Origin of the sequence: Georgenia sp. H159 (assembly GCF_035607575.1) — a bacterium.
Taxonomy (GTDB): Bacteria; Actinomycetota; Actinomycetes; order Actinomycetales; family Actinomycetaceae; genus Oceanitalea.
On sequence record NZ_JAYDZY010000005.1, the window covers coordinates 1 to 57671 of the forward strand.

Sequence of the window (57671 nt, forward strand, 5' to 3'; positions counted from 1 at the left end):
GGCGGCGCGGGATCCACCGCGACGGGAGCCGATGCACCTGGGCGGGGGACGCCGTCGTCGTCGACGCGTCCGAGCCGGCGGCAGCTGCGCGAACGGGAAGGGCGGCACGATGACTGAGTCCGTGCTGAGCGCCGAGGCGGTGAGCCGGGTATTCGCCACCGGCGCCGGTGACGTCCATGCCCTCACGGACGTGACCATGGACGTTGCGCCCGGGGAGCTCGTCGTCGTGCGCGGTCCCTCCGGCTCCGGCAAGACCACGCTGCTCAACCTGCTCGGTGGGCTGGACCGGCCGACGAGCGGGCGCGTGGTGCTCGGGGACGGGCGCGAGCTGTCCGCGCTGCCCGAGAAGGAGGTCCTCGAGGTGCGGCGGACGCGGATCGGGTACGTCTTCCAGTCCTTCGGGCTCATCCCCGTGCTGTCGGCAGCGGAGAACGTCGAGATCCCGCTGCGGCTGCTCGAGGTGGACCCGGGGGCCCGGGCGCGTCGCGTGGCTGAGGCGCTGGAGCTGGTCGGGCTCTCGGGCCACGCGCAGCAGCGGCCCTACGAGCTGTCCGGCGGGCAGCAGCAGCGCGTGGGTATCGCCCGGGCGCTGGTGGCCGAGCCGGACATCCTCATCGCCGACGAGCCCACCGGCCAGCTCGACTCCAGGACCGCCGCCACGATCATGGAGCTCATCCGGGAGCTCACCCACGCGCGCGGTCTGGCCGCCGTCGTCTCCACCCACGACCCGGTCCTCATGCAGCGCGCCGACCGCGTCGTCGAGCTCCACGACGGCCGGCTCGCGGAGCCCGTCCCCGCCACGCGCTGAGTCGCCGGCCCTACCTCGCTGGGTCGGCCCTTTCGATCATCTGCCGCCCCTCTGCACCTCCGAGAGTGAGCGAAAGGGGCGACTGACCCACAGCAGGCGGTCGCTCACTGGGCAGCGAGGCGGCCGAGCAGGGCGGGGATCGGCTCGAGCCGGGCAACGTAGGGCGCGGGCAGCACCGCGCAGAGCCTACGAAAGGCCTGCTCCTCACGTGAGACGTCGCGACGGTCGAAGCGCACCATCGAGGTGCGGGGCATGCTGCGCAGGTCGTCCTCGCGGCGCTTCTCGTCGATCATCCGGCGGGATGTCGCCGCGGGCGTGACCGAGGCACTCGGCGCGTCGCCGAGATACTTCAGCTCGCCGTCGTACTCGCCGAGGAGCCGTAGCCGGAAGTCCAGGCCATCACCGGGGAGCTCGAAGAGCCAGCACATGTCCGTGTAGTAGGTCCGGCCGCGCACCTGGAACCGAGCCTGCAGGATCGGCCGCGGGAGCCCGCGGGAGACGGCGATCCAGCGGATGACCGTCTCGTACGGGGACTCCGCGTACGGGTCGGCGTGTGCCACCACCGCGCGCGCCTGCCGCCGCCCGTGGATCGGGCCGGACTCCACCAGACCCAGAACACGGTCCCGAAGGCCTTCGGCGCGTTGCATGGTCAAGGCCCGCTGGTCGCGCCGCGGAGCGAGGAGGAGTCGCATCCCGCTGTCGACGACGACGAGCGCGTCCCTCGGGTGCATGGTCTTCGCGCAGTCCGCGATGGTGCGCTCGACGGTCGTCACCGTGAGCCCGTTCACCTCGGTGACGTCGGACGGTGCCAGCTCACCGGTGTGCCGTCGAAGACCAGCGCTCTGCCGCCGCGGCTTGGACCGCTGTGTCACGTGCACGACGTCCGGGGCGTGGAGGAGCCACAGCCCGTGAACGAGAGCCGCGGACTCGTGGCTGAAGGTGGTGCCACTGCGCAGCCGGCGTGCCGCCGCTGCCACGCGGGCGGTCGCGAGGTGCTCGGCGGTCGCCCAGTCCGGGGCGTCGGCGAGGGGCTCGACGAAGGCGCCGCGACACACCTGCACGAGGCCCACGCCGTGTGCCTCGCGCACGGCGTTCGCTCCGAGGTCCGAGCTGAGGATCACGCGAGGGAGGGGGCTGCTGCGCCCGAGCGTCACGGCCATGCGCCACGGTGACCGACACGAGCGAGCGTCCGTAGACCGCGAGCGGAACTCGGTGGATGCGGGTGCGCCGGGGAGCCCGGTGGGGCAGCGTGCTCGTGCGGTGAGTCGCCCCTTTCGCTCATCCGGAGGTGTTCAAAGGGGCGGCCGACGATCGAAAGGGGCGACCCACCCGGGGAGGGAGGGAGGGAGGTCGGCGGCGGAGGGCCGGCCGGGTGGGACCGTCGCGCGCCGGGATCCGGCGTGCCGTGGGACACAGGGGGAGGGGCTGGGCGGGGGTCGGTGAGGCGGAGTAGAATTTACCGGCGGCACTCGGACCTCGGGTGCCATCACGCCCGGCGTCCAAGGCCGGTGCACCCCCAGCCTTCCCTGCGCTGGCTGGGCGCTGCCCGCGGCCCGCCCGGGCAGTTCCAGTACCGAGGAGTCCGCGTATGCCCGTCCGTCCTGACCTGCGCAATGTCGCAATCGTCGCCCACGTCGACCACGGCAAGACCACCATGGTCGACGCCATGCTCTGGCAGTCGGGGGCCTTCGGCGACCACCAGCACGTCGACGAGCGGGCGATGGACTCCGGTGACCTCGAGCGCGAGAAGGGCATCACCATTCTCGCGAAGAACACGACCGTCCACTACACCGGCCCGGCCGCCGCGGCCGCCGGCGCACCCGACGGCGTGACGATCAACGTCATCGACACGCCCGGTCACGCCGACTTCGGCGGCGAGGTCGAGCGCGGCCTGTCGATGGTCGACGGCGTCGTCCTCCTCGTCGACGCGAGCGAGGGGCCGCTGCCCCAGACCCGGTTCGTGCTGCGCAAGGCGCTCGCCGCCAAGCTGCCCGTCATCATCGTGGTCAACAAGGTCGACCGGCCCGACGCCCGCATCACCGAGGTCGTCGCCGAGTCCACGGACCTCCTGCTCGGTCTCGCCAGCGACCTCGCCGACGAGGTCCCGGACCTCGACCTCGACAGCATCCTCGACGTGCCCGTCGTCTACGCCTCGGCGAAGGCCCGCCGCGCCTCCCTCGACCAGCCGCTCGACGGCCAGCTCCCCGACAGCCCCGACCTCGAGCCGTTCTTCTCGACGATCCTGGAGACCATCCCGGCGCCGACCTACGACGACGGCGCTCCCCTCCAGGCGCACGTCACCAACCTCGACGCCTCGCCCTTCCTCGGGCGTCTCGCGCTGCTGCGCGTCTTCAACGGTTCGCTGCACAAGGGCCAGACGGTCGGCTGGGCGCGGCGTGACGGCACGCTCAAGGCCGTCCGCATCTCCGAGCTGCTCCGCACGGAGGCCCTGACCCGTGTCCCGGCGGAGCGCGCCGACGCGGGCGACATCGTCGCCGTCGCGGGCATCGAGGACATCACCATCGGCGAGTCCCTCGTCGACCTCGAGGACCCGCGTCCGCTGCCGCTCATCACGGTCGACGACCCGGCCATCTCGATGACCATCGGCATCAACACCTCCCCCCTGGCCGGCAAGGTCAAGGGCGCCAAGGTGACGGCCCGCCAGGTCAAGGACCGCCTCGACCGCGAGCTCGTCGGCAACGTGTCCCTCAAGGTGCTGCCGACCGAGCGACCCGACGCGTGGGAGGTCCAGGGCCGCGGCGAGCTCGCCCTGGCCATCCTCGTCGAGCAGATGCGCCGGGAGGGCTTCGAGCTCACCGTCGGCAAGCCGCAGGTGGTGACCAAGGTGGTCGACGGCAAGGTCCACGAGCCGATGGAGCGGATGACCATCGACGTGCCCGAGGAGTACCTCGGCGCCGTCACCCAGCTGATGGCACAGCGCAAGGGCCGCATGGAGACGATGACGAACCACGGCACCGGCTGGGTGCGCATGGAGTTCGTCGTGCCCGCCCGTGGCCTCATCGGCTTCCGCACCCGGTTCCTCACCGACACCCGAGGCACCGGCATCGCGGCGTCGATCGCCGAGGGCTACGAGCCGTGGCACGGCCCGATCGAGCCGCGCTCGACGGGCTCGATGGTCGCCGACCGCGCCGGCTCGGTGACCCCGTTCGCGATGATCAACCTCCAGGAGCGTGGCTCCTTCTTCGTCGAGCCCACCTCCACGGTCTACGAGGGGCAGGTCGTCGGGGAGAGCTCCCGCGGGGACGACATGGACGTCAACATCACGAAGGAGAAGAAGCTGACGAACATGCGCGCCGCGTCCTCGGACACCTTCGAGAACCTCGTGCCGCCGCGCCGCCTCACCCTGGAGGAGTCGCTCGAGTTCGCGGGCAACGACGAGTGCGTCGAGGTGACGCCGGAGTCGGTGCGGATCCGCAAGGTGATCCTCGACCAGACCGAGCGCGCCAAGGCCACCGCGCGGGCCCGCCGCGCCTGAGCGGCCGGCACTGCGCCCGCCTGGGCAGAATGGGGTGATGACGTCGCGTCCTGAGCAGCGCCTCCTGGGCGTCTTCGCGCACCCCGACGACGAGACGATCGGCGCCGGCAGCCTGCTCGCCCTGGCGGTCGACGCGGGCGTCGACGTCTCGGTCGTCACCTGCACACGCGGCGAGCGGGGCGAGGTGATCCCACCCGACCTCGCGGACCTCGCCCGCGACCCGGACGCGCTGGCCCGGCACCGCGAGGCCGAGCTCTCCGCCGCACTTGCCGAGCTCGGCGTCCACCGGCACCTCTTCCTCGACCAGGTCCCCGGGCTCGCGGACCAGCGCCCCGCCCGCTTCCGCGACTCCGGGATGCGCTGGGTCCGCCCGGGTGTGGCGGGGCCGGGGGAGGACGCCGGTCCCGACGCCTTCACGTCCGTGGACGTCGAGGTGGCCGCTTGCCTCCTCGCCGTCGTCATCCGCCACGTCCGCCCGACGGCGGTCCTCACCGAGGAGCCGGGCGGCGGTTACGGGCATCCGGACCACGTCCACGCGCACCGGGTGACGACGCGCGCCGTCGAGATCGCCGCCGCCGACGTGCCGGCCGAGGGGCCGGACCCGTTCGCGGGACTGGCGCCGTGGCGCGTCCGCTCGGTGCTGTGGGTCGCCCAGGAGGAGACCCACCTGCGGGCGGCGCTCACCGAGCTGGCCGACACGCTGGCCCGGCACGAGCCGCGCCGCGCGCCGGACGGCACCACCCTCACCGTCCTCGACCCGGCCGCCGAGCTGCCCCGTCTCGCCGTCCCCGCGCAGGAGGTCGTGGCGTCCGTCGACGTCCGACCGGTCGCCGAGCGGGTGCTGGCGGCGCTGCGCAGGCACCGCAGCCAGCTGCAGGCGGTCGCACCGATCGATGGTCAGCGGCTGGTCGGACACATCGCGCTCAGCAACGCCAGCCTCATGCCCGTCCTCGACCGCGCCTACCTGCGGGCTGCGCCGGGCACCGACGCCACCGAGCTGGCCGCCGCCCTCGGGGTGGGCGCCACCCGGGGGTCCGCCGCCACCGCGCAACCGGCCGCCGCGTCCCCCGAACCCGCCGCGGCCGAGCCCGCCGAGGGACGCGAGCCGGCCTACGCCACGGCGGCCCGCACCGGGGGCCGCGCGCCGACTCCCGCGGCCCCGGCCGCCCTCCACACCGCCGCCACCCGTGCCGGTGCCGCCCAGGAGGCGGCCACGCGCTCGGTCGGCCACCCGACGCCCACCCCCGACGCGCCGAGGGCCGCGAGCAGGGCCCGCGGCCCGCTCGCCCGGCTCGTCGCCCGGGGCGGGGCGACCGGCGTCGTCGTCGCCGTGCTCGCGGGCCTCGTCATGGCCACGCTCGGTACCGTCGTCCACCGCTTCTCCATCGAGGGCTGGCCGGTGGGGATCACCCTGGGCCTGGTCGGTGTGCTCGCGGGCGCGGTCGCGGCCCGGGCGATCGCCGGCGGGGGCGGGCTGCTGCTCGCGGCGCTGTCGGTCATCGTCGTCACCCAGGCCATGGCGTTCCTGCGTCCCGGTGGGGACGTGCTCGTCACCAACGAGCTCATCAGCTACGTCTGGCTGTTCGGTGCGCCGCTCGTCGCCATCGCCTCCGGTCTCCTGCCGTCCCGGTGGTTCGCGGACGGCGCGCGCGGGGGGCGGCGGGCGTGACCGACGAGGAGCTCGTCGAGCGGTACCGGACCACCATGCAGCGGCTCGCCGCCGGAGTCACCGTGGTCTCGGTGCGGCACGGCGGCACGGACCTCGCGATGACGGCGACCGCCGTCGCCTCGGTCTCGCTGCGCCCACCCATGCTGCTCTTCAGCGTCCACACCGACGCCCGGATCCGCGAGGCCCTCGACGAGGTGGACACCTGGGCGGTGAGCATCCTCGACGGCGGTGCCCGGGTCGCGGCGGACAGGCTCGCCAGTCCCGGGCGGCCCGCCTTCGGTCAGCTCATCGGCGTCGACCACACCCCCGGGCCACTGAGCGGTGCCGCGCTCGTCGACCAGGCCCAGGGCTGGCTCGAGTGCCGCACGCACTGGGTGCGCAACGCGGGGGACCACGACGTCGTCGTCGGGGAGGTCCTCGACGCCACCCTGGGACGGACCGGGACGGGTGCGCTCGTCCACTACCTCGGGCGGCTGCGGCCGCTCGGTGATGCCTGAGCTCGGGCGTCGGTATCCTGACGCGAGCCCGGAGGGACACACTATGCGAACGGACACGTCGACCGACGAGTCGCCCCTCGTCGACTTCGCCGACGAGCAGCCGCGGCGGCGCCGCGGCTGGATCATCGCCGTCGTGGTCCTGCTGCTGCTCCTCGGCGGGTACGCCGCCGGTGCGTGGTACCTCGGTGACAAGGTGCCGCGCGGCGCCACGGTCGCGGGCGTCGACATCGGCGGACTGCAGGAGGCACAGGCCACCGACCGGCTCTCCGAGTCCCTCGCCGACCTCGTGACCTCCCCGGTTCCCGTCACGCTCGCCGACTCCGAGACGACCCTCGACCCCGGGGCGGCGTCCCTCGAGCTGGACGCCGCCGCCACCGTCGACGACCTCACCGGCCTGTCCTTCGACCCGCGCATCCTCGCGGCCCGCCTCTTCGGCATGGAGGAGTACGAGCCCGTCGTCCGGGTCGACGACGCCGCCCTGCGCGCGGAGGTCGAACGGGTGGCCGAGTCGCTGGACCGCGATCCCGTCGACGGCGCCATCGAGCTCTCCGAGGGCGAGGCGCGGCCGACCGAGCCCGTCGCCGGCGTGGCGGTCGACGTCGACGCCGCGGTCGAGCTCGTCGAGGAGGAGTGGCTCACCGGCGAACGGCCCCTCGAGCTTCCCGGCGAGGAGGTCGCGCCCGAGATCACGGCGGATGCGGTGGAGACCGCGATGGCGGAGATCGCCCGGCCGCTCACCCGCTCGCCGGTCGCCGTCGAGCTCGAGGACCGGCTCATCGAGCTCACCCCCGCACACCTCACCTCGGTCGCCACGCTCGAGCCGAGCGGCAGCGAGCTCGTGCTCCGGCTCGACGGCGAGGCGCTCGTCGACCTCGTCCTCGAGCTCGACCCCGAGGTCCGCACACCCGCCCGCGACGCGCGCATCGTGCTCCAGGACGGCGTGCCCACCATCGTCCCCGGTGCCGCTGGGATGGACCTCGACGAGGAGGTCCTCGTCGAGTCCGTGGCAGCGGCCGCCGTCTCCGACACCGACCGCACGGCCCAGGGTGCGCTCCAGGAGGTCGAGCCGGAGTTCACCGTCGCCGACGCCGAGGCGCTCGGGGTCACGGAGGTCGTCTCCGAGTTCTCCACCCCCTTCCACAACGACCCCCAGCGCACCCGCAACCTCGTGGTGGGGGCGGAGAAGATCACCAACACGCTCATCAAGCCGGGCGAGACCTTCAGCCTCATCGAGGCACTCGGCCCCATCACGGCAGAGCGGGGCTTCGTCTCCTCGGGCGTCGTCGTCAATGGCCTGGAGTCCAGCGGGATGGGCGGGGGACTCTCGCAGGTGTCGACCACCGTCTTCAACGCCGCCTACTTCGCCGGCATGGACCTCGACGAGTTCCAGACGCACTCCCACCACTACGCCCGCTACCCCGAGGGGCGTGAGGCCACGCTCTTCACCCCGCACGTCGACCTCAAGTGGACCAACACCACGCCCTACGGGGCGCTCGTGCAGTCCTGGGTCGCCGGCGGCAGGCTCCACGTGCGGCTGTGGGGGACCGAGCACTTCGAGGTCACCAGCCACACCAGCGACCGCTTCGACTTCACCGAGCCGACGACCGTCTACAACACCGCCCCCACCTGCGTCCCGCACGACTCGCCGGAGCGCGGGTTCACGGTGACCAACACGCGGGTGGTCTCGCTCGACGGCGCCGAGGTCAAGCGTCAGTCCTGGACCACGCGGTACATCCCGTGGGACCGCGTCGTGTGCGGACCTCCGCCCAGCGACGACTGAGCGGCGGTCAGGACCCCTCGTCCGGCTCGGGCCGGCGGGGTGCTCGCCGCGGCGGCGGGGGAGGGACCGGCTTGCCGACGACGGCGTCGGCGGCGGCCACGCGGACCGGGCCGCGGCGGGTGTGGACGACGGCGGCCGCGTCGTCGGCGCTCACGAGGTCGCCCAGGGCGTCGGAGAACCCGCCCTCGGGCCGCCGGTAGCGGATCACCACGCGCGTCCCCACCGGCCAGTCCGCCCACAGAGGTCTCACCCGCCCATTGTGCCCCGGCGGGGACATCGCCCCACGCGGGAGGCCGGCGCGGGGTGAGACCGCACTGCGGCACACGGGTGATGAGGGATACTGGACGGGCACCGACAGGCGCGGCGCGGCCGCGCAGAGGGAGGGAAACCGTGACCTACGTCATCGCGCAGCCGTGCGTGGACGTCAAGGACCTGGCTTGCGTCGACGAGTGCCCGGTCGACTGCATCTACGAGGGCAAGCGGATGCTGTACATCCACCCCGACGAGTGCGTCGACTGCGGCGCGTGCGAACCGGTGTGCCCCGTCGAGGCCATCTACTACGAGGACGACACCCCCGAGCAGTGGGCCCAGTTCTACGACGCGAACGTCAACTTCTTCGACACCATCGGGTCCCCCGGTGGCGCCGCGAAGATGGGCAAGATCGACATGGACCACCCGCTGGTGGCCGCCCTGCCCCCGCAGGCCTGAGGTGGCGCTGGTCGGCGACGCGCTGCCGAGCTTCCCCTGGGACAGTCTCACCGGCGCCCGGCAGCGGGCGGCGGCGCACCCGGGCGGCATCGTCGACCTGTCAGTGGGGACCCCCGTGGACCCGACCCCGCGGGTGGTCAGGGACGCTCTCGTGGCGGCGGCCGACTCACCCGGCTACCCGACGACGCAGGGCACCGACCGCCTGCGGGAGTCCGTCATCGGCTGGTTCGCCCGCCGTCGTGGCGTCCCGGGGCTGACCCCTGACCAGGTGCTGCCCACGATCGGCTCCAAGGAGCTCGTCGCCCTCCTGCCGGCGCTGCTCGGTCTCGGCGAGGGGGACGTCGTCGTGCACCCGCAGATCGCCTACCCGACCTACGACGTCGGAGCCCGGCTGGCCGGGGCCGAGCCCTTCGCGGCCGACGCAACCACCGCCGTCGGGCCGGGACGGGTGCGGCTCATGTGGCTCAACTCCCCGTCCAACCCCACCGGACGGGTGCTGGGCGTGGAGCACCTGCGCAAGGTCGTGGAGTGGGCCCGGGCGCGGGGCGTCGTCGTCGCGAGCGACGAGTGCTACGCCGAGCTCGGCTGGGCGGAGCCGTGGGCGAGCGAGGGAGTGCCCAGCCTCCTCGACCCGCGGGTCTGCGGGGACAGCCACGACGGGCTGCTCGTCCTGTACTCGGTGAGCAAGCAGTCCAACCTCGCCGGCTACCGCGCGGCCTTCGCGGCCGGCGACCCCGCCCTCGTCGGGCGGCTGCTCGAGGTCCGGAAGCACGCCGGCATGATGATGCCCGCGCCGGTCCAGGCCGCCCTGGCGGCCGCGCTCGACGACGACGAGCACGTCGCGGCCCAGCGTGAGCGCTACCGGGCGCGGCGCGAGCTGCTGCTCGGGGCCTGCGAGGACGCCGGGCTCACCGTCGACCCGGCGAGCGAGGCCGGCCTGTACCTGTGGGCGACCCTCGCGGGCCAGGACGCCGACTGCCGCGCGATCGTGGCCGCGCTCGCCGAGCGGGGGATCCTCGTGGCGCCCGGGGAGTTCTACGGGCCGGCCGGCGCCCGGCACGTGCGCATCGCCCTCACCGCCAGCGACGAGCGTGTCGCGGCGGCGGCCGAGCGGCTGGCGGCGGGACCGCTCACCGTCTGAGCAGCGGTCGCAGAGCTGTGGCGCGCGTCATGCGCGCCGGTCGGCGGGCCTCTCCGGCCGGACTGTTCGGCGTGATGGCTTACCCTTCTTGTGGAATCACCACGACGATGCCGTGCGAACCGATGGGGGTGACGCCCTCGACGGTGCGGGCGGTCGCCGGTGCCACGCGCGCCCGGCACCCTGAACCTGAGGAGGCAGTCCCATGTCCGAGGCCACTCTCACCCCGGCGACGTTCGAGGTCGATGGCAAGAAGATCGAGTTCGAGCGGGTCCCGGCGCGGGAGGGCAACGACGGCGTCAAGATCTCCTCGCTGCTCAAGGACACCGGGCTGGTCACGCTCGACTCCGGCTTCATGAACACCGCTGCGACCGAGTCGGCGATCACCTACATCGACGGCGACGAGGGCATCCTGCGGTACCGCGGCTACCCGATCGAGCAGCTGGCCAAGAACTCCTCCTTCATCGAGACGTCCTACCTGCTCATCTACGGGGAGCTGCCCGACGCGGAGACGCTCGAGGCCGTGACCCGCCGGATCAAGCGCCACACGATCCTGCACGAGGACTTCAAGGCGTTCTTCACCGCCTTCCCGCGCAACGGGCACCCGATGGCCGTGCTCCAGGCCGGCATCGCCGCGCTCGCCACGTACTACCAGCAGACGCTCGACCCGAAGGACCCCTACCAGCGCGAGCTGTCGACGGTCCTGCTCATGGCCAAGGTGCCGACGATGATCGCCTACATCGCCAAGCGCGCCAACGGCCTGCCGCTGCTGTACCCGGACTCCTCGAAGAGCTACGTCGAGGACTTCCTGCGCATGACGTTCGCGCTGCCCTACCAGGACGAGGACATCGACCCGACGCTGGTCAAGGCGCTGGACATGCTCCTCATCCTCCACGCCGACCACGAGCAGAACTGCTCGACGTCGACGGTGCGGATGGTCGGGTCCTCGCACGCCAACATCTACGCCTCGATCGCCGCCGGCGTCGGCGCGCTCTCCGGCCCGCTGCACGGCGGCGCCAACGAGGCCGTGCTCGACATGCTCGGCCAGATCCAGCAGGCCGGCGGCGGCGTCGAGGACTTCATGACCAAGGTGAAGAACAAGGAGGACGGCGTCCGCCTCATGGGCTTCGGCCACCGGGTCTACAAGAACTACGACCCGCGCGCCGCCATCGTCAAGGACGCCGCGCACGAGGTCCTCGGCAAGCTCGGCAAGTCCGACGAGCTGCTCGAGATCGCCATGGGCCTGGAGGAGATCGCGCTCAACGACGAGTACTTCATCGAGCGCAAGCTCTACCCGAACGTGGACTTCTACACCGGTCTCATCTACAAGGCGATGGGCTTCCCGACCCAGATGTTCACCCCGCTCTTCGCGCTCGGGCGCCTGCCCGGCTGGATCGCCCAGTACCGCGAGATGATCGCCGACCCCGCGACGAAGATCGGCCGCCCGCGCCAGGTCTACATCGGGGAGACCGAGCGCGACTACGTCGAGCTCGCCAAGCGCTGACCCAGCACCGCCGCCCCGGCGTCCCTCCCGGCACCGCCGGGTCGGGCACCGGGGCGCTGCTGCGTCCACCGACGGTTTGTGCGACCCGGCCGTCGGCTGGGTGTGGGGCTGGCAACAACTCCGCTGTCGGCGCGGGTTTGGGGGCGTCGGCCGGGCGGGGGGCTGGCAACAACTCCGCTGTCGGCGCGGGTTTGGGGGCGTCGGCTGGATGGGGCGGGCAACAACTCCGCTGTCGGCGGGGTTGGGGGGCGTCGGCTGGGTGGGGCTGGCAACAACTCCGCTGTCGGCGGGGTTGGGGGGCGGGGGTTGGGGTAGGGGCGCTCAGGTGATGCGGACGGTGCGGTCGCCGTCGGTGGTGGACGGCTGCCAGCGGGCGTCGTTGCCGGCCGACCTGTCCCACACCTGGCCGTCGACCTCGACGGTCGTCGCCCCGGTGCTCACCGCCGTCGCCACCGCCCAGTGCGCGACCACCCAGGCCATCCGCTCCGTGTCCTCCCCGGGGAACGCGCTGGGGTCGACGACGACGGTGTCCCCGTCGGTCGCCGCCGCGAGCCCGAAGTCCTGCTCGAGGCGGGCGGCGACGGCGGCAGGGACCGCGCCGTCGTCCGGCATGGGCAGCCGGCAGGTGAGCGACGCGGGGGAGTGGCCGGTGAGCGCCGAGGCGAAGGCGCGGCCCTCGGGCTCGTGGTCGGCGTAGGCGTCGGGGAACCCGGAGCGCTGCACGCGCTGGGCGGCCTCGGTGACGGGCAGCTCGGCGTAGCCCGGGACGGCGACGAGGCCGTCGAGGAAGGCGTTGGTCGCGTAGACGGGGTCGGTCACCTGCTCCGGCGTGCCCCAGCCCTGCGAGGGGCGCTGCTGGAACAGGCCGAGGGAGTCGCGGTCGCCGTAGTCGATGTTGCGCAGCTTGGACTCCTGCACGGCCGTCGCCAGGGCGATCGTCGCCGCGCGGGCCGGCAGCCCGCGGCGCACGGTCACGGCGGTGATGAGGGCGGCGTTGTCGGCCTGGTCGGCGTCCAGCGTCTGGCTGGTGCCGTCATCGAGGACGACGGCACAGGTCTCGCTGATGCGGTCGGGCACCCCCCAGGTGAGCAGGGCCGCGACGCCCCCGACGGCGAGGAGGACGAGCGCGAGGGTGGCGACGGTGCCGCGGACGAGGCTGCTACGCATGGAGCGCGTCGTTGAGCGTGATGCCCGTCCCCTCGCGTGCGACCGCCTCGACGGCGCCGGTGACCGAGTGGCGGCGGAACAGCAGCCGGTCCCGGCCGGAGAGCTCGCGGGCGGCGACGACGGTCGGGCTCGCGGCCGCCGAGCCGGGCGCGGTCAGCACCGTCACCTTGGTGCCGGCCGTGACGTAGAGCCCGGCCTCGACGACGCAGTCGTCGCCCAGGGAGATGCCGATGCCGCTGTTGGCGCCGAGCAGGCAGCGCTCGCCGATGGTGATGCGTTGCGCGCCACCACCGGACAGCGTCCCCATGACCGAGGCGCCGCCACCGACGTCGGTGCCGTCCCCGACGACGACACCCTGGGAGATGCGGCCCTCGACCATCGAGCGGCCCAGGGTGCCGGCGTTGTAGTTGACGAAACCCTCGTGCATCACGGTCGTGCCGGGGGCGAGGTGGGCGCCGAGCCGCACCCGGGAGGCGTCGGCGATGCGGACGCCGGCGGGCACGACGTAGTCGGTCATCCGCGGGAACTTGTCGACCCCGTGGACGGTGAGGTGGCCGTTGCGCGCCCGCAGCCGCACGCGGGTCTGGTCGAACCCGTCGACGGCGCACGGTCCGGCGGAGGTCCACACGACGTTCGGCAGGACGGCGAAGATGCCGTCGAGGTTGATCGTGTTCGGCCGCACCGCCCGGTGGGAGAGCAGGTGGAGGCGCAGGTAGGCGTCGACCGTGCTGGTCGGGGCCGCGTCGAGGTCGATCTCCGCGGTGATGACCCTGCTGTGGACGCCGCGCGCCTCGTCGTGGCGCTCGGCGACGGGCAGGGCGGTCTCCGCCGGGGAGCCGTCGTGCTCGGCGCCGTCGACGACGGGGCTCGGGTACCAGACGTCCAGGACGGTGCCGTCATCGGTCACGGTGGCAAGTCCGGCGCCGTGCGCAAGGCGTGCAGTCATGTGGCCAGCCTACGAGCGTTGCCGCCTCCCGACGGCGCAGCACCCGCCGAGTGTGCGCGGCGTCACCCACGGGCCTGTGCGACGCTGGGCTGGTGGCCGACGTCCTCCCACCCGACCCGCGACCGCCCCGGCGGCCGGGCGACGGGTGGGTCGAGTGCCGGTGCGGGCAGCGCCACTGGGGCCGGTACGGCGCGGCCGGGCTGCTGCTGTGGCGCCGGAGCCCCCAGGCGCCCGACGGGACCGGCACACCCCTGGCGGCCGACGCGACCGACCCGAGCCGCTACGCCGTCGTCCTCCAGCACCGTGCCCTGTGGAGTCACCACGGCGGGACCTGGGGGCTTCCGGGCGGCGCGGTCGACCCCGGCGAGACGGCGGTCCAGGGAGCGCTGCGGGAGGCACAGGAGGAGGCCGACCTGCCGCCGTCGGGTCTGCGGGTGCGCACCAGCTACCTCCTCGACCACGGCGACTGGTCCTACGCGACCGTCGTCGCGGAGGCCGTCGCGCAGGTGGAGCCGCGGGTCAGCGACGCCGAGAGCGTGGGCGTGGCGTGGGTGGAGGGCAGCGCCGTCACCGAGCGGCAGTTGCTGCCCGCCTTCGCCGACGCCCTGCCCGGGCTCCGGGCGCTGCTGGGCCGGCGGCTCGTCCTCGTCGTCGACGGCGCGAACACCATGGGCTCGCGCCCCGACGGGTGGTGGCGGGACCGCGCCGCCGCGAGCGAGCGGCTGCGGGACGAGCTGGCGGTGCGCGCCACCGACGGGCTGGCGGCCGAGCGGCTCGGGCTGCCCGGCCACAGGTGGTACCCCGACGTCGTGCTCGTCACCGAGGGACGCGGCCGCGGGCCGGTCGGCGTCGCCGGGGCCGACGGCGTGGGCGGGGTCGCCGTCGTCGGCGCGCCGGGGCCGGGCGACGACGAGATCGTCGCGCAGGCCGAGCGCCACGTGACCGCGGGGGCCGACGTCGTCGTCGTCACCGCCGACCGTGAGCTGCGGCGGCGGGTGGAGGCGCTGGGCGCCGCGACCGCCGGACCCGGCCTGGTGCTGCGCTAGGCGTCCGCGTCGATGTCGCAGATGACGGTGCCGGCCGAGACGTTCTCCCCGACCGCTGCCCGCAGCCCGCGCACCCGCCCGGTGCGGTGGGCCACGAGCGGCTGCTCCATCTTCATCGCCTCGAGGACGACGACGAGGTCCCCGGCCTCGACCGTCGCGCCGTCGTCGACGGCGACCTTGACGATGGTGCCCTGCATCGGTGAGGTGAGGGAGCCGTTGTTCGACGCCGCGACACGGGTGGAGCTGCGCCGGCTGGGACGGCGCAGCGCCCCGCGGCCGCCGCGGCCCGCACCGATGCCCAGCCCAGCCGGGAGCACGACCTCGAGCCGCTTGCCACCGACCTCGACGACGACGCGCTCGGTGGCGTCGTCGTCACCGTCGGGAGTCGCGGTCACGGGGACGGCCGGCGCGGTGAGCTCGGTGAGCCGCTGGGCGAAGTCGGTCTCGATCCACGTCGTGTGGACGGCGAAGGAGGCGGCGTCGTCCGCGGCCGCGAACTCGGGGGCGTCGAGCACGGCCCGGGCGAAGGGCAGCACGGTGGGGATCCCGGTGATCTCCAGCTCGCGCAGCGCGCGCCGCGCCCGCTGGAGCGTCTGCCGGCGGTCGGCGCCGGTGACGATGAGCTTGGCGAGCATCGAGTCGAAGGCACCGGAGACGGTGTCCCCGGCCGAGACCCCGGTGTCGACGCGCACGCCCGGGCCGCCCGGCCAGGTGAGCGCGGAGATCGTCCCGGGGGAGGGGAGGAACCCGGCCGCCGGGTTCTCCCCGTTGATCCGGAACTCGATGCTGTGGCCCCGGACGGGGACGTCGGTGTAGCCGAGCGGCTCACCGGCCGCGATGCGGAGCTGCTCGCGGACGAGGTCGATCCCGCTGACCTCCTCGGTCACCGGGTGCTCGACCTGGAGACGGGTGTTGACCTCGAGGAAGGAGACGGTGCCGTCGGAGCCGATGAGGAACTCGCAGGTGCCCGCACCGACGTACCCCGCCTCGCGCATGATTGCGACCGAGGCCTCACGCAGGAGGCCGTCCTGCTCGGGGGTGAGGAAGGGCGCGGGCGCCTCCTCGACGAGCTTCTGGTGGCGGCGCTGCAGGGAGCAGTCGCGGGTCGAGACGACGACGACGGTGCCGTGCTCGTCGGCGAGGCACTGGGTCTCCACGTGGCGGGGACGGTCGAGGAACCGCTCGACGAAGCACTCGCCGCGGCCGAACGCGGCCTTGGCCTCGCGGACCGCCGAGTCGAAAAGCTCGGGGACCTCGTCGCGGGTGCGGGCGACCTTGAGCCCACGTCCGCCGCCACCGTGTGCGGCCTTGATGGCCACCGGCAGGCCGTGCTCGTCGGCGAAGGCGAGGACCTCGTCCGCGCTGTCGACCGGGTCGGGAGTGCCCGCGACGAGCGGTGCGCCCGCGGCGCTGGCGATGTGGCGGGCACTGACCTTGTCGCCGAGGGCGCGGATGGCGTCCGGAGGCGGACCGATCCACACCAGACCGGCGTCCAGGACCTGCTGGGCGAACTCCGCGTTCTCGGAGAGGAAGCCGTATCCCGGGTGGACGGCGTCGGCGCCGCTGCGGCGGGCGACGTCGAGCAGCTTGGCGGCGTCGAGGTAGGTCTCGGCGGCCCGGGAGCCACCCAGCCCGAAGGCCTCGTCGCTCAGGCGCACGTGGAGGGCGTCGCGGTCCGGGTCGGCGTAGACGGCGACGGTCGAGATGCCGGCGTCGATGCAGGCGCGGACGACGCGTACCGCGATCTCGCCGCGGTTGGCGATGAGCACCTTCGTCAGTGGGCGGCGGGTGGGCGTCGCCCCAGAGGTGCTCGTCATGGATGCTCCGTTCCGGTCGGGTGCTCGCTGCCCGGGGTGGGCCCGGACCGATCCACGGTAGCCGTCCCGCGGCGACACACCTATCCGCCGGGCGTCGCGTCGGGCAAGTCTGTCGGCAGGCGCACGTTGCCACCGGGACGCTTGTGCCGACCCTACAAGAGCGACGGAGCGGCGCCCGACCATGCCCGGGCGTGGTTGTCGCCACAGCACAGGCCCGCCGCGCACACCCGCCGGGCGCCTGCCCCGCCGTGGAACCGTGCGCCCGCCCCGCCGCGGGACCGTGCGCCTGCTTCAGAACCGTGCGCCCGCTTCAGAACTGTGCGCCCGGTAGAGCGGGCGCACGGTGGCACGAGCGGACGCACGGTCCGGGAGGGGACGGGTGCACGGTCGGGGAGGGGACGGGTGCACAGTCTGGGAGGGGACGGGTGCACAACCCGAGAGGGACGGGTGCACGGTCCGCGGAAGGCCCGTGCGAACGCCGGGGTGAGACACGCGGTGCGGCGGGCCACCATCGGTACTGTCGTGGGACGGCCGTGGGGCAGCGGACGGCCAGGGCGGGAGGAGGCGTCCGGTGAGCGACCTGCAGTGCGCGGCGACCGTCGTCGTCGTCCACGACGACGCCGACCTCGAGGCGCTGCGGAGCGAGCGGCCGGCCGCGGTGCACGCGGCTCCCGGTGCCGAGGACCGCGCCACCGGGCTCGCCGGCGCCCTGGAGGTGCCCTGCCGTCGGCTGCGCGACGGCGTGTCGGGCGACCTCACTGCAGCGCTCGACGCGGTGGCCGACGAGTACCGGGGCGAGTGCGTCGTCGTCGCCGTCACTGACGCCGCGTTCACCGCCCTCGCGGCGCTCGTGCTGCCGGGGGCGGCGCGCGGCGTCGTCGTCGAGATCGACGCCGACGGCCGTCGGTGGGACCGGTGGCCGGCCGTCAGCGGGCCCAGAGGTCGGTGACCGCGACGCCGAGCTCGGCCAGCAGGGTGCGCAGCAGCGGGAGGCTCAGGCCGACGACGCCGTGGTGGTCGCCCTCGATCCGCGTGACGAAGGGGCCCCCGAGCCCGTCGACGGTGAAGGCACCGGCGACGGCGAGCGGCTCGCCCGTGGCGACGTAGGCCTCGACCTCGGCGTCGCTGAGGTCGGCGAAGTGCACCGTCGTGGAGGAGACCCCGCCGGCCTGCGCGCCCGCACGGGAGGCGCCTGCACGAGCGGCGCGGGACCGGGTGACGCCGCCACGAGTAGCGCCGCCACGAGTATCGACCAGCCAGTGGCCGGTGTGGAGCACGCCGGACCGGCCGCGCATGCGGTGCCAGCGCGCGACGGCCTCGCGCGCGTCGGTGGGCTTGCCGTGGACCTCGCCGTCGAGCTCGAGCATCGAGTCGCACCCGATGACCAGCGCGCCCTGCCTCGTCGCCGCGACGTCCCGGGCCTTGGCGCGCGCGAGGAGCAGCACCTGGTCCGCCGGGGTGGCGTCCGGACCGGCGTCCCGCAGCAGCGCGGGCTCGTCGACGGAGGACACCTGGACCTCCGGGGCGAAGCCCGCGGTGCGCAGGGTCGCGAGGCGGGCGGGGGAGGCGGAGGCGAGGACGAGCGTCACGGGCAGTGAGACTACGGGAGGACGGACCCGGGCGCCGGTGCGGTGGCGCGCGGGCCCAGTGCCGGGTGCGGCGCATGAGCGGAACGTCCCGGGGAAGCCGGCGGCCCGGGTGGCACGATCGGCTCATGCGTCGCCGACCCGCCGCCCTTGCCGGACTCGCCCTCGTGGCCACGCTCCTCACCGGGTGCGGCACGGAGGACCCCGGCGCGGCGGAGGTGACCGGTCCGGCGAGCGCCCAGCGCGCTCCGGAGACCGGCACCACCGGGAACGTCACGGTGACCGCGACCTCGGTGGTCGTCGGCGACCCGAGGGCCCCGGAGCGGCTGCACGTCTACCAGGACCTCAACTGCCCGCACTGCAAGCAGCTCCACGGGGAGATGGGCGGGGACCTCACGACGTGGGCGCAGGGCCCGGACGTCGCGGCGGAGTTCACGGTGGTCGACTACCTCGGCCCGCGCACGACGCACGCGTTCTCCACCCGGGGCGCGAACCTGCTGGCGCTCGTCGCGGACGTCGACCCGGAGGCCTGGCCCGCCGTCCAGCAGGCGCTGCTCGACATGCAGCCGACCTCGACGACGGCGGAGGTCACCGACGAGGAGCTGGTCGCCGCGGCGCGCGGGGCCGGAGCGGACCTCGACGAGGCCGACGTCGCCGCCGTCGAACAGCTCGCCTACGCCGACTGGGTCGCCGCCGCCACGGCGGAGGCGGCGGCAGCAGGGGTCACCTACATCCCGCAGGTGTGGGTCGACGACGCGCTCGTCGAGGGCTCCGACCACGGAGAGACGGCAGGCCTCGTCCGGCAGGCCGTCACCGACTGACGCTCACACCCGGACGGACTCCTCGGGGCGCCCGAGCACGGAGGAGCGTAGGACGTCCAGCCCGACCGAGCCCACGTCCAGGGCCCGGCGGTGGAAGGCCTTGAGATCGAGCTGCTCGCCCCTGGCCGCCGCGTCCTGCTGAGCGGAGTCGCGGATCTGCTCCCACAGGCGCTGCCCGACCTTGTACGACGGCGCCTGGGCGGGCCAGCCGAGGTACCGGTCGAGCTCGAACGCGAGGAATCCCTCGGCCATGTTCGCGTTGGCCTTGAGGAACTCCCACGCGCTGGCGGCGTCCCAGATGCCCCCGCCCCACTGCGCCGGTGCCGGCTTGCCCAGGTGCACGCCGATGTCCAGCACGACGCGCGCCGCCCGCAGTCGCTGGCCGTCGAGCATGCCGAGGTAGTCCGCCGGGTCCTCGAGGTAGCCGAGGTCGGCCATCAGCCGTTCGGCGTACAGCGCCCAGCCCTCGCCGTGGCCGCTCACCCAGCAGGCCAGCCGACGCCACGTGTTGAGCAGCTCGGAGCGGTAGGCCGTCTGCCCGATCTGCAGGTGGTGGCCGGGGACGCCCTCGTGGTAGACGGTCGTGAGCTCGCGCCAGGTGCTGAACTCGGTGACGCCTGCGGGCACCGACCACCACATCCGGCCCGGCCGGGAGAAGTCGGCGCTGGGCCCGGTGTAGTAGATGCCACCCGTCTGGGTCGGCGCGATGCGGCACTCGAGGCGGCGCACCGGCTCGGGGATGTCGAACTGGGTCCCGGCGAGCTCGCTGACCGCCCGGTCGGACGTCTCCTGCATCCACGCCCGGAGGGCCTCGGTGCCGTGCAGCTGGCGGCTGGGGTCGGCGTCGAGCCGTGCCATCGCCTCGGCCGGACTGGTGCCGGGGCCGTAGAGCCGGGCGGCGACGACCTCCTGCTCGGCGGTGACCCGCGCCAGCTCCTCCAGGCCCCACTCGTAGGTCTCGTCGAGGTCGACGGCGGCGCCCAGGAAGTGGCGTGACCACAGCTCGTAGCGCTCGCGGCCGACGGCGTCCTCGGTGCCGGCCTGCGGGGCCAGCTCCGAGCGCAGCATCTGCGCGAGCTCGCCGTAGGCGCGTCGTGCGGCCTGTGCGCCGGCACGGAGGTCCGCGGCCAGCGCACCCGCGGGCTCTGCGCCGTCGGGTCGCGCACCGGCGACGAAGGTGTCGAAGAAGGAGGTGCGCGCGGCTGCGAGCTCCTCCGCCTGGGCGATGCACGCCTCGACCTGGCGCAGGGCGGCGACCTTGCCGTCCACGGCCGAGACGCGCAGGGACTCCTGGTACCCGGACAGGGCGTCCGGCAGGGCCGCCATCCGCCGGGCGATGCACTCCCAGTCCTCGGAGGTGTCGGTACTCATGAGGTCGAAGACCTCGCGGAGGTCCTGCACCGGTGAGCTGATGACGTTGAGCTCCCGGGTGAGCTCGCCGGCCATGTACAGCTCGACGTCCAGGCCCAGGCGCTCGGTCATCGCGGCCTTCGTCGTGGCGTCGACCTCGTCGACCGGGTCCTCCGCCGCGACCCCGGCGACCGCCTGCATGGCGGCCTCCGCCCGCGCCAGGTGGCCGCGGGGGGAGAGGTCCGGCAGCTCGTCGTCGTGGCCGGGCAGTCCCATCCCCGTCGCGGCGACGGGGTCGAGCTCGGCGAGGTGGGCGACGTACTGCTCGGCGACGGCGTCGATGGGTGAGGCGGCACGGCCCTGTTTTGTCACGTCGTCGACCTTATCGAAGCCGCGGTGCACGGTGTGCAACCGGCAACGGGTGAGTCGGGCGCACGTGCGGCGGCCGCGCGACTCACCCCCTAGGGTGAGCCAGAGCACGATCGACAGATGATGCCGACTGGAGGCCCGCTGATGGACCCCGACTTCCCGGTGTGGCTGCGCGCCACCCACCTGCTCAACTTCGTCCTCATCGGCATGCTGCTGCGGAGTGGCTGGGAGATCCTCGCGTCGCTGCCGCGCCTGTGGTGGAGCAACGACAGTGCGCCGGGCAAGGAGTGGCTGAAGTTCACCCGGCGCGAGCTGCCCAAGGAGGAGGGCGTCTACACCTCGCTCATGGACGAGCGCTCCGCCCACCCGGTGTTCACCCTGCCGGGCAGGAAGAACATCGGCCTGGGCCGCCACTGGCACGGCCTGAGCGCCACGCTCTGGCTCCTCAACGGAGCGGTGTACGTCGTGCTGCTGTTCGCCACCGGGCTGTGGCAACGGATCATCCCGACCTCGTGGGACGTGGTCCCTGACGCCTGGGACTCGCTCAAGGTCTACTTCAGCTTCGAGGCCCCAGGGATCGAGCACTTCCAGCCCTACGACGCGCTGCAGATGCTGGGCTACACCTTCGTCATCTTCGTCCTCGCACCGTTCATGATCCTCACCGGCATCGCGATGGCCCCCGCCGTGCGCTCCCGGTTCCCGCGGTACGTGAAGTTCTGGGGCGGGCACCAGGGGGCGCGCTCGCTGCACTTCATCGCCATGGTGTTCATGACGCTGTTCATCATCATGCACGTGGGCCTGGTGTTCCTCGTGCACCCCGAGTACAACCTGCCGCACATGGTCTTCGGGGTCTCCGACACCTCCCGTTACGCCCAGGCCTTCACCGTCGCGATCCTCACCATCGCGGTCGTCTTCGCCTTCTGGATCGCGCTGAGCTACCTCACCCTGCGCGATCGTCCGCGGTCCCAGCGCATCCTCGTGGCCCTGACGGAGCCGGTCCGCAAGGTCACCCTCAACTGGATGAAGCCGGGCATGAGCCGGCAGAGCGCCTACACGGAGAAGGACATCTCCGAGTTCCACTGGACCAACGGACTGCCGCCCACGGAGGACGAGTCCCTCGAGTGGCTCGAGTACCGGGACAGTGACTGGGCGGGCTGGTCCCTGGAGATCGGGGACAGGCTCAGCGGCCGCTCGCGCCACCTCACCCTGGACGAGGTGCGCGCGCTGCCCAAGGCCGAGTACATCGCCGTGCACACCTGCATGCAGGGCTGGTCGGCCACGTCGAAGTGGGCCGGCGTCCGCCTCAAGGACCTGCTCGAGGTGCTCGGGCCGCGGCCCGAGGGCGCCAACTACGTCATGGTCTCGTCCCACGGGCTGGCCCAGGAGATGTTCGACCACCGCCCCCGCGAGCCCTTCTACGCTGTTCTGGACCTGGACATGATCGAGGAGGAGGACACCATCCTGGCCTACGAGCGCAACGGCAAGCCGCTCGAGCTGCACCTTGGCGCACCGGCCCGGCTGCGCGTGGAGTCCAACCACGGGTACAAGATGGTCAAGTGGGTGAAGTCGATCGAGTGGATCGACGACTACGCCACGTACGGCGACGGCCGTGGTGGGACCCGCGAGGACAGTGCCATGCAGGCCTTCAACGGCCGGATCTGAGGAGCTCCCGATGTCGGAGATCGTGAACACCACTTTCGTCATCCTCGGCATGGACACCGCCGACGACGCCCGTATCGTCAAGGACCGGCTCTACCGCATGGGTGGTCTGGGCGGCGTGGCGACCGAGATCGTCCCCGGCGGACAGTCGCGTATCCACATCAAGCACAAGGCCGAGATCACCCTCGACCGCGCGCTGATCGAGGAAGTGCTGCGGGCGGCCGGGGACTACCGGCTCGCCTGAGCGGCCGCGTCCGCCCACGACATCGTTGAGCACGACGGGAGCACCATGCCTGACTCGGACGCGCACGCAATCCTCACTCCGGCTCAAATGGCCAAGACGGCCGAGGACGCCGCCTACGCCAAGGCCACCGGCAGACCGCTGAAGTCCTTCCTGCTCGGTCTGACCGCGGGCGGGTACATCGCTCTGGGCTTCGTGTTCTTCACGACCAGCCAGGTCGGTGCGGCGGACCTGCCGTACGGCGTGGCGAAGGTGCTGGGTGGCGTCGTCTTCGCCACGGGGCTCGTGCTCGTGGTCCTCACCGGCGCCGAGCTGTTCACGTCCTCGACGCTGACGCTCACCGCACGGGCCAGCGGGCGGATCACCTGGGGTCAGCTGCTGCGCAACTGGGGTGTCGTCTACGTCGCCAACTTCCTCGGTGCACTGACGATCGTCGCCCTGGTCTACCTCGGTGGCACCTGGCGCAACGCGGACGGCGGCTGGGGCGCCGTCGTGCTCACCACGTCGCTGAGCAAGGTGAGCCACGGGTTCCTCGAGGCGTTCGTCCTCGGGGTGCTGTGCAACCTCATGGTGTGCCTGGCCATCTGGGCGGCATACTCCGGCCGGACCACCACCGACAAGATCTTCGCCGTGACAATGCCGATCGCCCTGTTCGTCGCCGCCGGTTTCGAGCACTCGGTCGCCAACATGTTCATGGTCCCCCTCGGTCTGCTCATCAAGACGACCGCCGGTGCCGACTTCTGGAGCGGCGCGGGTCTCGTCGAGGGCGACTACGCGGGTCTGACCGTCGAGGCGTTCCTCGCGGACAACCTGCTGCCCGTGACCCTGGGCAACATCGTCGGCGGCGGGGTGATGATCGGCGTCCTGTACTGGACGATCTTCCACCACGTCGACGGCGCGAAGCAGGCGCCGGAGCGGGGCGGCAAGGGCGTGGCATCCGGCGCGGGCTTCTGAGCCCGTCCGTTCAGGGGTGCAGGGACCAGCGCCAGGTGTGCGGTCCCGGTGCCGGTCGCGCGAGGAGCCGGCCGCGGTCGGACCACGGGGCGGCCGTGGCCCCGCGGGGCGCACCGCCGTCGGCGTCGGCAGCCACCCGCGCCGCGACGATGCCCGCGACCAGCGCGGCGAGCTCGACGTCGTCGGGCTCGCCGCGCACGACGCGCAGCTCGGCGGCGGTGAGGTCGCCGGACTCGCCGCTCGCGCTGCTCACAGCGGGATGTTCCCGTGCTTCTTCGGCGGGAGCGACGCGCGCTTGGTGCGCAGCGCCCGCAGTGCCCGCACCACCTGGACGCGGGTCTGCGACGGCTCGATGACGGCGTCGACGTAACCGCGGGCCGCGGCGTCCCACGGGTTGACGATCGCGTCCTCGTACTCGGCGACGAGCCGCGCCCGCTCGGCCTCGACGTCCCCGCCGTCGTCGGCGACCTGCTTGAGGGCTGCCCGCTGCAGGATGTTCACGGCACCGCCCGAGCCCATGACGGCGATCTGCGCCGTCGGCCAGGCGAGGTTGACGTCGGCGCCGAGCTGCTTGGAGCCCATGACGATGTACGCCCCGCCGTAGGCCTTGCGCGTGATGAGCGTGACGAGCGGGACGGTGGCCTCGGCGTACGCGTAGATGAGCTTGGCCCCGCGGCGGATGATGCCGTTCCACTCCTGGTCGGTGCCCGGCAGGAAGCCCGGGACGTCGACGAAGGTGAGGACCGGGACGTTGAAGGCGTCACAGGTCCGCACGAAGCGCGCCGCCTTCTCCGAGGCGGCGATGTCCAGCGTCCCGGCCATCTGCAGCGGCTGGTTGGCGATGATGCCCACGGGGCGGCCCTCGACGTGCCCGAAGGCGGTGAGGATGTTCTTCGCGTAGAGCGGCTGGACCTCGAGGATCTCGCCGTCGTCGACGACGTGCTCGACGACGGTGCGCATGTCGTAGGGCTGGTTGTCGGAGTCCGGGACGAGGGTGTCGAGCTCGTGGTCCGCGTCGCTCACCTCGAGGGGCTCGTCCTCGGCCGGCCACGTCGGCGGGTCGGTGAGGTTGTTCTGCGGCAGGAAGGCGAGCAGCGCCCGGACGAAGTCGAGGGCGTCGTCCTCGTCCTCCGCCAGGTAGTGCGCGACGCCGGAGCGCTCGTTGTGCGTCGCGGCGCCACCGAGCTCCTCGAAGCCGACCTCCTCACCGGTGACCGCCTTGATGACGTCGGGACCGGTGATGAACATGTTCGACGTCTTGTCGACCATGACGATGAAGTCGGTGAGGGCGGGGGAGTAGACGGCGCCACCGGCGCTCGGGCCCATGATGAGGGAGATCTGCGGGACCACCCCGGAGGCCGCCACGTTGCGGCGGAAGATCTCAGCGAACTGGGTGAGCGCGGCGACCCCCTCCTGGATCCGGGCGCCGCCGCCGTCGGAGATCCCGATGAGCGGGACGCCGGTGCGCAGCGCCAGGTCCATGACCTTGGTGATCTTCTGGCCGTGGACCTCCCCGAGGCTGCCCCCGAAGACGGAGAAGTCCTGGGAGTAGATGCACACCTGGCGGCCGTCGATCGTCCCGTAGCCGACGACGACGCCGTCCCCGGCGGGCTTGCGCTTCTCCAGCCCGAAGTTCGTCGAACGGTGCGTCGCGAAGGCGTCGAGCTCGACGAAGCTGCCCTCGTCGAGCAGTGCGTCGATGCGCTCGCGGGCAGTCTGCTTCCCGCGGCCGTGCTGCTTGTCCTGCGCCACGGTCTCGGCGCGCTCGAGCTCGCCGTTCCGGGCGGCGAGGTCGGCGAGCTTGGCGGCGGTGCCCGAGGAGGTCTGTTGCGTGGTCACCCGGCGAGCGTACTTGTGGCGCGCCGACCTCCTCGCTGCCCGGTCCGGGCGTTTCGGGGCGGCGGAGTTGTGGTGAGGTCACAACCGGGGCGCCGTGGGGCTCAGGTGGCGCCGGCCAGGGCGGACTCGATGAGCTCGACGAACACCTCGGTCGGCTGGGCGCCGACGACCGGGGTCCCGTCCACGATGAAGCTGGGGGTGGACTGCAGGGAGACCGCCTGCGCCTCCTGCATGTTGCCCCGGACGACCGACACGACCTCGGGTGCGTCGAGGTCGGTGGTGAACTGCTCGACGTCGAGGCCCACCTGCTCGGCCAGCGCCGTCAGCTGCTCGGGGGACCGGGCATCCATGTCGGCGAAGAGCAGCTCCTGGTACTCGGTGTACCGGCCCTGCTGGGCGGCGGCCGCGGCCGCCATGGCGGCCCGCGTGGAGTCCTCGCCGAGGATGCTCACGTCACGCCACTCGATCCGCACCCGGCCCTCGGCGGCGTAGTCGAGGAGCGCGGGCTGGGTCTCCTGGGCCCACTGCCGGCAGTACGGGCAGCTGAAGTCGGAGTAGACGACGACGCCCACCGGGGCGTCGTGGGGCCCGGCCGCCATCGGGTCGCCCTCGATGCGGCGCAGCAGGTCCGGTGCCTCGGCATCCTCCGGCGCCGGGGAGCCCGGGCTGTCCGCGGACGGCGCGGCCCCGACGTCGCCGCCACCGCCAACCGTGGCGCTCGCGGACGGCTCAGGTGCGGCTCCGCCGTCGGGCGTGTCCCGTCCACCGACGAGGAGCCCGGCGATCACCACGGCGAGGAGGAGGAGCAGCAGCGCCGGAACGATGATGCGGTTGCGGGACGTCGGCATGGCGGAGCTCTCCTGGGTCGGCGGTGCCGCCATGCTATGCCGCGGCCTCGGGCGGAGGAGTCCTGGGAGTGTGCCGCGGCAGGTGGTTTGCTGGGCTCATGACCGCTTCACCCTTCGCGCGCCTCGAGCGGCTGCCGCAGGCCGCGTCCACGAACACCGTGCTGCGTGACGCCGCCGCCGCGGAGCCGGACCGGTGGCCGCACCTGTCCGCCGTTCTCGCCGAGCACCAGACGGCGGGGCGCGGGCGGGCCGGGCGCGGGTGGGTTACCCCGCCCGGTGCCGCGCTCACCGCCTCGCTGCTCCTCCGTCCGCACGTCCCACCGGAACGGGCTGCCTGGCTCACGCTTCTCAGCGGCCTGGCGGTGGTGCGCGCCGTCCGCGCCCTCGCCCCGGCCTCCACCTCTGCGGTCGGGCTCAAGTGGCCCAACGACGTCCTCGTCCCCGACGCCGGACCCGAGCTGGCCGGCTGGGGGACGGCGCGCAAGCTCGGCGGCATCCTCACCGAGCTGCTCCCGACGACGACGGGCCGGCCGGCAGCCGTCGTCGGCATCGGGCTCAACCTCTCCCAGGACCACTCCGAGCTCCCCGTCGCGTCGGCGACCTCGCTGGCGCTCGCGGGACTGCCGGTCCCGCCCGCGGAGGAGCTGCTCGTCGCCGTCGGTCGTGAGCTGGGTGACCTCGTCACGCGCTGGGAGGCGTCCGGTGGCGACCCGCGCGCGGCCGGGCTGCTCGACGAGGTGAGCGAGGTCTGCCTCAGCATCGGTCGGGCCGTGCGGGTCGAACGGCCGGCGGCCGCTCCGCTGCTCGGGACCGCCGAGGAGATCGACGACGGCGGCGGGCTCGTCGTCCGCGACCCCGGCGGTGAGCGGCACCGTGTCCTCGCCGGGGACGTGCTCCACGTGCGCCGTCAGGCATGACGGTCGACCCTGGTCGTGGGCCGGGGCGATAACCTTGAACTGTGACGGGCGCCGCAAGACTCCGGGAGGGGTGAGGACCATCGCTTCAGCGAGTCCACCCCCTGAGACACCACCACGCTCCACGGTCGCCGACCGTGTGGCCGAGCTCATCGGTGGTGAGCCGACCCTCACCATGGTCCAGCTCGCCGAGCACGCCGGCGTCGACCTCACGGCGGCCCGGCTGTTCTGGCGTGCCATGGGCTTCCCCAACGTCCCGGACGACGCGGTCACCTTCACGCCCCTCGACGTCGAGGCGCTCAGGGCGATCGGTGGCTTAGTCGGGGGCGTGCACGTCGACCGGACCACCGCCGTCTCCCTGCTGCGGGCGCAGAGCTACCTCGCCGACCGGCTCGTGCTGTGGCAGATCGAGGCACTCGTCGAGGACGCGAGCCGGCGCCACAAGCTCGACGACACGGGGGCGCGCCTCGTCGTGCTCGACCGCATCGCCGAGATCGCCGGGGTCCTCGAGGGCCAGCTCGTCTACGCGTGGCGCCGGCAGCTGGCCGCGCTGGCCGAGCGGATGGACATGGAGGTCTCCGGCCGGTCCGTCGAGGAGTCGGGGAGCGACTCCCTGCCGCTGCCCCGCGCCCTTGGCTTCGTGGATATGGTGTCCTTCACGTCCAGCTCCGCGCGCCTGGGCTCGCGGGAGCTTGCGGCCCTGGTCCAGGGCTTCGAGTTCACCGTCCGGGACGTCATCACCTCGCACGGGGCGCGCGTGGTCAAGACGATCGGCGACGCCGTCATGTTCATCGCCGACGACCTCCCGACGGCGGCCCACGTCGCCGTGGACCTCGTCGCCGCGATCAAGGCCCGCCCCGACCTGCTCCCGGTCCGGGGCTCCCTCGTGTGGGGCCGGGTGATCTCCCGGTCCGGCGACGTGTTCGGACCCGTCGTCAACCTCGCCTCACGGCTGGTGGACGTCGCCCCACCCGAGACGGTGATCATGGACCCGGCGACGAGCGAGCGGCTCGCCACGTCGTCGGCCGCAGGGGCGTTCAGCTTCGTCCAGCGACCGCCGGCGGACATGCCCGGCATCGGTCAGATGGCGCCCGTCGAGCTCCGGCTCGCGTCGCCGGAAGGGACTCCGGCGACGCCGTAGCGGCGGTCTGAGCAGGCGCCGACACTTTTATCTCTCACTGTTCGGAAGTTGATTGACAGGTGCCGTAAGGGTGGATAGCGTCCACCCTTGCCCGGCGGCGAAGCAGGGACGCTCGTCGTCGGTCTCGTGTCGACCGAAGGAGTGAGGATGCTCGTACGCACCGCCGTGCCCCGCAGGGGCTCGGCAACCAGATCGAGAGTGGGCCGCGCCGCCGCCGTCGTCGGCGTCGGTGCCGTCGTCAGCGCGGGACTGGCCGTGCCCGCCGGTGCCGACCTGCCGGAACAGACCCCCGGAGTCACGCTCCGGACCTTCCAGCTCCCGGGGGACCCCGGTGCCGTGTGCACGCTGCGGTCCGCCACGACGCCCAACGTCGACAAGGTCATGCCGACGATCGACTGGCGGACGGACGAGGAGTTCGGCGCCGCCGACAACTTCATCACCCACGCGCTTGCCAACCTCACGGTCCCCGAGGACGGCGCGTACGGCTTCCGCGTCACGAACGACGACGGCGCGCTCGTCTACCTCGACGACCAGCTCATCCTGGAGAACGACGGCCCGAACGACTCGACGTCGGTCGAGACCACGGTGCCGCTCACTGCGGGTGTCCACACGCTGCGCATCGAGCACTACGAGGGCGGGTACAACCAGCGGCTCACCCTCGAGTGGCAGCCCCCGGGCAGCGAGGCCTTCGAGGTCGTCCCCACCGACGCGCTGAGCACGGAGGCGGGCGTCGTCCGCGTGACCTCGCCGGGTGTGAAGTTCTGCGAGGGCGCGACCGACACCCCCGGTGACGGCCTGCGCCTCTACGACGTCAACCCCGACTACGAGCTCACCAGCCTGCGCCCCGAGGGCTTCGAGCCCCCGGTGTCGGCCCTGGACTTCACCGAGGACGGCGACCTCGTCGTCGTGACCTCCGGCCAGGTGAGCCCCGGCGGCTGGCAGCCCGACCCGCACACCGGTGAGGTGTACATCGTCGAGGGCGCCCAGGAGGCCGACGGCCCGGAGGACGTCAGCTACCGCCTCGTCCACGAGGGGCTGTTCAACCCCATGGGCGTGGACGTCATCGGCGACTCGATCTTCGTCTCCGAGCGCGACGGGCTCACCGAGCTCGTCCCCGAGGCGAACCCGGAGGACCCGGAGAACCCCGCGTACGTGCGCAACCCGGAGCACGGGGAGGACGGCAAGTTCGCGACCTGGCCGGACGGCGACAACTTCCACGAGTTCGCCTTCGGGCTGGTGCACGACGAGGAGAACTTCTACCTCAGCCTGTCCGTGGCCATCGACCCGGGTGGCGCCTCGACCGACCCGCAGCCCGCCCAGGGCCGTGGGACGACCATCGCCGTGGACCGCGAGACCGGTGAGGTCGAGCCCATCGCCGGTGGCCTGCGCACCCCCAACGGCATCGGGTGGGGCGGGACCGACGGGGACGACCTGTTCGTCATGGACAACCAGGGTGACTGGTTGCCCAGCTCGAAGCTCGTCCACGTCAAGGAGGGCCGGTTCTTCAACCACTACACCAACCCGCCCGGGCCCTTCGACGACCAGCCGGTGACGCCGCCGGTCGTGTGGATCCCGCAGAACGAGATCGGCAACTCCCCGAGCAACCCGGTGCAGCTGACCGAGGGACCCTTCGCCGGGCAGATGCTCTTCGGTGACGTCACCTACGGCGGCCTGCAGCGCGTCTTCCTCGAGGAGGTCGAGGGCGAGTACCAGGGGGCCGTCTTCCGACACACCGCCGGCCTGGAGGCCGGTGTCAACCGCACGATCATCGGCCCCGACGGCGCCATCTACGTCGGCGGCATCGGCGAGGCCGGCAACTGGGGCGAGTCCGGCAAGCTGCGGTACGGCCTGCAGAAGCTCGACCGTGTCGGCACCAGCACCTTCGACATGCACGAGGTCCGCGTCGTCGAGGGCGGCTTCGAGATCGAGTACACCCAGCCGCTGTCCGAGGAGACGGCCCAGGGCATCGCCGAGGCCTACCAGGTGACCCAGTGGCGCTACGTGCCGACGTCGGACTACGGCGGCCCGAAGGTCGGTGAGGAGACGCTGCCCGTCACCTCCGCGGAGGTGTCGGAGGACGGCACGACCGTCACGCTCGCCATCGACGGCCTCGAGCCGGGGCACGTCGTGCACCTGCGCTCCCCGCGCCCGTTCACGGACAGCTCCGGGCAGGAGCTGTGGAGCACCGAGGCCTGGTACACGCTCAACTCGCTGCCCGGCTACGTCGGGCCCGAGGACCGGGGCTACTACGAGGCGGAGGAGGCCACGATGCTCGGTGGGGCCAACCCCCACGACGAGCACAACGGCTACTCCGGCACCGGGTTCGCCCAGGGCATCCAGAACGTCGGCGCCGAGGTCCGCTTCACGGCCACGGTCGACGAGGCCGGGACGCACCCGGTCAACCTGCGCTACGCGAACGGCCCGCACCCGTTCGAGGGCACCAAGACCGTCTCGCTGTACGTCAACGGGGAGAAGGTCGGCCCGTGGGAGCTGCCGAGCACCGGTGACTGGAAGACGTGGGGCACCGTCTCCCGCGACGTCGAGCTCGACGCCGGGAGCAACACCATCTCCCTGCGCTACGACGAGGGCGACGACGGCAACGTCAACTTCGACGTGCTGTCCGTCGGGGCTCCCGACATCTGTGAGCCCGTCGCCCCCGAGGACGGATACACCGCACTGTTCGACGGCACCCTGGAGAGCTTCGCCGACTGGCGTCTCGCCGGCGCCGGGTCCTTCGGCCGGTACGACGACTGCTCGCTGCGCACCAGCGGCGGGATGGGCCTGCTGTGGTACCCCGGGCAGGAGTTCGGCGACTACAGCCTCACGCTCGACTGGAAGCTGGTGAAGGACGACAACGGCGGCATCTTCGTCGGGTTCCCCGACCCGGGCGACGACCCGTGGGTCGCGGTCAACCAGGGCTACGAGATCCAGGTCGACGCCACCGACGAGGCCGACCGCACCACCGGTGCGATCTACACCTTCCAGGGCGCGGACCCCGACGCCGTCGAGGAGGCGCTCAACCCGGTGGGGACGTGGAACAGCTACGAGATCGTCGTCGAGGGTGAGGACTCGATCAAGGTCTACCTCAACGACGTCCTCGTCAACGACTTCACGAGCACCGACCCCGCGCGTGACCTCAGCTCCGGGTTCATCGGCGTGCAGAACCACGGCGGTGGGGAGACGGTCTTCTACCGCAACATCCAGGTCGCCAACCTCGCCGACCTGGAGCCCAGCCCGGTGGAGGTGACGCCCTCGGAGGTCACCTTCGCGGACAGGGCGGGTACGAGCGAGGACTCGTTCACGGTCCCCGCGGTCGACGGCGTGGAGTACGTCGTCGACGGCGAGGTGGTCCAGGCCGGGACGCACCCGGGCTCGGGCACGGTGACCGTGACGGCGCGAGCCCTCGAGGGGTACGTGCTCACCGAGGGGGCGGTGGCCGAGTGGAGCCACACCTTCTCCACCGCCGGCGGCGGGGAGCCGCAGCCGGGTGGTCGGACGGCGGAGTTCCACCTGTCGAACACCTGGCGTGGGACCACCGATGTGCGCTTCGCCTACGGCCGGTGGGCCGATGAGGTGTTCATCGGTGACTGGGACGGGGACGGGGACGACACGGTCGCGGTGCGCCGCGGCACGACGTTCTACGTGGCCAACTCCTTCGCCGGGGGCCAGGCCGACTCGGTCTTCGCCTACGGACGTCCCGGTGACGTCATCCTGGTGGGCGACTGGGACGGGGACGGCCGTGACACCTTCGCGGTGCGCCGGGCGTCGACCTACTACGTGAAGAACACCCTCGCCGGCGGCGACGCCGACGTGGTCTTCGCCTACGGCCGGCCCACCGACCAGGTGCTGGTCGGCGACTGGGACGGGGACGCCGTGGACACCTTCGCGGTGCGCCGGGCGTCGACCTACTACGTGAAGAACACCCTCGCCGGCGGCGACGCCGACGTGGTCTTCGCCTACGGCCGGCCCGCCGACCAGGTCCTGGTCGGGGACTGGGACGACGACGGGCGCGACACCTTCGCGGTACGCCGCGGGGCCAGCTACCACGTGAACAACTCCCTGCGTGGCGGCACCGCCGACTTCGTCGTGGGCTTCGGCCGCGCCGGTGACGAGGTGTACGTCGGTGACTGGAACGGCGACGGCGTCGACACCCTCGGCGTCCGCCGCCCCATCGGCTGACCTCAGCCAGGAGCGACAGGTCCCCGCAGCCGCACGGGCTGCGGGGACCTGTCGTCTCGGCACATCGGTTCGCGCACGCGTCGTGAGGAGGACGTCACACTCGGCTGGTGTCTTCTCCGCCGTTCGGCGCAGGTCGGTGCTCCCTTTGGCGGAGAAATGTCCGCGACGGGTAAAACGACGGTGTGCTCGGGCCCGCGTTCCCGAAGAACCCTTTACGATGGCGGCGTGACCAACGTACTTCTTGTCGAGGACGACCCGGCGATCGCTGAGCCGCTCGCGCGCGCACTCACCCGCGAGGGCTACGACGTGCGTGCCTTCGGCACCGGGCAGGGGGCGATCGACAACTCTGCCGGCGTGGACCTCATCGTGCTGGACCTCGGGCTGCCGGACATGGACGGCCTCGACGTCGCCCGGTGGATCCGCAGCCAGGGCATGACCACCCCCATCCTCGTGCTCACCGCGCGGGCCGACGAGGTCGACCTCGTCGTCGGTCTGGACGCCGGTGCCGACGACTACGTGACCAAGCCCTTCCGCCTCGCCGAGCTGCTCGCCCGGGTGCGGGCGCTGCTGCGCCGGGCAGGTGGGGAGCTCACCGACGAGGACGAGCTCACCGCCCAGGACGTGCGCGTCGACGTCGCCGCCCACCGCGCCTTCCAGGGAGCTCGTGAGCTCCAGCTGACGGCCAAGGAGTTCGAGCTGCTGCGCGTGCTCGTGCGCGAGGCGGGCTCCGTCGTCGCGCGCGACGCCCTCATGCGCGAGGTCTGGGGCTCCGACCCGACCGGCTCCACCAAGACGCTCGACATGCACGTGTCCTGGCTGCGTCGCAAGCTCGGCGACGACGCCAACGACCCGCGCTACGTCACCACCGTCCGAGGCATGGGGTTCCGCTTCGAGACGACCGGAGAGAGCTGAGGCCGACGTGCGTCGTCGTGCGGTGACGATGACGCTCGTGGCGGTCACCGTCGCGGTCCTGCTCCTCGGGGTGCCCCTGGCCGTCTTCGGGGGGCTGATGATCTGGGACTCCGAGCGCTCGACGCTGGACCTGCGGACCTCCTCCCTGGCGAGGTCCGTCGAGCGGCGCATCGCCAACGAGGAGGAGCTCGACGACGCGATGCTGTCCCCGTGGGTGGGGGGCGACGTCAACCTCGAGGCCCGGATCGTCGTCCAGGACGCGCTGGGGCGGCGGTTCGTCGCCGGCTCGGTGATCGAGGACGACGTCATCCGCTCCGTGGAGGTCACCCCCAGCGGGGCCACGGTGAGGATGGAGGTCCGGGCGGCCGAGGTGCAGTGGATGGTGGTCCGCGTCATCGCGCTCGTCGCGGTGGCAGCCACGCTCGCGCTCGGGGTCAGCGTCCTCGTCGCGCGCCGTCAGGCCCGCAAGCTCGCCGCCCCGCTCATCTACCTCGCGGCCAGTGCGGAGCAGATCGGTTCGGGGCAGGTCCGCCCCCACCTCCGGACCTCCGGCATCGAGGAGATCGACCTCGTCGCCGCCGAGCTCACCCGGACCGGTGACCGGCTCGCGGGCCGGCTCGCGGCGGAGCGGCAGTTCGCGGCGGACGCCTCCCACCAGCTGCGCACACCGCTGGCCGCGCTGTCGATGCGGCTGGAGGAGATCCAGGCGATCACCAAGGACGACGACGTCGCGGACGAGGCACGGATCAGCCTCGAGCTGGTCGAGCGGCTGACCGGTGTCGTCGAGGACCTCCTGCGCAACTCCCGCCAGGGCAGTGGCGGGACGACCGAGGCGCTGCGGCTGGAGGACGTCTTCGCCCAGCAGGCCGAGGAGTGGGCGCCCACCTTCGCTGCGGCCGGCCGTGACCTCACGCTGCCCGAGACCTCGGACCTCGCGGTGCTCGCCACCCCGGGGGCGCTTGCACAGGTGCTCTCCACCCTCCTGGAGAACTCGCTGAAGTACGGCGAGGGGGTGACGACCGTCAGTGCGCGGTCCTCCGCCTCCGAGCACGGGGTGGTCATCGAGGTCCGCGACGAGGGGCCCGGGGTCTCGGACGACCTGGCGCCGGACATCTTCGAGCGCTACGTCACCGCGGGCAAGGGCACCGGCCGGGGCCTCGCGCTCGCCCGGGACCTCGTCGCCGCGGACGGCGGGCGGCTGGAGCTCGCCTCGCGGCGCCCACCGGTGTTCGCGATCTTCCTCTCCGCCGTGCCGAAGACCTTCGACCCGGCGGTCGTGCTGCCGCAGGGGTCCCTCGTGTCCATGGGGCGGCGCCGCAGGCGCTGGTAGGCGGGCGCCCGTTCGTCGTGCGGTCAGCGCGGGACGGAGGACCCGGTGAACACGAGGTACCGGTAGCAGAAGTACCGGAACGCGGTCCCGAGGACGAGGCCCACACCGTTCGCCGAGATGTTGTCCGCGAGCGGGGAGGTGAAGCCCAGGACGTAGTGCGAGACGCCGAGCGTGCCCACGGCGATGAGCATGCCGCCGGCGTTGACGAGGAGGAACCACACGAGCTCGCGGCCCCGCTCCTCGCGCCGTGTCCCGGAGAACGCCCAGTAGCGGTTGCCGAGCCACGCCACGAGCGTGGCGACGACGACCGAGAGCACCTTCGCGGTCAATGGCCTGTCGCCGAGCACCTCGCCCGGCCCGAAGCGCAGGAGGTTCATCAGCCCGACGTCGACGACGAACGCGACCCCGCCGACGGTGCCGAACTTGAGGAGCTCGATCGCCTGCTGGCGCCACCGCAGCCAGCGGCCACCCGCGTCGGCGAGCGCGCCGACGACGGCCCGCTCACCAGTGGTGCCCGCGGGGTCGACCCGCGTGGTGGCGGCCGGCGCCACCGGCGCATCCACCCGCGCGGTGTGCGGGGAGCCAGGAGCGTCGCCACCCCGAGGGGGCAGGTCCGCCGCGGCGTGGGACGACGTCACGTCCCGAGCGTACCGGGCAGTAGGCTCGCGGACCGTGGGAGCACTGGTGGCGGTCGTGGGAGGCGGGCAGCTCGCCCGCATGATGCAGCAGGCGGCGATCGGGCTGGACGTTCGGCTGCGTGCGCTGGTCGAGGCGCCCGACGGGTCGACCGCTCAGGTGGTGCCCGACGCGCCCGTGGGCCGGGCCGATGACGCCGAGGCCGTGCGCGCGACCCTGGCCGGCGCCGACGTCCTGACCTTCGAGCACGAGCACGTGCCCACGGCGCTCCTGCTTCAGCTCGAGTCCGAGGGCGTGGCGGTCCGTCCGGGCGCCGACGCGCTGCGCCACGCGCAGGACAAGATCGTCATGCGCACGGCCCTCACCGAGCTGGGCGTGCCCTGCCCTCGTTGGGCGGCGGTGCGCAGCCGTGAGGAGCTCACCGCCTTCGGGGACGCGACCGGCTGGCCCGTCGTCGTCAAGACCGCGCGCGGCGGCTACGACGGCAAGGGCGTGCGAGTGGTGGCGGACGCCGAGCAGGCCGCGGACTGGCTCGACGGCCTCGCTCCCGGTGACGCCCTGCTCGCCGAGGAGCGCGTGCCCTTCACCCGCGAGCTCGCCGTCCTCGTCGCGCGGCGCCCCAGCGGCCAGATCCGCGCCTGGCCCGTCGTGGAGACGATCCAGCGCGACGGCGTGTGCGCCGAGGTCCTGGCGCCGGCACCCGGGCTGCACCCTGCCCTCGCCGCCGAGGCCGTCGACGTCGCCACGCGCATCGCGGAGGGGCTCGACGTCACCGGGGTCCTCGCCGTCGAGATGTTCGAGTACGACGACGCGGCCTCGGTCGCGTCGTCGTCGCGGATCGCCGTCAACGAGCTGGCCATGCGGCCGCACAACTCGGGCCACTGGACCATCGACGGGGCGGTCACCAGCCAGTTCGAGCAGCACCTGCGGGCGGTCCTCGACCTGCCACTCGGGCCGACCGACCCACGCGCGCCGGTGAGCGTCATGGTCAACCTCCTCGGCAGCCACCTCGGGGACCCCGCGGGCGTGCTCGGTGAGGTCTTCGCGCGCTGCCCGCGGGCGCGCGTCGAGCTGTACGGCAAGGAGGTCCGGCCCGGCCGGAAGCTCGGGCACGTCACGGTCTACGGCGACGACCTCGAGGACGTGCGTGCTGAGGCCCGCGCAGCTGTCGCGATCCTCCACGGTCACGCCACGTAGCGACGGCCCGCGGACGGTCGCGCCGGCACCCCGTGGTGCGGCACAGTGAGCACGTCGGGTGAGGCAGCGAGGAGAGGACCGCAGATGGATGTCGGGATCGTCATGGGATCGGACTCGGACTGGCCGGTCATGGAGGCTGCCGCCCACGCCCTCACCGAGCTGGGCGTCACGCACGAGGTCGACGTCGTCTCGGCGCACCGCATGCCCGAGGAGATGGTGGCCTACGGCCGCGGGGCGGCCGAGCGCGGGCTGCGCGTCGTCATCGCCGGAGCCGGGGGAGCGGCGCACCTGCCCGGGATGCTCGCGGCCCTGACGCCGCTGCCGGTGATCGGGGTCCCGGTCCCGCTCCGGTACCTCGACGGGATGGACTCCCTGCTCTCGATCGTCCAGATGCCGGCGGGCGTGCCGGTGGCGACGGTGTCGGTCGGCGGCGCCCGGAACGCCGGCCTGCTCGCCGCCCGGATCCTGGCTGCCGGGACCTCGGAGGCGGACCTGCAGCTGCGGGAGCGCATGGTCGCCTTCCAGGAGACGCTGCGTCGCGAGGCCCAGGACAAGGGCACGCGGCTGCGCGCCGCCCGGAACCACACCCCGGGCTTCTCGGTCTGAGGAGCCCGGTGACCCGGGGCGGCTCGGGTCAGCCGATGCGGCGGGGCCCCGCCTGCCACGCCTCCCAGGCGCTGGCGATGATCTCGGGCAGCCCCTGCCGCGCCGTCCAGCCCAGGACGTCGGCGATCCGGTCCGCGGAGGCGACGAGCCGCGGCGGGTCGCCCGCCCGGCGCTCGGCGACCCGCGGGGTGACGTCGAGTCCCGATACGCGCCCGATCTCGTCCACGACCTCCCGCACGGAGCCGCCGCGGCCGGTGCCCACGTTGAACACCGACTCGGGGCGGTCCTCCGCGTCCAGGTAGTCGAGCGCGGCGAGGTGGGCCGCGGCGAGGTCGAGGACGTGGATGTAGTCGCGGACGCAGGTGCCGTCCGGCGTCGGGTAGTCGTCGCCGAAGATCATCGGGCGCTCGCCGAGCTCGAGCTTGTCCAGGACCATCGGCACGAGGTTGAGGACGGCGGGGTCACCGAGCTCGGGCCAGCCGGCTCCGGCGACGTTGAAGTACCGCAGGCTGGCGGCGCGCAGGCCCCAGGCCCGCTGCGCGTCGGCGATGAGCCACTCACCGACGAGCTTGGTCTCCCCGTAGGGGTTGATCGGCTGGGGCGGGACGTCCTCGGTGACGACCTCGACGTCGGGCATGCCGTAGACGGCGGCCGAGGAGGAGAAGATGAGACGGTCGGCCCCGACGGTCTCCATCGCGGCGACGACGTTCGCCAGGCCGGTGACGTTCTGCTGGTAGTACCAGGCCGGGCGCTGGACGGACTCTCCGACCTGCTTGCGCGCCGCGAAGTGGATGACCCCGGTGACGCCTCGCTCCTCCATGACCAGCTCCAGCCGCTGCTGGGCGTCACCCGCGGCGACGTCGAGCTCGACGAGCGTCGCGTCACCGACGCGGTCGGCGCGCCCCGTGGAGAGGTCGTCGACGACGACGACGTCCTGGTCCCGCTGCTGGAGCAGCCGCACGACGTGTGCCCCGATGTACCCGGCGCCGCCGGTGACCATGATGCTCATGCGGCACAGGCTACCGGAGGGTGCCGGCGGTTCCGACAATGTCGCGCAGAATCGATCAGAGCCGTCCGCCGCGGCTCTCCGCCTGCGCGGCCGCGGTGGCGCGTGCGGCCGGCGTGCGCCCCGAGCCGTCGTTATCGAATCGTGATACTCCGGTCGCGCCGGACGGGGGCCGTGCCTACCGTCTGGTCGTGGCCGAACAGACCCGTGCGGTGGGCCAGGCGCCCCGCACCCCGCACGCCCCGTCCCCGCCGCCGGCCGACGGTCGCGGGGTGCGCCCGCGTCTCTACGGCCTCGACGGCCTTCGCTTCCTCGCCGCGGTGGGCGTCATGCTCTACCACTACGTCGCCCGCGAGCACTCCTCCTGGGGTGAGCAGCTGCCCGGCGACGTCTTTCCCGAGCTCGGCCGCAGCGTCATCTACGCGGCCCTGGGACCCGAGCTGTTCTTCGTCATCTCCGGCTTCGTCATCCTGATGACCGCATGGGGCAAGGACGTCCCGTACGTCGTCGCCTCCCGCGCGGCACGGCTCTACCCCTCCTACTGGGTGGCCGTCGTCGCGACGAGCGTCCTCCTGCTGTGGATCTGGCCGGACGGCAAGGACATCACCGTCGGCCAGGCGGTGGTCAACCTGACGATGGTCCAGGCGCTGGTCGAGGTGCCCAACATCGACGGCGTGTACTGGACGCTGTGGACAGAGCTGAGGTTCTACCTCCTCGTCCTGCTGCTCGTCGCCGTCGGCACCACCCGACGTCGCGTCCTCGCGTTCTGCGCGGTGTGGCCCCTGGCGGCGGCCGCGGCGGAGGGGACGCAGTACCTCGCGATGGTCCTCATCTCCGGGTACGCCCCGCTGTTCGCCGGCGGGATGCTGCTGTACGTCATCTACCGCGACGGGCACGCCTGGCTGCCGTGGCTCCTGCTCGCGGGGAACGTCCTGCTCGCCCACCGCGACGTCGTCCCGGCCCAGCTCGAGAGCATCACCCGCAACACGGCCCACGAACCCTCGACGACGGTGCTGACCCTCGCCCTGCTGCTGTGCTTCGGTGCCGTCGCCGCCGTGACCCTCACCCCGCTCCGCCACCTCCGGTGGGTCTGGCTGGCGAAGGCGGGAGTGCTGACCTACCCGCTCTACCTCACCCACGAGCACTGGGGCTGGTGGCTCATCCAGCTGCTCTACCCGCACCTGGGCCGCTGGCCGACGCTCGCCGTCACCTGCGCCGTCGCCCTGCTCGCGGCGTGGGCGCTCTACCACGGCGTCGAGAAGCATGTCGGCCCACGCATGCGGCGCGCCATCGAGCAGGGCCTGCGGGGACGGAATGCCCCCGCGGCGACGGGTGTTGCGCCCGCATGACCCATCGCAACGACCCCGCCGTCATCGAACGCCTCCTCACCGCGCCCGGGCGGTGGGCGGTCGTCGGCCTGTCGAGCAACCCGGCCCGCACCGCGTACGACATCGCCTCGTACGTCCAGGAGCTCGGGATGGAGATCGTGCCCGTGCACCCGAAGGCCGAGACCGTCCACGGGGCGCGCGGCTACGCCACGCTCGCCGAGGTGCCGGGGACGATCGACGTCGTCGACGTCTTCGTCAACTCCTCGCTCGCGGGCGGCGTCGTCGACGAGGCGATCGCGGCGGGCGCGAAGGCCGTGTGGCTGCAGCTCGGCGTCGTCGACGAGACCGCGGCGGAGCGGGCGCGAGCGGCCGGGCTCGACGTCGTCATGGACACCTGCCCCGCCATCGAGGCGCCCCGGCTCCACGTCGGCTGACCACCGCCTCCCCGGCCCGGAGGGACGTGCGGCACACGCCGGTCAGCGCAGGTGGCGGCGCAGGAGGACCTTGCGCAGCTCGTCCAGCCACAGCACCGCGGACGCCATCGCCACCGCCACCAGCCAGTGGGCGAGGTCGAGCGACGTCGTCCCGAAGGCCGTCTGGAGCACCGGGACCTCCACGACGGCGACCTGGAGCAGGAACGCCGCGGCGAGCGCCGCCCACAGCCAGCCGTTGACGAAGAGCCGGTGGAACGCGCTCGTCGTCTCCGAGCGGGAGTTCAGCGCGTTGAAGAGCTGGGCGACCACCAGGGTGGTGAAGCCCGCGGTCCGGGCCACGTCGAGGGAGTCGCTGCCCTCGACGAGCCCACCGGGCAGGAAGATGTCCATGGTCAGCAGCGTCGCCGCGGCCATGACCAGACCGATGAACAGGATCCCGCCCCACATCCGGCGGTCCACCACCCGCTCGCTGAGGCCGCGCGGGCGCCGCGCCATGACGTCGTCGATCTCCGGGTCCACGCCCATCGCGAGCGCGGGCAGCGAGTCGGTGACGAGGTTGATCCACAGGATCTGCACGGCGAGCAGCGGGACGACGACCTCCCCGCCCTCCGCCGCACCGGTGAGCCCGATGGCGCCGGCGAGGACCACCCCGAAGAACACGGTGAAGACCTCACCCATGTTCGAGGACAGCAGGTAGCGCAGGAACTTCTTGATGTTGTCGAAGATGACCCGACCCAGCCGGACCGCGACGACGATCGTGGCGAAGTTGTCGTCGCCGAGGATCATGTTCCCGGCCTGCTTGGTCACCTCGGTGCCGGTGACGCCCATGGCCACGCCGATGTCCGCGGACTTCAGGGCCGGGGCGTCGTTGACGCCGTCACCGGTCATCGCCACGACCTTGCCGTCGGCCTGGAGGGCGTCGACGATCCGGTTCTTGTGCTGCGGCGAGACGCGGGCGTAGACGCTGACCTCCTCGACGGCGCGGGCCAGGGCGACGTCGTCGAGCGCGTCGAGGTCGGCGCCGGTGAGCGCCCGACCACCCGGCTCGACGATGCCGAGGTCGGCCGCGATGCGGGCGGCAGTGCCGGGGTGGTCGCCGGTGATCATCACCGTGCGCACCCCGGCCCGGCGGGCGTCGGCGACGGCGACGGCTGCCTCCTCACGGGGCGGGTCGATGATCCCGACCACGCCGACGAGGACGAGGTCGCGCTCGAGCCGGGTGCCGTCGTCGTCGTCCGTGAGCCGTTCGTCCTCGGCGAGCGGGCGGTAGGCGACGGCGAGGGTGCGCAGGGCGCGGTCGGTGAAGGAGCCGACGCCGGCGAGCAGCCGCTCCCTGCCGGTGGCGGTGAGCTCGACGGCCTCGGTCCCGCGACGCACGTGCGTGCACCGCTCGAGCAGGACGTCGGGGGCGCCCTTGGCCACGAGGAGGCGGCGACCGCCGTCGTCGTGGGCGATCACCGACATCATCTTGCGCTCGGAGGAGAACGGGACCTCGCCCTCCCGGGTGTAGCGGCCGAGGAGGGTCTGCGTGCCGTCGAGCTTGCGGGCGGCCACGAGGAACGCGGCCTCGGTCGGGTCACCCTCGATGGACCAGGTGCCGTCCCGCTCGGTGAGCTCGGCGTTGTTGGCCAGCGAGCCGCCGGCCAGGGTGAGGAGCACCTCCGCGCGGAGGTCACCGTCGGTGAGCGGGTGGTCGCCGGAGAGCACGGTCCCGTCGGGCGCGTAGCCGATCCCGGTGACCACCGCCTCGCCGGATGCCGTGAGCACGCGTTCGACGGTCATCTCGTTGCGCGTGAGCGTGCCGGTCTTGTCCGTGCAGATGACCGACGCGGAGCCGAGGGTCTCGACCGCGCCCAGCTGCTTGACGACGGCGCGGTGCCTCGCCATCCGCTGGACGCCGATCGCCAGCACCATCGACAGGATCGCGGGCAGCCCCTCCGGGACGGCCGCCACCGCCAGGGAGACACCGAGGAGGAGCACGGTGACGACGTCGCTCGCCGAGGACACGTCGTTGACCAGGGCCGTGACGGCCATGACGACGATCGTGATGGCGACGACCGTGACACCGAGCATCCTGGAGATCTGGGCGATCTCCCGGTCCAGGGGGGTGGGGTCCTCCCGAGTCTCCTCGAGCATCTCGGCGATGGCACCCATCTCGGTCGCCATTCCGGTCGCCGTGACGACGGCACGGCCCACGCCCTGCGGCACGGCGGTGCCCTTGTGGACCATGTTCGTGCGGTCCCCCAGCTGCACGGCCTCCGGCAGGGTGGCCGGGGTCTTCACCACGGCCTCACTCTCCCCGGTGAGCGACGACTCCTGGACCCGGAGGTTGCTAGCCGACAGGACGCGGGCGTCGGCACCGACGGCGTCGCCCTCGGACAGCACGAGGACGTCACCGCGGACCAGCTCGGCCGAGGGGAGGGTGCGCAGCTGCCCGTCGCGCACGACCGTCGACGACGCGGCCGTCATCGTGCTCAGCGCGGCGACGGCGTCCTGCGCCTTGGACTCCTCGACGAGCCCGATGACGGCGTTGAGGACGACGACGGCGAGGATGACGACCGCGTCGACCGGGAGCCCCTCGCCACCCTCGACCAGCCACGCGACGAGCGAGATCACGACGGCCACGAGCAGCAGGTAGATGAGCGGGTCCTGGAACTGTGCCAGCGCGCGCCGCCACAGTGGGACGGGAGGCGCACTGCGCAGCTCGTTGGGGCCGTCCGCCGCGAGCCGGCGAGCGGCCTCCTCGCTGCTGAGGCCCGTGGCGGGGTCCGTCCCGAGCTGCCGGGCGACGGCGTCGGCGTCGGTCGTGGTGGGGTCCAGGTCGAGGATCGGCGAGGTCGCGGTCACCTGCCCATCATGCTCCCCGGCGCACGCGGGCGGCCCTGCCCTGGGCCGCCGAGATCGCGTGGACGGAGGGTGCCCGGGCCGCGACGGGGCCGCTACTCGAAGTCGGCGGCGGTGAGCTCGCCGTCGCGCAGGCGCTCGAAGAAGCCGGGAGCGCGGTCGGGGTCGAGGAGCACCGTGGACCCGACGCCGCCGGGCTGGTAGTTGAGGTCGGCGATCGGCGGCGGCCCGACGAGACCGTCGGTGCCCGTCGCGGACCGGAAGGCCAGGGCCATCCGGGCGAGGTCGACGATGCCGGTGTCCTCGTCGACGACGATCGCGCTGAGCGCCGAGTCGACGAGCTCGACGTGCCCCCGCGGGTCGAGGAGGGTGGAGGGCGTGGCGACCTCGGAGATGATCGAGGCGACGAGCTGGCGCTGTCGCTCGGTGCGACCGATGTCGCCCTGCGGGTCGGAGTAGCGCATCCGGGCGAAGGCGAGCGCGGTGTCACCGTCGGCCTGCCGGCACCCGGCCTCCCACACCAGGGTGCTGAGCGAGTCGTTGACGTCGTAGTCCAGGCACAGCTCCACGCCCCCGACGGCGTCGACGACGTCCCGCACCCCGGCCATCCCGATCTCCACGTAGTGGTCGACGGTGAGCCCGGTGAGGCCCTCGACGGTCTGGACGAGCAGCTCGGGGCCGCCGTAGGAGTAGGCGGCGTTGAGCTTGTTGCTCCCGTAGCCGGGGATCTCGGTGAAGGTGTCACGGGGGAGCGAGACGAGCGCCGACGGACCGGAGTCGGGCTTGTGGAGCACCATGATCGTGTCGGAGCGCTGCCCCTCGGTGCCGTCGTCCGTGACGCCGTCCGCTCGCGAGTCGGACCCCGCGAGCAGGTAGGTGGTCCCCGGGGTGTTCGCCGCGCCCGACAGCGCAGGGATGTGCTCGATGCGTCCGTTGGCCCAGATGAGCAGCCCGACGGGCCAGGCGACCACGAGGACGAGCAGGACGACGACGACGGCGAGCACCCCTCGTCCGCGACGGCGCCGCCTGGGTGGGGCGGGTCGGGCCGCGGGCCGCTGATCAGGACGGCCGGTGCCCGTCGGCCTGCCGGCCTCGGCCGGGGTCGCCGCACGGGGGGCATAGGCAGCCGGCTCGGCACGCTGCTGCGGCGACGCCGGGCGCTGCGCCTGCTCCGGAGGGTGGATGGACCGACGCTCGGGGGCGCCCGGGCGGGTGGTCGGCAGCGGCCGGGTCGCGCCGTTGCCGACGGGACGGGCGCCGCGGGCGTCCGGGCGCGGGGCAGCGGCCCCCGGCGCGAAGGCCGGTGGCATACCCGACTCGTCCGGCTCCTGCCGGCCTGCGCGCCCCCGGCGGTCCTCGCGGCTCATCTCTCTCCCGACTCTGTGTGCTCGGTCAATGTAGTGCGCCCGCCGCCGTGGGCGAAGGAGGCGCTCAGGGGCACAGGGGCGTCTCGGTGGGCTCGGGGCCGGCGGTGACGGGGGGCTCCTCCGTGGTGGGCTCCTCGGTGCCGTCCGTCGGGTCCTCCGTGGGCTCCTCACCCGACGCGTCGAGGGCGCCGTCGATCGGCTGGTCGGCGCGCAGCGCCTCCCACAGCTCCTCGGCCTCCGCGGCGGGCCGCACCCGGTCACCTGCCCACTCGAAGGGCATGGTCTCGAAGACGATGCTCTCCAGGTCGATCCCGCGCAGCGAGTAGGCGAGCCCGGAGAGCGTGGGGATGGAGCCCAGCTCGGAGCCGGTCGTGAGGGTGGCGGTCGCGGCGTCGAGGAAGCGGTAGAGCTTGGGCATGTCGGTGAGGAGGTTCTTCGACAGCGCCTCGCGGGCGATCGCGGCGACCAGCTCCTGCTGCCGGCCGATCCGGCTGATGTCCGACCCGTCACCGAGGGAGTAGCGGGCGCGGGCGAAGGCCAGGGCCCCACGGCCGTCGAGCACCTGCGGCCCGGCGGGCAGGTCGGCGTGCGCGCGGTCGTCCTGCATCGGCTCCTCGAGGCACATCGGCACCCCGCCGAGGGCGTCGACGACGTTGATGAACCCGGCAAAGTCGACGATCACGAAGTCGTCGACGAGGACGCCGCTCAGCTCCTCGATCGTGCGGATGGTGCAGGCCGCGGCGGTCCCCAGGTCACCGCCGTCGGCCCCGGTGGAGAACGCGGTGTTGAACATGGCGTCCTCGCGCGGCTCGGTCCACGTGCCGTCCGCCATCCGGCAGGCGGGGATGGTGACGAGGGAGTCGCGGGGGATGGACACGACCTCCACCCGCTGCCGGTCCGCGGAGATGTGCGCGAGCATCGTCGTGTCGGAGCGCTGCCCGCCTTCCGGTGTCATGCCGTACGCGGCGTTGACGTCACCGGCGCGGGTGTCCGAGCCGAGCACGACGATGTTGATCGGCTCACCTGCCGCGGGGTCCAGCGGCGCCGGGGGCTCACCGTCCGTGGTGGGGCGGTCGCCGAGCAGGTCGCCGATGTCATGCCTGTCGATGTTCGACTGGATGTCGTTGTACGCGATCGCGAACGTGCTCGTGCCGAAGAGCACGAGACTCAGCGCGCCGAGGGCGGCGCGACGGGCCAACGACGACGGACGATGCTGCGACGCCGCGTGGCGAGGGGTTCGGGCAGACACAACTGTCGATCTTAGGCCCGCACCGGGCGTTGCTGGCGCCAGGTCGGTGGTGCGGACGTGGAGGGTTTGTGCAGGTCGCCGGTGCGGCGGCGCACGGTCGTCACTCGGCGGGGCGGCCGGTCGGCGGGCCCTCGGCCCCGTCCGCGGCCTCGAGGCGCTGCCGGGTGAGCGCGACCTCGCGGGTGAGCACCGTGATCTTGCGCTCGAGATCCCCCAGGCGCCGGTAGCTCATCGCGATGTAGGAGAGGAAGGCGATGATCAGCGCGTACAGCAGGAGGTCGGTGCCACGGCCGACACCCACCAGCCGGGCGAGGTAGGTCAGCCAGTTGGGGAAGAGCACCGAGAGTGCCGCTCCGACGACGAACCCCGTCAGCAGGATCCGGCGGATCGCCTGGTGCCGGGCGTTGGCCGTGGAGCGGGTGAGCAGGACGGTGACCACGACCACGCCGACGAGCAGCAGGACCTGGATGACGATCTGGTCGGGCATGGGGCTCCAGCGGTCAGCGGAAGATGAGGTCGACGAGGATGTTCACCGAGTTGAGCAGGGACTGGCCCTTCGCCCGTGAGTAGTCGGTGTACAGCAGGTGGACCGGGTGCTCGGCCCACGGTAGTCCGGTGCGGCCGAGCTGGGCGACGATCTCGGTGGCGTGGGCCATGCGGTCCTGGCGCAGATCCAGCCGCTGGGCCGCGTCGCGCCGGATCACCCGGAGCCCGTTGTGGGCGTCGGTGAGCCGCAGCCCGGTGGTCCGGTTGCTCACCAGCACGGCGGTCTTGAGCACCAGACGCTTGAGCAGACCGGGACGGGTGCGTCGGTCCAGGAAGCGGGAGCCGAAGACGACGGCGAGCCCCTCGTCCCGCGCACGGGCCACCATCGCTGCCGCATCCGTCGTCTGGTGCTGGCCGTCCGCGTCGAAGGTCACGATGTAGTCGGCGTCGGTGCGGGAGAGCACCCACTCGATGCCCGTCTGCAGCGCGGCGCCCTGGCCCAGGTTGACCGGGTGGCGCACGACGACGGCGCCCGCCGCGCGCGCCCGCTCCGCCGAGCGGTCGGTGCTGCCGTCGTCGACGCACACGACGTGGGGAAAGGTCGGCAGGACCTGCTCGACGACGTCACCGATGACGGAGGCCTCCTGGAACAGCGGCACGACGAGCCAGGCGTCGGTGACGGGGCGCTGCTGCACCGTGCCGTCGACGGCGGCGGCGTCGCGGGGCTGCAGCGAGGACGAGCTCATGGCGGCCATTGTGGCAGTCCGGCTCCCAGGGGGCGGCGTGGGTCGCCGGCCACGGGGTGTGGTCGGGCGCACCTCGTCGGGTGGGCCCTCGTGCCCAGTGCGCGCCGGTGGCCGTCGGCTAGCCTGGACGCTGGCACATCGCGCCGGCCGACGAGAGGGACGCATGACCGCACGCATCACCGACAGCGCGGACGTCTCCGACGACGCCCGGATCGGCGACGGCACCACGGTGTGGCACCTTGCCCAGGTCCGCGAGGGTGCGGACATCGGGGAGGGGTGCGTCATCGGCCGCGGGGCCTACATCGGCAGCGGCGTGCACCTCGGCCGGCACTGCAAGGTGCAGAACTACGCCCTGGTCTACGAGCCGGCGCAGCTCGCCGACGGCGTCTTCATCGGCCCCGCCGCCGTGCTCACCAACGACACCCATCCCCGTGCGATCAACCCCGACGGGTCGGTGAAGTCCGCAGCGGACTGGGAGCCGGTCGGGGTGGTCATCGAGCGGGGAGCCGCGATCGGCGCGCGCGCCGTGTGCGTCGCACCCGTGACCATCGGCGCCTGGGCCACCGTGGCGGCCGGCGCCGTCGTCACCCGCGACGTGCCCGCCCACGCCCTGGTCGCCGGGGTCCCCGCCCGCCAGATCGGCTGGGTGGGCCACGCCGGCCGGCGCCTCGAGCCCGACGGCGACCACCTCCGCTGCCCGGCCACCGGCCGGACCTACCAGATCCACGACGACGAACTACGCGAGGTCACCGCATGAACCAGTCCTTGATCCCTGCTGCTAGGCCGTTGATCGGTGAGGAGGAGCGGGCTGCTGTTGATGCGGTGCTGCGGTCGGGGATGGTGGCTCAGGGGCCGCAGGTGGCGGCGTTCGAGGAGGAGTTCGGCGCGGCGCTGGTGGCGGGTCGGCGGTGTCAGGCGGTGAGCTCGGGCACGGCGGGTCTGCATGTGGGTCTGCTGGCGGCCGGGGTGGGTCCGGGTGATGAGGTGATCGTGCCGTCGTTCACGTTCGCGGCGACGGCGAACTCGGTGGCGTTGACGGGCGCGAGGCCGGTGTTCGCGGACATCGACCCGGACTCGTTCTGCCTGGACGCGGCCTCGGTGCGGGCGGCGGTGAGTGAGCGCACGCGCGGGATCATGCCGGTGCACCTGTACGGGCACCCGGCGGACATGGACTCGATCGGTGCGGTGGCGGGCGAGCACGGCCTGGAGATCTATGAGGACGCGGCCCAGGCTCACGGGGCGAGCCTGAACGGGCGGATGGTGGGCACGTGGGGCCGGTTTGCGATGTTCTCGCTGTACCCGACGAAGAACATGACCTCGGGTGAGGGCGGGATGGTGGCGTGCGCCGATGAGGAGGTCGCCCGGGCGGTGCGGTTGCTGCGCAACCAGGGCATGGAGCGGCAGTACGCGAACGAGGTGGTGGGCCTGAACGTGCGGATGACCGACATCCACGCGGCGATCGGGCGGGTGCAGCTGGGCAAGCTGGCCGGGTGGACGGCGCAGCGGCAGGCGAACGCGGCGTTCTTCGACGCGAACCTGGCCGGTGTGCGTACCCCGCCGGTGGCCCCGGGGGCGGTGCACGTCTACCACCAGTACACGATCCGGGTGGACGGGGCTGAGCGGGACGCGATGGTGGCGGCGTTGCGGCAGGAGCACGGTGTGGGCACGGGGGTGTACTACCCGATCCCCAACCACCGGTTGGAGTCCCTGGCGCGTTACGCCCCGGACCACGAGCTTGTTCAGACCGAGCGGGCGGCGGCTGAGGTGATCTCGCTGCCGGTGCATCCCTCGTTGTCCCAGCAGGACCTGGAGCGGGTCGTTGCCGGGGTCAACGCGGTGGCGAAGGCGGGTGCGTGATGGGTGACCTGCGGGTGGGGCTGATCGGGCTGGGGGCGATGGGTCGCCACCATGCGCGGGTGATCCGGCAGACCCCGGGCATGGACCTGGTGGCAGTGGCCGATCCCGGTGGTGATGTGCACGGGGTGGCCGGTGAGCTGGCGGTGCTGGGGGACGTGGAGGCGCTGATCGAGGTGGGGCTGGACGCGGCGATGGTCGCGGTGCCCACGGTGCACCACGAGCAGGTGGGCATGGCGCTGGCCGCGGCCGGGGTGCACACGATGATCGAGAAGCCCATCGCGCACAGTGCCGCGGCCGGGCAGCGGGTCGCCGACGCGTTCTCGCGGGCAGGGCTGGTGGGGGCGGTGGGCTACGTCGAGCGGTGCAACCCGGCGATCCTGGAGCTGCGGCGGCGTCTGGCGGCCGGGGAGCTGGGGCAGGTCTACCAGATCCAGACCCGCCGCCAGGGCCCGTTCCCCGCGCGGATCTCCGACGTGGGCGTGGTCAAGGACCTGGCCACCCACGACGTGGACCTCACGACCTTCATCGCCGGCAGCCGCTACCGCCAGGTCGCGGCCCAGGTCACCCACCGCTCGGGACGCGAGCACGAGGACATGGTCGTGGCCACCGGCCTGCTGGAGTCCGGGGTCATCGTCAACCACGTCGTCAACTGGCTCTCCCCGATGAAGGAACGCACCACCGTGGTCACCGGCGAGCGCGGGGCGTTCGTGGCCGACACGATGACCGGGGACCTGACCTTCTACGCCAACGGCACCGTGCCCACCACCTGGGACAGGGTCGCCCACTTCCGCGGCGTCACCGAGGGCGACGTCGTGCGCTACGCCGTACCCAAGGCCGAACCACTGCGCGTGGAGCAGGAGAACTTCCGCGACGCCGTCCAGGGCAAGGGCGCCACCATCGTCACCATGGACGAAGGCGTCCACACCCTCACCGTCATCGAAGCCATCCTCCAAGCCGCCGAGGAAGGCCGCACCGTCACCCTCTAACCCCCACATGGCGCCGACAGCGGAGTTGTTGCGTGCGGTGTGCGAAGGATCCGGCCCCCGGCGCGTGAGAGTCACCCCCTCACGCGCCGACAGCGGAGTTGTTGCATGCGGGAGTGTTAGCGAGCCGGCCTGGCGATGGCGGCGGGCGGGGCCGTCAGCGGAGGAGCTTCGACATCCGCCGGTCGGCCAGCCGCTTCCCGCCGGTCTGGCAGGTGGGGCAGTACTGGAGTGAGGAGTCGGCGAAGGAGACCTCGGCGACGACGTCCCCGCACACCGGGCAGGGCTGCCCCGCCCTGCCGTGCACGGCCATGTGGGAGCGCTTGACGTCCTTGAGCTCGGCGGCTTCCTTGCCCGTGGCGGCCCGGATCGCGGCGTCGAGGACCGTGCCGATGCTGCGGAACAGTCGGTCGCGGGCGTCCGCGTCGAGCGAGCGCGTGAGCGTGAACGGGCTGAGCCGGGCGGCGTGCAAGATCTCGTCGGAGTAGGCGTTGCCGATGCCGGCGATCACCCCCTGGTCCCTCAGGAGGCCCTTGATCTGCTGGTTCTTGCCGTCGAGGAGCTCGTCGAGGAGGTCTCGGGTGAACGCCGCGGAGAGCGGTTCGACGCCGAGCGAAGCGATCCGTTCCACGTCCACCGCCTGTCGCACGACGTGGATCGCGAGGCTCTTCTTCGTCCCGGCCTCGGTGAGATCGAAGGCGCCGTCGTCGAGCACCACGCGGGCAGCCAGCCCGGATCTGCCGGCCCGGGGCAGACCTGTCGGGGCGATGTCGTGCCAGCGCACCCAGCCCGCCCGGGCCAGGTGGACGACCAGGTGCAGCTCGCCGTCGTCGCCCTCCGTGCTGACGTCGAGCCACTTCCCGTGCCGGTGCACGCCCGTGACGGTGCCACCGACGAGTGCGGCGGGGGGCGGGTCGTAGGTCTTCAACGACGGAAAGGAGGTGACGTGGACGGCGCGCACCAGCCGGCCGGTGGTGTGGGTGGCGAGCACCTGCACCAGGGCCTGCACCTCCGGCAGCTCGGGCACGGCGCTCAGTCTGGCAGAGATGAGCCGACGCTGTCAGGTGGCGGGATAGTGCGCCTCGTCAGACCGTCCGGGGCTGCGGGTGGACACAACAACCCTGCTGTCGGCGAGCGGAGCACCGAGGCTGGGGTGGACGCAACAACTCCGCTGTCGGCGAAGGGAGCGCGGGGGTGGGTGCTGGGGCGGACGCAACAACTCCGCTGTCGGCGAGAGGGGGCGCGTCGGGTCCGGCGGGGGGGAGGTGGGTCGGTCAGGGGCGGCCCATGGCGTGGTAGGTCCAGCCGGCGGTGCGCCATTGCTGGGGGTCGAGGACGTTGCGGCCGTCGATGATGGCGCGCTGGTGGGGCAGGTCGGCGATGGCGGCGGGGTCGAGGTCGCGGAAGTGGCGCCACTCGGTGAGCAGGAGGGTGAGGTCGGCGCCGGTGATGGCCTGTTCGGGGGTGTCGGCGATGGTGAAGTCGTGGTGGTTCTGGGTTGCCAGGATGGGGCCGGCCTGGGGGTCGGTGACCACGACGTGGGCGCCGGCGGCGTTGAGGCGGTGGGCGATGTCCAGGGCGGGGGAGTTGCGCATGTCGTCGGTGTCGGGCTTGAAGGAGGCGCCCAGGACGGCGACCTTCTTGCCGGCGGGCTGCCCGCCGAGGAGGTCGGTGGCCAGGGTGATGACGTGGTCGCGGCGGCGGTCGTTGATGGAGTCGACCTCGCGCAGGAAGCCCAGGGCCTCGTCCACGCCGAGCTCCTCGGCGCGTGCCATGAAGGCGCGGATGTCCTTGGGCAGGCAGCCCCCGCCGAAGCCGACGCCGGCGCGCAGGAACTTGTGCCCGATGCGGTCGTCGTGGCCGATGGCGGCGGCGAGCTGGGTGACGTCGGCGCCGGTGGCCTCGCACAGCTCGGCCATCGCGTTGATGAAGGAGATCTTGGTGGCCAGGAAGGAGTTGGCCGCGACCTTGACCAGCTCGGCGGTGGCGTAGTCGGTGAGCAGGCGGGGGATGGCCTGGTCGTTGATGAGGTTGTCATACACCTCGTCCAGGGCCGCGCGTGCGGTCTCGGCGGCGTCGGGGTCGGTGGGCAGGCCGTAGACCATGCGGTCGGGGGAGATGGTGTCCTGCACGGCGAAGCCCTCGCGCAGGAACTCCGGGTTCCACACCAGCACCCCGCCGCGCGCCTCGACCTGGGCGGCGATACCCGCGGCGGTGCCCACCGGCACGGTGGACTTGCCCACCACGACCGCCGGCCCGTCGGCGGTGGGGGCCAGGTGGGGCAGCAGGGAGGCGACCGCCCCGTTGACCTGGGACAGGTCCGCGGCGTAGGAGCCGGCCTGCTGAGGGGTGCCGACCCCGATGAAGTGGACCCGGGCACCGGCCACGTCGGCGAAGTCGGTGGAGAACCGCAGCCGGCCCGCGCTCACGTTGCGCTCCAGCAGCTCGTCGAAGCCCGGCTCGTGGAACGGCGCCCTGCCCGCCGACAGCACCGCCACCTTGGCCTCGTCCACGTCGATGCCCACCACGTCATGACCCAGCTCCGCCATCGACGCCGCGTGCACCGCGCCCAGGTACCCACAACCAATCACCGAGATCTGCATGGGGCACACACTAGCCATGGCGCATTGGAGAATGATGAGACCTCGGTCAGGGGTGTCTCGGCGACACGAAGATCGTCAGGTGTCGTCAGGTGACGCTCGCCCGGTATGTTCGCCGTCATGACACCTGGGGGAGTGCGTCATACCGTCACCTGTGCGGCCGTGGGCCTGGTCCTTGCCGGCGCGGTCGCACCGACACCAGCGGCCGCCGGGGGTGAGCACGACGACGCCGAGGCGGCGTCCGTCGACGAGGCCAGGGCCGTCGCCGTCCTCGTCCTCACCGACGACGCCGGCGACCCGACGGACCTCACCTCGGCACTGGCCGACCCGCGCCTGAGCACGGTCATCGTCACCCCCGAGCTCGACGTCCCGGAGTTCTACGTCGCGGGCGTCACCTGGCGCGGGACCGAGGTCCCCGACGAGGACATCTCGATCCGCGTCCGCAGTGCCGGTCGCTGGACCGCGTGGGCGCCGCTCGAGGTCGAGGCGACGGAGGCCGGCGGCGTCGGGGGGACCGAGCCGTACGTCGTCGGCGGCGCCACCGGCGCCCAGGTCCGGGTCGCGGGCGGCGACGGCGACCTGCCCGATGGCCTCCGGCTGAACCTCATCCCGGCCGTGCCGCACGAGGGAGAGGCCGAGGCGACCACGCCGGACACCGTCGCGACGCTGGCCGAGCGCGTCGACACCTCGTCCGTGTCGGCCGCCCCGCCGGTCGACCGCGTGCAGGCCGACACCTCGTCAGTCGCCGCACGAGCGTCCGGCGGCGAGTCGTTCGGGGTGTCCGCTGCCGCGACGACGGGCGCGCCGAGCGTCGTCCCGCGGGCCGGGTGGGGGGCGAGCGCCTCCACCCCGCACTGGACGCCGGACTTCTACGAGCTCCGTGCCGCCGTCGTCCACCACACGGCCGGCACGAACGACTACTCCCGGGCGCAGTCGCCGGGCATCGTCAGGGGGATCTACCACTACCACTCCACGACGCGGGGCTGGGGCGACATCGGCTACAACTTCCTCGTCGACAAGTACGGCCAGGTCTTCGAGGGGCGCAACGGCTCGCTCGCCGCGCCGTACGGCTGGATGTCGGAGGGTGGGCACGCAGCCGGCTTCAACTCCGGCACCCTCGGCATCGCCGTCCTCGGTGACTACACGAGACTCCACGCGCCGCAGCTCGTCCTCACGCGGATGGCGGAGGTCATCGCCTGGAAGTTCGCCGACGCCGGGATCGACGCCACGACCGTGAGCGGCTACGTCTCGCCCGGGTCGGCCACCCGCCCGGCGGGGCAGCAGCTCGCGCGGGTGTTCGTGCACCGCGACGTCGCGGACACGACCTGCCCGGGCGACAACATCACCGCGCGCGTCCCTGGGCTCCTCAGCGACGTCGCGAGCCGGGTCGACGCCCTCGGCGGGCGTCCGAGCGAGCTCCACCTGAGGAACGTCCCGAGCGGGGGCGCGCCGGACGTGTCCTTCACGCTCGGCAGGTCCGCCGACAGCGTCCTCGTCGGCGACTGGGACGGCGACGGCGTCGACACGCCCGCGCTGCGCCGCGGCAACCGGTACGAGTTCTACAACTCGCTGGGGTCGGGCACCCCGGACCGGGTGGTCCACTACGGCCGCGCGACCGACATCGTGCTCGTGGGCGACTGGGACGGTGACGGCACCGACACCCTCGCCGTGCGCCGCGGCAAGGAGTACTACGTGAAGAACTCCGTCACCGGTGGGAACGCCGACCGCGTCATCGCCTACGGCCGCGAGTGGGACCGGGTCCTGGTCGGCGACTGGGACGGGGACGGAAGGGACACCTTCGCGGTGCGCCGGTACAGCGAGTACCTCGTGAAGAACTCGATGGCCGGAGGCACGGCCGACCGTGTCTTCCACTACGGCCGTGACTCGGACCTCGTGCTCGTCGGCGACTGGGACGGCGACGGCAGCGACACCATGATCGTGCGCCGCGGCTCCACCTACTACGTGAACAACGCGCTGGCCGGGGGCGAGGCCGAGAGCGTCTTCGCCTTCGGGCGGGTGGAGGACGCGGCGCTGGTCGGGGACTGGGACGGGGACGGGACCGACGGCGTGGGCGTGCGCCGGCTCGGGTGAGCCGATGGGTGGTCACCCGCTGCGAGCCATCCGCGGCTGCCGACTACCCTGGGCGGGTGATGATCAAGGATTCGCGCTGGCTGGTGGCCGGTGCCGCGGGCATGCTCGGCACCGACCTGTGTGACGAGCTGAGACGACGAGGGGCTGACGTGGTGGCGCCCGCGCGCGACGCGCTGGACGTCACCGACGAGTCCCAGGTGGCCGAGCAGGTGCGTGACGTCGACGTCGTCGTCAACTGCGCGGCCTGGACCGCGGTCGACGACGCCGAGGAGCAGGAGGCCGAGGCCTTCACGCTCAACGCCGTCGGCCCGCAGCTGCTCGCCCGCGCCGCCCGTCTGGCCGGGGCACGGATGGTGCAGATCTCCACCGACTACGTTTTCGCGGGCGACGCGACCCGCCCCTACCCGGAGGCGGCGGCACTCGCGCCGCGCTCCGCGTACGGGCGGACCAAGGGTGCCGGGGAGTGGGCGGTGCGCGCGGAGTGCCCCGACCACCTCGTCGTGCGGACGGCGTGGCTCTACGGGGCCCACGGCCCCTGCTTCCCCAAGACGATGGCGCGCCTCGCCGCCGAGCGCGAGGAGCTGACCGTCGTCGCCGACCAGGTCGGGCAGCCGACGTGGACGGTGGACCTCGCCGACCTCGTGCTGCGCCTCGTCGCTGCCGACGCCCCGGCCGGCACGTACCACGGCACGTCCACCGGTGAGGTGTCCTGGCACGGGTTCACCCAGGAGATCGTCCGCACGCTCGGCCGCGACCCGGGCATGGTGCTGCCCACGACGGCTGAGGCCTTCCGGCGGCCTGCGCCGCGCCCGGCCTACTCGGTGCTGGGCCACGACGCACTGGCGGCGGTGGGCGTGGAGCCGATCGGCCACTGGGCCGAGCGCTGGACCGCGGCGGCCCCCGTCGTGCTCGAGGGCAGCTGACCACGCCGGACCGGTACCCCCGGGCAGCCGTGAGCGGCCGGCCCGCCAGTACGACAGGTGTGCCCGATCGTCCGTGGCGACCTAGAGTGGAACGGTCACACGACTGTCGTGCCGCGTGACGCGGCTGGTTCGGGGGAGAAGCATGACGACACGACGAGCGGCGGCCATGGCGGCCGCCATCACCGCCTCACTGCTGACCATCGGCGCTCCGGCAGCCGGTGAGGTCGCCGGGACCGGGAGCCACTACTACCTCACCGACGGCTGGGACGGGCAGGCAGCGCGCTCCTTCGCCTACGGCCGGGCGGACGACGTCGTCCACGTGGGCGACTGGGACGGCGACGGCGTCGACACCCTCGCCGTGCGACGCGGCGCGACCTACCACGTGAGCGACAGCCTCACCGGTGGGGCCGCCGACAGAGTCCTCACCTACGGCCGCCCGGGCGACACGGTGCTCATGGGTGACTGGGACGCTGACGGCGTCGACACCCCGGCCGTGCGCCGCGGCTCCACCTACCTGGTGACGAACAGCCTCACCGGTGGTCACGCGGACGTCGTGGTGGGCTACGGCAGACCCGATGACGTCGTCGTCGTCGGGGACTGGGACGGGGACGGACGCGACACCCTGGGCGTGCGCCGGGGGGCGACCTACTACCTCAGCAACTCGCTGAGCGGAGGGCCCGCCGACGTCGTCGTCGGCTACGGACGCGAGCGTGACGAGGTGGTCGTCGGTGACTGGGACGGCGACGGCCACGACTCGCTGGCCGTCCGCCGCGGCACGGTCGTCCACGCCCGCAACACCATCTCCGCCGGGCCGGCCGAGCTCGTCATGGCGTTCGGCCGGGCGGACGACGCCGTGCTCGTCGGGGACTGGACGGGCGACGGCAGGGACACGGTCGGGGTACGGGCCCACCGCCCCGCCGAGGCCGCCGCGGAGGGTCTCAGCGCCTTCGACACGCGGATGGTCGAGCTCATCAACGCCGAGCGGGCGCGAGGCAAGGTCCCGGCCCTGGAGGCCCGGCCGGACCTGCGCGCGGGCGCGCTGCGGCACTCCGGCTGGATGGCCGGAACGGGCAGCTTCGAGCACGCCAGCTCCTCGACCATCGCGGCGGACGGTCGCGCGGCCGGGTGCCGGGCGACCGCGGAGAACATCTTCTGGGGCAGCCGGGGCTTCGCCGAGGACCCCGCCGCCGTGCTGCGCGAGTACATGAGCTCTCCTGGCCACCGGGCCAACATCCTCGACCCGCGGAGCGCCTTCGTCGCCGTCGGCACGGTCCAGGCCGACAACGGCAGGATCTACAACACCCAGCGCTTCGCCGCCGACTGCTCCTGACCGACCGCACCGACCGGCACGCTCGCGGCAGCGCGGTGGGTCGCCCGAACGCGTGCCGCGGCGCCCGATACGGTAGGCCGACCGGCAGCGTCTGGGCCTGCCGTGGGTGAGAGGTGGACATGCGCCGAGTGCTTGGGGTCCCCCGCGACTACGCGTGGGGCTCGTCCTCGGCCATCCACCGGCTGGTGGGCAGCGAGCCGGACGGCGCACCCCTGGCGGAGCTGTGGTTCGGCGCGCACCCGACGGGTCCTGCCCTGACCGAGGACCGTGCGACCGACCTGCGGGCGCTCATCGCGGCCGAGCCGGAGGGCACACTCGGCCGCGACGTCGTGAGCCGGTTCGGACCCCAGCTGCCGTACCTGCTCAAGCTCATCGCCCCGCGCCGGCCGCTGTCCCTCCAGGTCCACCCCGACCTGCGCCGCGCCCGCGAGCGCTTCGCCGCGGAGAACGACGCCGGGGTGCCGCTCGACGCGCCGTGGCGCAACTACCGTGACCCCAACCACAAGCCCGAGCTCGTCTTCGCGCTGACGACCTTCGAGGCCGTGTGCGGCTTCCGAGCGCCGCGGCGTGCCGCCGAGCTGCTCGCCGACCTCGACGCGCCCGTGGCCCGCTCGCTCCACGGGGTGCTGGCGGCGGACCCGACGGCGAGCGGCATGCGCACGGCCTTCACCTCACTCCTCGCCGAGGGCACCCGACCCTCCCCCGAGGGTGTGGCGCAGGTGGTGGCCGCGTGCCGGGAGCGCGTGGACCGCGGGTCGCCCTCGCCGCGGGCCGACAGCATCGTCGTGCGGCTGGCGGAGGACTACCCCACGGACCCCGGCGTCGTGGCCTCCCTGCTGCTCAACCCGGTCACGCTGCGGCCCGGGGACTCGCTGTTCGTGCCCGCCGGAGGGGTGCACGCCTACCTCTCGGGGTTCGGGGTGGAGATCATGGCCTCCTCGGACAACGTGCTGCGTGCCGGCCTGACGAGCAAGCACGTCGACGTGGCCGAGGTGCTCGACTGCGTCGACTACGTCGCGGCACCACCGATCCGCATCGCCCCGGAGGTCTTCCACGGCGCGACACGCGTCTACTACGCCCCGGTCGACGACTTCGAGCTGTCCGTCACCACCCTGACCGACGGGGACTGCGCCGCCGGCTCGCGGCCGCTGCCCGGCCGCGGCCCGCGGGTGCTCCTGTCCCTGGACGGGGAGCTCGAGGTCTTCACCGCCCGCGAGGAGCTGACCCTCCGTCGCGGGGAGGCCGCCTTCGTCCGTGCCGACGACGGAC

At 72.9% G+C, this 57671-nt stretch carries 49 protein-coding genes (1 of these 49 running past the window's edge); 30 read left to right on the top strand and 19 right to left on the bottom strand.

Annotated features, from left to right (window positions below):
* The first annotated feature begins 109 nt into the window (after nt 1-109).
* Nucleotides 110-808 (top strand): ABC transporter ATP-binding protein, encoded by a 699-nt coding sequence (locus VR894_RS07550; RefSeq protein WP_324650766.1) that lies wholly within the window; start codon nt 110-112, stop codon nt 806-808.
* 104 nt (nt 809-912) lie between these two features.
* Here VR894_RS07550 and VR894_RS07555 read toward each other — a convergent pair whose 3' ends face one another.
* Nucleotides 913-1968: a hypothetical protein gene (locus VR894_RS07555; RefSeq protein ID WP_324650767.1), complete on the bottom strand. Its 1056-nt coding sequence runs from the start codon at nt 1966-1968 to the stop codon at nt 913-915.
* A gap of 428 nt (nt 1969-2396) precedes the next feature.
* On the opposite strand from VR894_RS07555, the gene typA reads away from it, so the two are divergent.
* From typA to VR894_RS07575, 4 genes are read left to right on the top strand one after another with little or no spacing between them, the layout of a single operon-like run.
* Nucleotides 2397-4304, top strand: coding sequence for a translational GTPase TypA (typA, locus tag VR894_RS07560; RefSeq protein ID WP_324650768.1), 1908 nt, complete (start codon nt 2397-2399; stop codon nt 4302-4304).
* Between the two features lie 37 nt (nt 4305-4341).
* Complete coding sequence (locus VR894_RS07565) at nt 4342-5973, top strand: PIG-L family deacetylase (RefSeq protein ID WP_324650769.1); 1632 nt, start codon at nt 4342-4344, stop codon at nt 5971-5973.
* Nucleotides 5970-6470, top strand: a complete 501-nt coding sequence (locus tag VR894_RS07570; protein WP_324650770.1) for a flavin reductase family protein — start codon at nt 5970-5972, stop codon at nt 6468-6470. Before VR894_RS07565 ends, VR894_RS07570 begins: the two co-directional genes overlap by 4 nt.
* 43 nt (nt 6471-6513) lie before the next feature.
* The gene (locus VR894_RS07575) at nt 6514-8250 is read left to right on the top strand and encodes a VanW family protein (RefSeq protein WP_324650771.1); all 1737 of its coding nucleotides are present in this window, start codon (nt 6514-6516) and stop codon (nt 8248-8250) included.
* A gap of 7 nt (nt 8251-8257) precedes the next feature.
* Here the strand turns inward: VR894_RS07575 and VR894_RS07580 are convergent, their stop codons facing one another.
* Nucleotides 8258-8500, bottom strand: a complete 243-nt coding sequence (locus VR894_RS07580; RefSeq protein ID WP_324650772.1) for a hypothetical protein — start codon at nt 8498-8500, stop codon at nt 8258-8260.
* Between the two features lie 140 nt (nt 8501-8640).
* Between VR894_RS07580 and fdxA the strand changes: the two genes are divergently transcribed.
* The 3 genes from fdxA (at nt 8641) to VR894_RS07595 (ending at nt 11600) form a co-directional block, all read left to right on the top strand.
* Complete coding sequence (gene fdxA, locus VR894_RS07585) at nt 8641-8958, top strand: ferredoxin (protein WP_324650773.1); 318 nt, start codon at nt 8641-8643, stop codon at nt 8956-8958.
* Nucleotide 8959: 1 nt separating this feature from the next.
* Complete coding sequence (dapC, locus tag VR894_RS07590) at nt 8960-10099, top strand: succinyldiaminopimelate transaminase (protein ID WP_324650774.1); 1140 nt, start codon at nt 8960-8962, stop codon at nt 10097-10099.
* Nucleotides 10100-10301: 202 nt separating this feature from the next.
* On the top strand, nt 10302-11600 hold the full coding sequence (locus tag VR894_RS07595) for a citrate synthase (RefSeq protein ID WP_324650775.1): 1299 nt from the start codon (nt 10302-10304) through the stop codon (nt 11598-11600).
* 321 nt (nt 11601-11921) lie between these two features.
* Here the strand turns inward: VR894_RS07595 and VR894_RS07600 are convergent, their stop codons facing one another.
* Both VR894_RS07600 and dapD read right to left on the bottom strand, forming a co-directional pair.
* Nucleotides 11922-12767, bottom strand: a complete 846-nt coding sequence (locus VR894_RS07600; protein WP_324650776.1) for a hypothetical protein — start codon at nt 12765-12767, stop codon at nt 11922-11924.
* Nucleotides 12760-13713 (bottom strand): 2,3,4,5-tetrahydropyridine-2,6-dicarboxylate N-succinyltransferase, encoded by a 954-nt coding sequence (gene dapD, locus VR894_RS07605; protein ID WP_324650777.1) that lies wholly within the window; start codon nt 13711-13713, stop codon nt 12760-12762. Before dapD ends, VR894_RS07600 begins: the two co-directional genes overlap by 8 nt.
* 92 nt (nt 13714-13805) lie before the next feature.
* On the opposite strand from dapD, the gene VR894_RS07610 reads away from it, so the two are divergent.
* Complete coding sequence (locus tag VR894_RS07610) at nt 13806-14759, top strand: NUDIX domain-containing protein (protein ID WP_324650778.1); 954 nt, start codon at nt 13806-13808, stop codon at nt 14757-14759.
* Here the strand turns inward: VR894_RS07610 and VR894_RS07615 are convergent.
* Entirely contained in the window at nt 14756-16576 is a 1821-nt protein-coding gene (locus VR894_RS07615) for an acetyl/propionyl/methylcrotonyl-CoA carboxylase subunit alpha (protein WP_324650779.1), read from the bottom strand. The two genes, VR894_RS07610 and VR894_RS07615, sit on opposite strands and share 4 nt — an antisense overlap.
* Nucleotides 16577-17147: 571 nt before the next feature.
* On the opposite strand from VR894_RS07615, the gene VR894_RS07620 reads away from it, so the two are divergent.
* Nucleotides 17148-17525: a hypothetical protein gene (locus VR894_RS07620; protein WP_324650780.1), complete on the top strand. Its 378-nt coding sequence runs from the start codon at nt 17148-17150 to the stop codon at nt 17523-17525.
* On the opposite strand, the gene VR894_RS07625 is transcribed toward VR894_RS07620, so the two are convergent.
* On the bottom strand, nt 17503-18165 hold the full coding sequence (locus VR894_RS07625) for a Maf family protein (protein ID WP_416380824.1): 663 nt from the start codon (nt 18163-18165) through the stop codon (nt 17503-17505). The two genes, VR894_RS07620 and VR894_RS07625, sit on opposite strands and share 23 nt — an antisense overlap.
* Before the next feature lie 125 nt (nt 18166-18290).
* On the opposite strand from VR894_RS07625, the gene VR894_RS07630 reads away from it, so the two are divergent.
* Nucleotides 18291-18983, top strand: coding sequence for a thioredoxin domain-containing protein (locus VR894_RS07630; protein ID WP_324650781.1), 693 nt, complete (start codon nt 18291-18293; stop codon nt 18981-18983).
* Nucleotides 18984-18986: 3 nt separating this feature from the next.
* Here the strand turns inward: VR894_RS07630 and VR894_RS07635 are convergent, their stop codons facing one another.
* Complete coding sequence (locus tag VR894_RS07635) at nt 18987-20705, bottom strand: DUF885 domain-containing protein (RefSeq protein ID WP_324650782.1); 1719 nt, start codon at nt 20703-20705, stop codon at nt 18987-18989.
* A gap of 117 nt (nt 20706-20822) precedes the next feature.
* Here VR894_RS07635 and VR894_RS07640 point away from each other — a divergent pair, with 117 nt between their 5' ends.
* From VR894_RS07640 to focA, 3 genes are all read left to right on the top strand, one after another.
* Nucleotides 20823-22364, top strand: coding sequence for a molybdopterin-dependent oxidoreductase (locus tag VR894_RS07640; RefSeq protein ID WP_324650783.1), 1542 nt, complete (start codon nt 20823-20825; stop codon nt 22362-22364).
* A 10-nt stretch (nt 22365-22374) separates the two neighbouring features.
* Nucleotides 22375-22605, top strand: coding sequence for a hypothetical protein (locus VR894_RS07645; protein WP_324650784.1), 231 nt, complete (start codon nt 22375-22377; stop codon nt 22603-22605).
* Between the two features lie 87 nt (nt 22606-22692).
* The gene (gene focA / locus VR894_RS07650) at nt 22693-23556 is read left to right on the top strand and encodes a formate transporter FocA (protein WP_324650785.1); all 864 of its coding nucleotides are present in this window, start codon (nt 22693-22695) and stop codon (nt 23554-23556) included.
* Between the two features lie 10 nt (nt 23557-23566).
* Here the strand turns inward: focA and VR894_RS07655 are convergent, their stop codons facing one another.
* The 3 genes from VR894_RS07655 to VR894_RS07665 all read right to left on the bottom strand — a co-directional run bounded on the left by VR894_RS07655 (nt 23567) and on the right by VR894_RS07665 (nt 26243).
* Nucleotides 23567-23809: an acyl-CoA carboxylase subunit epsilon gene (locus VR894_RS07655; protein WP_324650786.1), complete on the bottom strand. Its 243-nt coding sequence runs from the start codon at nt 23807-23809 to the stop codon at nt 23567-23569.
* Nucleotides 23806-25395 (bottom strand): acyl-CoA carboxylase subunit beta, encoded by a 1590-nt coding sequence (locus tag VR894_RS07660; protein ID WP_324650787.1) that lies wholly within the window; start codon nt 25393-25395, stop codon nt 23806-23808. The genes VR894_RS07655 and VR894_RS07660 overlap by 4 nt, the downstream gene beginning before the upstream one ends.
* A 101-nt stretch (nt 25396-25496) precedes the next feature.
* Nucleotides 25497-26243: a DsbA family protein gene (locus tag VR894_RS07665; protein ID WP_324650788.1), complete on the bottom strand. Its 747-nt coding sequence runs from the start codon at nt 26241-26243 to the stop codon at nt 25497-25499.
* 98 nt (nt 26244-26341) lie between these two features.
* On the opposite strand from VR894_RS07665, the gene VR894_RS07670 reads away from it, so the two are divergent.
* From VR894_RS07670 to VR894_RS07690, 5 genes are all read left to right on the top strand, one after another.
* Nucleotides 26342-27160, top strand: coding sequence for a biotin--[acetyl-CoA-carboxylase] ligase (locus tag VR894_RS07670; RefSeq protein WP_324650789.1), 819 nt, complete (start codon nt 26342-26344; stop codon nt 27158-27160).
* A gap of 136 nt (nt 27161-27296) precedes the next feature.
* Nucleotides 27297-28298: an adenylate/guanylate cyclase domain-containing protein gene (locus VR894_RS07675; protein WP_324650790.1), complete on the top strand. Its 1002-nt coding sequence runs from the start codon at nt 27297-27299 to the stop codon at nt 28296-28298.
* 147 nt (nt 28299-28445) lie between these two features.
* Nucleotides 28446-32477 carry a family 16 glycoside hydrolase gene (locus VR894_RS07680; RefSeq protein WP_324650791.1) on the top strand — a complete coding sequence of 1344 codons (4032 nt, stop codon included), beginning with the start codon at nt 28446-28448 and terminating at the stop codon, nt 32475-32477.
* Nucleotides 32478-32702: 225 nt separating this feature from the next.
* Nucleotides 32703-33389, top strand: coding sequence for a response regulator transcription factor (locus tag VR894_RS07685; RefSeq protein WP_324650792.1), 687 nt, complete (start codon nt 32703-32705; stop codon nt 33387-33389).
* Between the two features lie 28 nt (nt 33390-33417).
* Nucleotides 33418-34719, top strand: a complete 1302-nt coding sequence (locus VR894_RS07690) for an ATP-binding protein (RefSeq protein WP_324650879.1) — start codon at nt 33418-33420, stop codon at nt 34717-34719.
* Nucleotides 34720-34742: 23 nt separating this feature from the next.
* On the opposite strand, the gene VR894_RS07695 is transcribed toward VR894_RS07690, so the two are convergent.
* A complete protein-coding gene (locus tag VR894_RS07695) occupies nt 34743-35357 on the bottom strand; it encodes a GtrA family protein (RefSeq protein ID WP_324650793.1) in 615 nt (204 codons plus the stop codon).
* Nucleotides 35358-35391: 34 nt separating this feature from the next.
* Here VR894_RS07695 and VR894_RS07700 point away from each other — a divergent pair, with 34 nt between their 5' ends.
* A complete protein-coding gene (locus VR894_RS07700; RefSeq protein ID WP_416380825.1) occupies nt 35392-36552 on the top strand; it encodes a 5-(carboxyamino)imidazole ribonucleotide synthase in 1161 nt (386 codons plus the stop codon).
* Nucleotides 36553-36636: 84 nt separating this feature from the next.
* Nucleotides 36637-37158: a 5-(carboxyamino)imidazole ribonucleotide mutase gene (gene purE / locus VR894_RS07705; protein WP_324650794.1), complete on the top strand. Its 522-nt coding sequence runs from the start codon at nt 36637-36639 to the stop codon at nt 37156-37158.
* 28 nt (nt 37159-37186) lie between these two features.
* On the opposite strand, the gene galE is transcribed toward purE, so the two are convergent.
* Nucleotides 37187-38167, bottom strand: a complete 981-nt coding sequence (gene galE / locus VR894_RS07710; RefSeq protein ID WP_324650795.1) for a UDP-glucose 4-epimerase GalE — start codon at nt 38165-38167, stop codon at nt 37187-37189.
* A 188-nt stretch (nt 38168-38355) separates the two neighbouring features.
* On the opposite strand from galE, the gene VR894_RS07715 reads away from it, so the two are divergent.
* Complete coding sequence (locus VR894_RS07715) at nt 38356-39513, top strand: acyltransferase (RefSeq protein ID WP_324650796.1); 1158 nt, start codon at nt 38356-38358, stop codon at nt 39511-39513.
* A complete protein-coding gene (locus VR894_RS07720) occupies nt 39510-39926 on the top strand; it encodes a CoA-binding protein (RefSeq protein ID WP_324650797.1) in 417 nt (138 codons plus the stop codon). Before VR894_RS07715 ends, VR894_RS07720 begins: the two co-directional genes overlap by 4 nt.
* A 42-nt stretch (nt 39927-39968) precedes the next feature.
* On the opposite strand, the gene VR894_RS07725 is transcribed toward VR894_RS07720, so the two are convergent.
* The 5 genes from VR894_RS07725 to VR894_RS07745 form a co-directional block, all read right to left on the bottom strand.
* On the bottom strand, nt 39969-42773 hold the full coding sequence (locus VR894_RS07725) for a cation-translocating P-type ATPase (RefSeq protein ID WP_324650798.1): 2805 nt from the start codon (nt 42771-42773) through the stop codon (nt 39969-39971).
* A gap of 92 nt (nt 42774-42865) precedes the next feature.
* On the bottom strand, nt 42866-44137 hold the full coding sequence (locus VR894_RS07730; RefSeq protein WP_324650799.1) for an LCP family protein: 1272 nt from the start codon (nt 44135-44137) through the stop codon (nt 42866-42868).
* A gap of 64 nt (nt 44138-44201) precedes the next feature.
* A complete protein-coding gene (locus VR894_RS07735) occupies nt 44202-45335 on the bottom strand; it encodes an LCP family protein (RefSeq protein WP_324650800.1) in 1134 nt (377 codons plus the stop codon).
* Between the two features lie 151 nt (nt 45336-45486).
* Nucleotides 45487-45873, bottom strand: a complete 387-nt coding sequence (locus VR894_RS07740; RefSeq protein WP_324650801.1) for a DUF2304 domain-containing protein — start codon at nt 45871-45873, stop codon at nt 45487-45489.
* Between the two features lie 13 nt (nt 45874-45886).
* Entirely contained in the window at nt 45887-46618 is a 732-nt protein-coding gene (locus tag VR894_RS07745) for a glycosyltransferase family 2 protein (RefSeq protein ID WP_324650802.1), read from the bottom strand.
* A 163-nt stretch (nt 46619-46781) separates the two neighbouring features.
* On the opposite strand from VR894_RS07745, the gene VR894_RS07750 reads away from it, so the two are divergent.
* The 3 genes from VR894_RS07750 to VR894_RS07760 are packed head-to-tail and all read left to right on the top strand — an operon-like array spanning nt 46782 to nt 49461.
* A complete protein-coding gene (locus VR894_RS07750) occupies nt 46782-47375 on the top strand; it encodes an acyltransferase (RefSeq protein WP_324650803.1) in 594 nt (197 codons plus the stop codon).
* The gene (locus VR894_RS07755; protein WP_324650804.1) at nt 47372-48475 is read left to right on the top strand and encodes a DegT/DnrJ/EryC1/StrS family aminotransferase; all 1104 of its coding nucleotides are present in this window, start codon (nt 47372-47374) and stop codon (nt 48473-48475) included. Before VR894_RS07750 ends, VR894_RS07755 begins: the two co-directional genes overlap by 4 nt.
* Entirely contained in the window at nt 48475-49461 is a 987-nt protein-coding gene (locus VR894_RS07760) for a Gfo/Idh/MocA family oxidoreductase (RefSeq protein WP_324650805.1), read from the top strand. The genes VR894_RS07755 and VR894_RS07760 overlap by 1 nt, the downstream gene beginning before the upstream one ends.
* A 154-nt stretch (nt 49462-49615) precedes the next feature.
* On the opposite strand, the gene VR894_RS07765 is transcribed toward VR894_RS07760, so the two are convergent.
* Both VR894_RS07765 and VR894_RS07770 read right to left on the bottom strand, forming a co-directional pair.
* The gene (locus tag VR894_RS07765; RefSeq protein WP_324650806.1) at nt 49616-50485 is read right to left on the bottom strand and encodes an Fpg/Nei family DNA glycosylase; all 870 of its coding nucleotides are present in this window, start codon (nt 50483-50485) and stop codon (nt 49616-49618) included.
* Between the two features lie 247 nt (nt 50486-50732).
* Nucleotides 50733-52061 carry a UDP-glucose/GDP-mannose dehydrogenase family protein gene (locus tag VR894_RS07770; protein ID WP_324650807.1) on the bottom strand — a complete coding sequence of 443 codons (1329 nt, stop codon included), beginning with the start codon at nt 52059-52061 and terminating at the stop codon, nt 50733-50735.
* Between the two features lie 159 nt (nt 52062-52220).
* Between VR894_RS07770 and VR894_RS07775 the strand changes: the two genes are divergently transcribed.
* The 4 genes from VR894_RS07775 to manA all read left to right on the top strand — a co-directional run.
* Nucleotides 52221-54149 (top strand): peptidoglycan recognition protein, encoded by a 1929-nt coding sequence (locus VR894_RS07775; protein ID WP_324650808.1) that lies wholly within the window; start codon nt 52221-52223, stop codon nt 54147-54149.
* Nucleotides 54150-54208: 59 nt separating this feature from the next.
* A complete protein-coding gene (gene rfbD, locus VR894_RS07780) occupies nt 54209-55072 on the top strand; it encodes a dTDP-4-dehydrorhamnose reductase (RefSeq protein WP_324650881.1) in 864 nt (287 codons plus the stop codon).
* A 142-nt stretch (nt 55073-55214) separates the two neighbouring features.
* Nucleotides 55215-56402, top strand: coding sequence for a CAP domain-containing protein (locus VR894_RS07785; RefSeq protein ID WP_324650809.1), 1188 nt, complete (start codon nt 55215-55217; stop codon nt 56400-56402).
* Between the two features lie 119 nt (nt 56403-56521).
* Nucleotides 56522-57671, top strand: partial view of a mannose-6-phosphate isomerase, class I gene (gene manA / locus VR894_RS07790; protein ID WP_324650810.1) — the 5' portion only. Its footprint extends 50 nt past the window's final position; the window shows 1150 of its 1200 coding nt (coding positions 1-1150); its start codon is at nt 56522-56524; the stop codon falls past the right edge of the window.

Bases quoted from the DNA above. Each gene is read 5' to 3' on its own strand.
- VR894_RS07645 (WP_324650784.1), top strand. From the start codon at position 22,375: ATGTCGGAGATCGTGAACACCACTTTCGTCATCCTCGGCATGGACACC.
- VR894_RS07670 (WP_324650789.1), top strand. From the start codon at position 26,342: ATGACCGCTTCACCCTTCGCGCGCCTCGAGCGGCTGCCGCAGGCCGCG.
- VR894_RS07575 (WP_324650771.1), top strand. From the start codon at position 6,514: ATGCGAACGGACACGTCGACCGACGAGTCGCCCCTCGTCGACTTCGCC.
- VR894_RS07690 (WP_324650879.1), top strand. From the start codon at position 33,418: ATGACGCTCGTGGCGGTCACCGTCGCGGTCCTGCTCCTCGGGGTGCCC.
- galE (WP_324650795.1), bottom strand. From the start codon at position 38,167: ATGAGCATCATGGTCACCGGCGGCGCCGGGTACATCGGGGCACACGTC.
- VR894_RS07760 (WP_324650805.1), top strand. From the start codon at position 48,475: ATGGGTGACCTGCGGGTGGGGCTGATCGGGCTGGGGGCGATGGGTCGC.
- VR894_RS07550 (WP_324650766.1), top strand. From the start codon at position 110: ATGACTGAGTCCGTGCTGAGCGCCGAGGCGGTGAGCCGGGTATTCGCC.
- VR894_RS07595 (WP_324650775.1), top strand. From the start codon at position 10,302: ATGTCCGAGGCCACTCTCACCCCGGCGACGTTCGAGGTCGATGGCAAG.
- VR894_RS07770 (WP_324650807.1), bottom strand. From the start codon at position 52,061: ATGCAGATCTCGGTGATTGGTTGTGGGTACCTGGGCGCGGTGCACGCG.
- typA (WP_324650768.1), top strand. From the start codon at position 2,397: ATGCCCGTCCGTCCTGACCTGCGCAATGTCGCAATCGTCGCCCACGTC.
- VR894_RS07600 (WP_324650776.1), bottom strand. From the start codon at position 12,767: ATGCGTAGCAGCCTCGTCCGCGGCACCGTCGCCACCCTCGCGCTCGTC.
- VR894_RS07755 (WP_324650804.1), top strand. From the start codon at position 47,372: ATGAACCAGTCCTTGATCCCTGCTGCTAGGCCGTTGATCGGTGAGGAG.
- VR894_RS07565 (WP_324650769.1), top strand. From the start codon at position 4,342: ATGACGTCGCGTCCTGAGCAGCGCCTCCTGGGCGTCTTCGCGCACCCC.
- VR894_RS07665 (WP_324650788.1), bottom strand. From the start codon at position 26,243: ATGCCGACGTCCCGCAACCGCATCATCGTTCCGGCGCTGCTGCTCCTC.
- VR894_RS07750 (WP_324650803.1), top strand. From the start codon at position 46,782: ATGACCGCACGCATCACCGACAGCGCGGACGTCTCCGACGACGCCCGG.
- focA (WP_324650785.1), top strand. From the start codon at position 22,693: ATGGCCAAGACGGCCGAGGACGCCGCCTACGCCAAGGCCACCGGCAGA.
- VR894_RS07745 (WP_324650802.1), bottom strand. From the start codon at position 46,618: ATGAGCTCGTCCTCGCTGCAGCCCCGCGACGCCGCCGCCGTCGACGGC.
- rfbD (WP_324650881.1), top strand. From the start codon at position 54,209: ATGATCAAGGATTCGCGCTGGCTGGTGGCCGGTGCCGCGGGCATGCTC.
- VR894_RS07680 (WP_324650791.1), top strand. From the start codon at position 28,446: ATGCTCGTACGCACCGCCGTGCCCCGCAGGGGCTCGGCAACCAGATCG.
- VR894_RS07730 (WP_324650799.1), bottom strand. From the start codon at position 44,137: ATGAGCCGCGAGGACCGCCGGGGGCGCGCAGGCCGGCAGGAGCCGGAC.
- VR894_RS07555 (WP_324650767.1), bottom strand. From the start codon at position 1,968: ATGGCCGTGACGCTCGGGCGCAGCAGCCCCCTCCCTCGCGTGATCCTC.
- VR894_RS07740 (WP_324650801.1), bottom strand. From the start codon at position 45,873: ATGCCCGACCAGATCGTCATCCAGGTCCTGCTGCTCGTCGGCGTGGTC.
- purE (WP_324650794.1), top strand. From the start codon at position 36,637: ATGGATGTCGGGATCGTCATGGGATCGGACTCGGACTGGCCGGTCATG.
- VR894_RS07785 (WP_324650809.1), top strand. From the start codon at position 55,215: ATGACGACACGACGAGCGGCGGCCATGGCGGCCGCCATCACCGCCTCA.
- VR894_RS07630 (WP_324650781.1), top strand. From the start codon at position 18,291: ATGCGTCGCCGACCCGCCGCCCTTGCCGGACTCGCCCTCGTGGCCACG.
- VR894_RS07640 (WP_324650783.1), top strand. From the start codon at position 20,823: ATGATGCCGACTGGAGGCCCGCTGATGGACCCCGACTTCCCGGTGTGG.
- VR894_RS07720 (WP_324650797.1), top strand. From the start codon at position 39,510: ATGACCCATCGCAACGACCCCGCCGTCATCGAACGCCTCCTCACCGCG.
- VR894_RS07615 (WP_324650779.1), bottom strand. From the start codon at position 16,576: ATGACGAGCACCTCTGGGGCGACGCCCACCCGCCGCCCACTGACGAAG.
- dapD (WP_324650777.1), bottom strand. From the start codon at position 13,713: ATGACTGCACGCCTTGCGCACGGCGCCGGACTTGCCACCGTGACCGAT.